Below are 57,241 nucleotides of genomic sequence, written 5' to 3' on the forward strand. Positions count from 1 at the left end.
TCACTTCTTCCTTGCGTTTGCGTGGCATAAAGTGGCTCCTTGGCCATCAGTTTATGCCTCACACACAAAAGATCGGATAGGCTCTGCCGTTGGCGAACGATAGAAAGCGCGGGCTTGTGGACCTTGGCTGTTCCGATACCGACGATTTCTCCTTACATTCATCGCCAATGTCGAAAACCAGACCCTCCACGCCCAAGGTGAAAGCGCCGCGAATGCTTGCGACTGGCGGCGGCAACGCGACTGCGTCCGGCGTGAACTTCCAGCAGAGCCTTGGTGGGCTGTTCGGGCTCTGGATGCTGACTGAGACGCCGATCGACCCGCGCCTTCAACTCGGCAGCGCCATCGTCACCAGCATTCGCATGGAAACCGAGGCGCCGCTGGACGACACCTTCGCCGCGACGAGCGACGGCGGTGTCATTTGTGCCCAAGCCAAGAACACCCTCTCTCTGTCCGAGATCCTCGAAAGCGAGTTCGGAAACACGGTCGATCAGATCGTGCGTCAGTTCCGGCTCTGCCGTGACGGTACAGGTGACCTCGGATGGAACCGGCCGCTCGACCCGTCCAAAGACCGATTGCTGATCGCTGTCGGGCCCGGCTCGCCGGCGACTACCCGCGTCAACTTGGCGAAGGGCCTGGAGGCCCGACGGCAGCCCGGCGCACCGGTGCTCACGGCTGGCGAGACCAAGGCGCTCGCGCAGTTCGACACCTGCGTCCGCCTCGCCTGGGCCATCGCCGCGCCGGGCGAACCGCTGACTGAGGATGTCCTGCTTTCGATTTCGCGCCTCACCTACGTCTATACGATCGACCCTGAAGGTTCCGATCGAATCGCTTGGGCCGCCGCCTTGGGGTCAGTCCTGAAGGCGCCGGCGGACGCCCCGACGGTTATCAACTTGCTGGAGCGGGTCGCAGGAGACCTGATGGCGGCGCGCGGCGGCCGAACCCTTCACGCACTCCGCACCGACCTGATGGCCCGCGGCGCCCAGCTCGCGGCTCGGCCCGACTATCGCAAAGATATCGCAGCGCTTACGGCCTACTCGCTGCAAACCGAACAGACGTTAGCCGGTTTGGAGGTCGTTGAAGCCGAGACGGGTATGCCCGTCGGCATTGCTCGCCACTGCCAGGCTGCGGTCAATGCGGCCGCACTCAGCGGCGACCTGTTGCTGATCGGTGAGCCCGGCGCTGGCAAAAGCGCGGTGATCAACGCCCTCGGGCGTGCCCTTCGAGCGAAGGGCAACGACGTAGTCCAGATGGCGGTCGACCGGTTCTCGGTCGAGTCGCTGGAGGGCCTGTCTCGCGCCCTCGGTCTGGACCATGATCTGCCGGCGGTGCTGGGTGCGTGGGACGGGCCGGAACCCGCCTTCCTCTTGATCGACGCGCTGGACGCGAGTCGCGGCGGATCGGGCGAGGCGGCGTTCAAGCGGCTCGTCGAGTCCGTCGTGGAACTGGGCGGGCGATGGACCGTGATCGCCTCCATTCGGACGTTCGATCTGCGGCTGGGACAGAATTTCCGAAGCCTCTTCAGGGGAACACCCCCTGACAGAGCCCTCCAAGGTGACGGGTTCGCCAACGTGCGGCACGTTCAGGTGCCGCCCTGGTCCGAGAGCGAATTCGCGGAATTGCTCGCCAGAGCACCGCGGCTGGCGGACATGCTCCAGAACAGCACCGCCAAGCTGCGGGAGCTGGCCATGGTGCCGTTCAACACCCGCCTTCTCGCCGACCTGGTCGCGACCGGCGCCGTCAGCCAGGACTTCTGGGCCATCGACTCCCAGATCGCGCTGCTGAACCTCTATTGGGACCGCCGCGTGCGGGACCACGGGGTCGCAGCCGAGGTTTGCCTGCGTTCGGTCGTCGAGGACATGGTCGCCAACCGCGCCTTGAGGGCTCAGCGGGTTAAGGTGGCCGCCGCCAACCCCGCCATCCTGGACACCTTGACCGGCGAGGGCGTGCTGGTCGTCACCAACGGCGAGCGATCCGTCCAATTCCGGCACCATCTTCTATTTGACTACGTCGCCAGCCGCGTGTTCCTCGACCCCGATGGCGTCGTTGACGGCAGCGCGGCCTTCCCCAAGGCGGAAGGGCTTGGTCTCGTCCTCGCCCCCGCCATGGGCTTTCTGCTTCAGTCACTCTGGGCCGAAGACGCCGATCACAATCGGTTCTGGACCGCGGTCAGCAACCTCTTGGGCCGCGCGGACTGCGATCCGGTGATCCGCAGCATCGCCGCTCGAATGGCGGCCGAACTGCCAACGACCACCGACGACATCGATGCCTTCGCAAAAGCGATCGGCGCGGAAGTGGCCCCCGCCGTCGCCGCCCTTCCGCACGTCGCCGGCTCCATGGCGGTTCGGCTTGAGGATGAACCCGGGATTCCCCTGGCGCCGTGGGTTCATCTCCAGCTTCAGCTGTCAAGGAAGCCAGGGTCAAACGCCGGCGTGCTGCGAATGATGGCATACATGCTGACCGAGCGCGTTCAAGATCCGGCCTTGCGCGCCGATATGGGATCGGCGGTCAGGGCGCTTCTAGCCCATGGCTACACCTTGGACGACACGCAAAGCTTGGCCACCCCCGCGATCGGCTTCGTGGCCGATACCATCGCGACAGACGTGGACGCATCCGTGGCCTTGCTGCGTGCGGCGCTGACCGATGATCGCTTCGACCGATTTGCGCCCCAGGAACTGCCCGCGCTAGCGGGGAAGATCGACGCCATCGCCAAGGCCTCACCGGCATTCGCGGCGGAAATCTACGAGAGCGCCTTCGCGCGCCAGGTGAGCGACGACCGTAAAACCTCCATGGGCAGCGGTCGAATTCTCAACCTGACCTCCAACGCTCGGCAGGACTTCGAGTCATCGCGGTGGTCGCTCAAGGAATACTTCCCTCGGTTCCTACACGCATCGCCGGTCGCGGCGACCCAAGCTTTGCTGGTGGCGCTCGCTGGTTACGTTGCGCGCGAACACTCCCGTTCAGAAGGGGTGAACCCGCTCCAAGTCACTGTCGCTGGTGATGTGGTGCATCTCCAGCAGGACCTCAGTTACATCTGGGCCCATGAGGTCCACCCTCAACACGCCCACGACGCCGATGCCCTGTTGTCGCAATTCGAGACCTGGCTCGAGACCGGCGACGAGGCGGCGGTTTTGGCGTCGGTCGAACACGCTGTGCGCGAAGGCAGTCTCGCCGTCATGTGGTCGCGACTCTTCATGGCGGCTGCGGCCCGGGGCGGCGCCCTGGCTGAACGGCTACTTCCGTATGCAGCGCGATCCGAGTTCTTGATCACACCCGACACGCGCAAGGACTCCATCGACCTCTTGGCGGCTCAATATGATGGGCTATCGGTCGAAGAGCGCGAAGCGCTTGAAGGCGAACTCATCGATCACCCCTTCGACGATTTTCTCCACCCGAAGGCCGCGAAAGAGGGGTTTCTCCGGCGTCTCTTCGCCACCATCGGCGCTGAGCGCCTGGCGACCCAAGCAGCCCGCGACATCCTGGCCGCGGCTCCTGAGACCGAGATTACCAACAACCGGCTCCACAACGTCGAGGTGAGCTGGGGCAAGGCCGACGACGATTTCTACTGGCTCAGCCAGGAGAATAAGGCGAACCCAATCGTACGCGAGACCGGCGCAGAGCTTGACCGGGCTCGCCGCGCACTGGGCTTGGAAGGCGACCGCAAGGGTCCCGTCGAGTCCGTGACCGAAGCACTCGCAGCGCTGACGGCGCTTAAGGCCCGCTTGGACAGCGGTGCCATCCCGGACGACTCCCTAGTGCGCCGAGCGGAGGGTACGTTCGCGGAAGGCGTTCATAAGGTGGTCAACTCCAGCCACGTGTCGGCTGACACGCCGGCGGAGTTGATCGACCAACTCCTGAGCTGGATCGAGTACGCCAGCCACCTCAAAAATCCGGAGGCCGAGGACGATACCGAGGCCAAGTTCGAGGAGTTCTCGAGTTGGGGTTCGCCGTCGGCGAGGCTTGAGGCGGCGGAAGCGGCGCTCGACCTTTGCCTGAAACGGCCTGAGGTTTACCCAGGGCTGGAGCCGTTGATCGACCGCGTCTTGGCCGATCCCCATCCCGCCGTTCGCTTGAGCGCCGCCCTTCATTTGATCCGTATCTGGGAGATGGATCGCGCGGGATTCTGGGCGCGAGCGACCCGTCTGGTCGAGGTCGAGGAAAATCGTAGCGTACTGGATAGCTACGTCTGCAACTGCTTGAGCAACATCCAACGGTATGACGCAGCGCGTCCAGTTGCCGACCTCATCATGATTTTGATTGAGCGGTGCCCGGCAAGCGACCGGCGCAACGCGACGATCCGCCGACATTTGGTTCAGATGACACTGCAGTTTTGGCTGCGGTTCGGCTTCACGGACGCCGAGGAGCATGTCCGAGGCTGGTTTGCACGGACGGTCGACAACGTCGAAGAGGTCCGCGATGCGATCCGGTGGATGCGGGCGGCCTACACGGCCGGCTTGCGGGGCCCGGAGGATCCAGACCCGGCTCGAGATCGAGCGACGGCCATCGAGTTGACCATCCAGGCGGTTTCTCAGGCGGGCGACGTTCTGACCCACTATGCCACGCTCTCAGCTCCCACAGAGGCGGAGATTGAGCGCGCCGGGAGCGCAATGCAGATCATCGATACCGTCTGCCAGCAGTTCTACTTCAGCTCGGGCGCGTTCCAACATGGGGACCGGAACCCGCCACCGATGACAGTGGAAGGCTCCGCTGTTTTCCTTCACGAGACGGCGCCCATCCTGCGCCAGATCGGCGAGCACGGCGGGCCGCACACGGTCTACTATCTGATCCAGTTGTTGGAGCACCTGGTCGAAGCCGATCCCGCCGGCGTGTTCGATCTCATCGCCTTCGCCGTTCTCAAGGGCGGACAGCAAACCGGCTACCAATTCGAGAGCTTGGCGGCCGACCTCATGGTGAAGCTGGTCGGGCGCTACCTTGCCGACCACAAGGAAATCTTCGACGATTCGCAACGCCGAACCGCGCTCGTTGACACGCTGGAAGTGTTCGTTGCGGTCGGCTGGCCGTCAATCCGTCGGCTCTTCTATCGGCTTCCAGAACTGCTGCAGTAGACGATTATCGTTCATCACACTGCGCTGAGATCGGGATAACGACCACACACATTGTGCGGCCCTGGTCGCGGGCTCGCATGGCGCGAATGTCCGGTTAGCGGCTTAGTCCCAAAGATCGCTTCTGGCGCTGCGCAGCACTTGCGCGGAGGTAAGGGAGCGGAGCATAAACGTGGCCTTTACAGGCCATCGAATCCAAATGAGACCCTTCTTTCTCCATGGTATTTTGCGTGGTATCGACAAGATCAATTGGAATAAGTGATTGATTTAAATAATTATTTAATGCAAAAAGATAATCGAGTGGGAATAAACCGATAGCCTCTGCAGCAGTCTGCAGAGGTCTATAAATCGCGCGATTTCTTCCTACGGAATCAAAGAATCACTGTCTTTTTTTGATCCGCCGGCGTCCGTCACCGGCAGCGCGCGATCAACGACGCCGGCCACGGCGCAGCACCTTTCTCCGCAGACGACCTGATTTGCTACCGTCACCGGGCGTAACGGTAGCAAGCGACGGTATGGTTTTCGCGGAGCATGCATGCTGACGGGCCCCGAGTTCGGGCGCTCGACCCGACCGACAGCACACCTGCAAAGTGCCCGACCGACGTGGCCGATATGCGGCGGTCACGTCGTCCGCGGTAGTGGATTTCCGTTTCGACTATCGCGTCGATCGGCGGCGCGACGAGGATTCATACGAATCCCGCCCGCGCATCGGCATCGCTGCGCACGATCGCGGGTGCCATCCCGCGCACGCTTCATCACCGTCTCTATCTCGCCACGTCGCGCTACCCGCACGGCAACCACCCATCCCGCGCCACAGCCGCGCGCTACCGCGCCGCCGTCAACCGCATCCGCTTCGTATTCGGCAGCGGCTCGTGCTGCATCGGCCCTTTGACCAGTTCGCTCATCGCGTCGCGAATCCAGCGGTTGGCCGGCTCGTGATGAAAGCGCGGATGCCAGTGCAGATAAAGGTCGTACTTGGGCGCGGGGAACGGCAGCGGCAGCAGCTTCACGTTCACGAACTCCGCGAAGCGCCGCCCGACGGCCTGAGGCACCGCCGCAATCATGTCCGACCCGGCGACGACGAACGGCACGCCGATAAAGCGCGGCACACTGAAGCGCACGTTGATGCGAATGCCGAGGCGCTCGTGCGTGCGAGCGAGCACGTCCTGCTCGCGGCCTTCGGGATGCACCATCACATGCGCGGCAGCGCAGTACTGATCGAGCGACAGCGTGTCGCCGATTTCCGGATGATCGTCGCGCGCGATACACAGATACGAATGCCGATACAGCGCTTTGCGCTTCAGCGATTCGCTGTTCAAACCCGGAAAGTAGCCGATCGCGAGGTCGACGTCGCCGCTCGCCAGCGCTTCCTCCAGCTCCGGCATGCTGAGCGCGACCGTCTTGATGCTCACGTGCGGCGCGGTCTTGTCGAGAAAGCTCTGCAGGCGCGGCAGGAACACCATTTCGCCGATGTCCGACATGCACAGCACGAAATTTCGCGACGACTCGGCAGGGCGGAACTCGGGCATCGGCAAGATTTCGGTCTGCACGAGATCGAGTAGCCGCGCCACCGGATCGCCGAGCGCCTGCGCGCGCGGCGTCGGCTCCATGCCGCGGCCCGTGCGCACGAACAGCGGATCCTCGAACAGCTCGCGCAGCTTCGACAACGCGTAGCTCATCGCAGGCTGGCTGAGCCCGATGCTCACGCCGGCCTGCGTGACATGGCGCTTTTTCAGCAGCGCATCGAACACCTTCAGCAGATTCAGGTCGACCTGACGAATATCCATGGTTTGGATGATGCCTATCGATTTCACATAATTGACGGATTTTATCCTGCTTCCTAACATCGTTTCACAACAAAGGAGTGAGACGCCATGTCCGATGGACGCAAGCCGCAACGCCCGTTGCGCAGCAATTTCCCGCGCGGTTCCTATCTCGGCGCGGTGCGCGCCGCTCAATGGCGCAATCTCGGCATCGGCGAGGAAGACCTCGACAAGCCGAAGATCGCCATCGTCAATTCGTCGTCCGAACTCGCTACCTGCTTCAGCCATCTCGACGGCATCGCCGCGCAACTGAAACAGGCGATCCGCGCCGCGGGCGCGCTGCCGTTCGAGATCCGCACCGCGGCGCCGAGCGACTTCATCACCGGCGCGGGCGCGCGCGGCGCATACATACTGGCCGCGCGCGACCTCGTCACGAACGACATCGAAGTGGCCGTCGAGGGTGCGCAGCTCGACGGGATGGTGTGCCTGGCGTCGTGCGACAAGACCGTGCCGGGCCAGCTGATGGCGGCCGCGCGGCTGAACATCCCGAGCATCGTCGTCGCGTGCGGTTATCAGCCAAGCGGCGAATATCGCGGCGAGCACGTGGACATCGAGGACGTATTCGTCGGCGCGATGCATACGCTGACCGGCAAGCTGCCCGTCGACGACTTGATCGGCATGAGCCAGAACGCGATTCGCGGCCCGGGCGTGTGCTCGGGGCTCGGCACGGCGAATTCGATGCATATGGCGAGCGAGGCGCTCGGCATGTCGTTGCCCGGCAGCACGCCGGTCGCCGCGAACAGCGACAGGATGTTCGCGTTCGTGCGCGAGGCGGGCGCGCGCATCGTCGAGATGGTGCGCGACGACCTGAAGCCGCGCGACATCCTCACGCGCGGCGCGTTCGCGAATGCGGTGAAGACGATGCTCGCGGTCGGCGGCTCGATCAATACGGTCAAGCACTTGCAGGCGATCGCGACGGAAGGCGGGTTCGACGTCGACGTGTACGCGCTGTTCGAGGCGTTCGCCGCGCACGTTCCGGTGCTGACGGGCGTGCGTCCGGTCGGCTCGCACACGATCGAGCAACTGGAGGCCGCGGGCGGCGGGCGCGGCGTGATGAAGCGGCTCGAACCCTGGCTCGACACCGGTGCGCTGACGGTGACGGGGCGCACGGTGAAGGACAACCTGGCCGACGCGACGATCGCCGACGACGACGTGATCCGCCCGCCGGAGCGCGCGTTCGCGAACCATCCGGCGATCGTGCTGGTGCGCGGCAACCTCGCACCGCAGGCCGGCATCGTCAAATTCGGCATTTCGCCGACCAAGCAGCGCGCATTCACGGGCGACGCGATCTGCTTCTCGACGTCCGACGATGCGATCGCCGCGATCAAGGACGGCCGCGTGCAGCCGGGCAAGGTCGTCGTGATGCGCGGCGCGGGCGTATGCGGCGGCCCGGCGATGGGCGGCGGTGCGTCGCGCGTGGTGTTCGCGCTCGACGGCGCGGGCTTGTCCGAGCGCGTCGCGATGCTCACCGACGGGCATCTGTCGGGGCTTGTCTGCAAGGGGCTGGTAGTCGCGGAAGTGTCGCCGGAAGCCGCGACCGGCGGTCCGCTCGCGTTCGTCGAGGACGGCGACACGATCGAAATCGACCTGGACCGGCGCGTGTGCGATCTGAAGGTCGACGAAGCCGAGCTCGCGCGCCGCCGCGCCGCGTGGCAGCGTCCCGCGCCGGTGAACGACACCGGCTGGCTGAAAATCTACCGCGCGACGGTCGGCACGATGCCGCAAGGCGCGGTGCTCGGCGCGGACCGGCCGGCGCGGGAGCGCTGAGATGAACGGCGAAACCGTCATCGACATCGGCACGGTGATCGAGCGCCAGCAGACGACCCGCTTCGGCGTGCTGTTGATCGTCGCGATGGGCGTGATGATGATGACCGAGGGCTACGACCTCGCCGCGATGGCGTTCGCGGCGCCGGCGCTCAGCCGCGCGTGGCACCTCGAGCATGGCGTGCTCGGCCCGGTGTTCGGCGCATTCGTGTTCGGCACGATGATCGGCGCGTTCGTGCTCGGCTATCTCGGCGACGTGATCGGCCGCAAACGCATGATCGTGATCGGCAGCGTCGTGCTCGCGGGCTTCACGCTCGCCGCGTCGCGCGCAACCGGCCTCGAGCAGCTGATGGTGCTGCGCTTTCTCGCGGGCATCGGCATCGGCGGCGTGGTGCCGAACGCGATCGCGTACACGACGGAGTTCGCGCCGAAGCGCTGGCGCGCGACGTGGGTCACGCTGATGTACAGCGGCTATACGATCGGCAGCAGCGTGGGCGGTCTCGTGTCGGCGTGGTTCGTGCCGACGTTCGGCTGGCAGGTGGTGTTCGTGATCGGCGGCATCGCGCCGCTCGTGTCGAGCGCGATGCTGTGGCTCGCGGTGCCGGAGTCGATCCGCTTCCTGACGCTCAAGGGCCGTCACGCCGAAGTCGCGCGAATCGTCGCGCGGATCGCGCCGGGCTTCGCCGTGCCGCCGCATGCGCGCTTCGCGATCGGCGGCGCGTCGCCGGGCCACGCACACGAGCGCAGCCGCGACGGGTCGCTGCGGCTGCTGTTCGCGGGCCGGCTGCGTGCGCTGACGCCCGTGCTGTGGGCGGTCTACGTCGCGAACTCGATGGCGCTGTTTTTTCTCAGCAGCTGGCTGCCGGTGCTGATCGAAAGCGCGGGTCTCGCGCCGCGCGACGCGGCGCTCGTCTCGACGATGTTCCAGCTCGGCGGCACGCTCGGCGGGCTCGCGCTGATGCGCTTCGTCGATACGTGCGGCGCGATCATCATCACCGTGCTGCCGCTCGTCGGTACGCCGCTCGTCGCGCTGCTCGGCACCGGACTGCCCGGCCCGATGCTGGTCGCGGCGGTGTTCCTGACCGGCTTCACGGTGGTCGGCACGCAGTTCGGGCTGAACGCGGTCGCGGCGCTCGTGTATCCGACCGCGCTGCGCGCGAAAGGCACGGGTGCGGCGGTCGGTATCCAGAAGATCGGCGCGATCGCCGGACCGGTGATCGGCGGGATGCTGATGTCCGCGCATCTGCCGGTCGAGCGGATGTTCTTCCTCGGCGCCGTGCCGGTCGCCTTCGTCGCGCTGCTCGCTTTCGCGCTCGGCCGTCTGCATCGTCGCCGCGACGATGCCGCGCCGGACAACACTGAAACAGGAGCCGCCCATGTCGCTTGAAGTCGTTCCCATCGACGCCGCGCGTGCCGACTTCGTCGGTCTCGCGAGCGGCATCGATCTGACGTCGCCCGTTTCCGAACGGCTCGCGTGCGCGATCGACGCCGCGATGAATCGCTACGCGGTGCTGGTGTTCCGCGGTCAGCCGCTCACGCAGGATCAGCAGCTCGCGTTCGCGCGTGCGCTCGGACCGCTCGATCTCGGTTTCAAGCGCGTCGCGCGCCCGCATGCGCGGCTCGCATACCAGGAGCTCGCGGACATCTCGAACGTAGACGAGTCCGGACAGATCGCGGAGCGCACGCACCGGCGCATCGTCGGCAATCTGGCGAACCAGCTGTGGCACAGCGACAGCTCGTTCCAGCAGCCGGCGGCGCGCTATTCGATGCTGCATGCGGTCGTCGTGCCGGAGTCGGGCGGCGAGACCGAGTTCGCGGACATGCGCGCCGCATGGGATGCGCTCGACCCTCGCGAGCAGCGCGAACTCGAAGGACTCGAAGCCGAGCACTACGCGCTGCACTCGCGCTTCCTGCTCGGCGACACCGACTACAGCGACGAGCAGCGCAACGCGCTGCCGCCGGTGCGCTGGCCGCTGGTGCGCGAGCACGCCGGGTCGGGGCGCCGCCATCTGTTCATCGGCGCGCACGCGACGCACATCGTCGGCCGCACGCTGGCCGAAGGCCGCGTGCTGCTGATGGATCTGCTCGAGCATGCCACCGCGCGCCGTTTCGTGTATTCGCATCGCTGGCTGCCCGGCGACCTCGTGATCTGGGACAACCGCTGCACGCTGCACCGCGGCCGCCGTCACGATCTGTCGGTGCGCCGCGAACTGCGGCGCGCGACGACGATCGACGTCGACCGGCACGTGGCGCCGCAAGCGGCGCAACTCGAACCTGTACAGGGAGCGCGCTAAATGCAGCTGAACGACGACGAACGGGCGATGCTCGACGGCCGCGACGGCGCGGCCGTGCAGCGCGCGATGGATCTGCTGGTGCGCTACGGCGAAGCGCTCGGCGCGCCGCGGCTGGTGGATACCCACAACGTATGCGGCACGGTCGGCGCGACGATGCCGTTCCTGCGCGATTACGCGGCGAAGCACGGCGGCCTCGACGCGGTGTTTTCCGAATTCAACCTCGATAGCCCGGAGGTGGTCGAAGTGCCGAAGGCGAAGGTCTTCAGCAGCCATCTGCAGCAGGGGCTCGACCCGCAGCATGCGCAGCGGCAAGGCATCGACGGCGAGATCGTGAAGCTGTATCGCCAGGGCGAGGCGTTCACCGGACGGCTCGGCATTCAGCCGCTCAATACCTGCGCGCCGTATCTGACCGGCAACGTGCCGGTGCGCGGCGAGCATTGCGCGTGGATGGAGTCGTCGGCGGTCATCTACATCAACGCGGTGCTCGGCGCGCGCACCAATGCCGAAGGGCGCGAGAGCACCGGCGCCGCGATGCTGACCGGCAAGATTCCGTACTGGGGCCTGCACCTGGACGAAAACCGCGGCGGCACGCATCTGATCGAACTCGACGTCGACGTGACGACGGTGCAGGACTGGGGGCTGCTCGGCTACTACGTCGGCGAACTCGTGCAGGACCGCATTCCGGTGCTCGACGGGCTGCGCGACGTGCCGAACCTGCCGAAGCTCAAGCACTTCGGCGCGGCCGCGGCTTCCTCGGGCGGCGTCGAGATGTACCACATCGTCGGCCAGACGCCGGAGGCGCGCACGCGCGACGAAGCGTTTCGCGGCCGCAAGCCGCTCGAGACGATCCGCTACGGCGCGGCCGAGCGGCGCGTCGCGTACGAGCGCGTCAACGTCACCGCGAAAGACGCGCAGGTCGACTTCGTGATGCTCGGCTGCCCGCACTATTCGATTGAGCAGATCTGGGAGGTCTGCCAGTTGCTCGACGGCCGCCGTATCAGCGCGAATACCGAACTGTGGATCTTCACCGCGCGCGCGACGCGCCAGCTGGCGGACCAGGCCGGCTATACGAAGCTGATCGAGGATGCGGGCGGCGTGCTGATGACCGACACGTGCTCGGCGATCGGTCGCGTGATGCCCAAGGGGACGCGCGTCGTCGCACTCGACTCGGCGAAGCAGGCGCACTACTTGCCGGCGATCATGGGCGTGCAGGCGTGGTTCGGCACGACGGCCGACTGTATCGACGCGGCCGTGAGCGGCCGCTGGAGCGGAGGGCGGGACGCATGAGCGCGAATCGCGAAACGAGCGGCCAAGCCGGCACGCCGATCGTGCTGCGCGGACGCAAGGTGGTCGGCGGCTGTGTCGAGGGCGAAGCGCTCGTCACGCGCGACCGCATCTCCGGCTGGGGCGGCATCGATCCGCGCACCGGCACGATCATCGAGACGCGTCACGAGCTGCGCGGCCGGAGCTTCGCGAACAAGGTGCTGGTGTTTCCCGGCGCAAAGGGTTCGTCGGGATGGTCGAGCCAGTTCCATATCGCACGCATCGCCGGTACGGCGCCGGCCGCGATGCTGTTCAACGAAATGACCACGAAGATCGCGCTCGGTGCGGTGGTGAGCCACGCGCCGTCGTTGACCGACTTCGACATCGATCCGCTCGACGTGATCGAAACGGGCGACTGGGTTCGCGTCGACGCCGATCGCGGCGTCGTCGAAGTGCTCAAGCGCAGCCGCGTCTGATTCTGCCGCGCGGCCGTGCCCGCGCGTCGCCGCGATGGCTTTTCAAGGAGGAAGTGTTTTGAAGACTGGTACTCGTATCGTCCGCCGCGACGGCCAACGGACGGGCTGGAAACTCGACGCGGACGTGTGCATCGTCGGCGCGGGCATCGCCGGCACGTCGGCCGCGCTCGAAGCCGCCGCGCTCGGCCGCAAGGTCGTGCTGGTGGACAGCCTGCCGGCGCTCGGCGGCCAGGCGGTGAACTCGATCATCGGCACGTTCTGCGGGCTGTTCTCGAACGGGCCGAAGCGCTTCCAGGTGACGCACGGCATCGCGGACGGCATCCTGCACGATCTCGGCGAGAAGGGCGCGCTGCACTACAAGGAAGGGCCGCTGACGACCGTCGTGCTGTACGACGAAGTCGCGCTCGCGCGCTGGATCGAGCAGAAGATGCTCGACGCAGGCATCACCGTCGTGCTCGGCGCCGTGTTGCGCGACGTGGTGCGCGAAGGGCGGCGGGTGCGCGAGCTCGACGTCGCGACGCGCTACGGCGACGTGCGCATCGCGGCCGACGGCTTCGTCGACGCGAGCGGCGATGCCGCGCTCGCATGGCTCGCCGGGTTCGACTGCCAGGAGCCGGAGACGCCGATTCGCGGCACGCAGATGATCGTGCTCGAGAATCTCGACGAGACCGATCTGCCGGCGCCGCCCGCATTTCGCGAGCGCGTCGAGGAAAAGGCGCACGCGTACGGGCTGGAGCGCAAGGACGGGCTCGTGTTCTATTTCCGCGGCCGCAACATCGGCATTGCGAACATGACGCACATCGAGACGCCGCTCGAGCCGATGGCGGCGTCGCGCACCGCGCTCGTCGGGCGCGAGCAGGCGGACCGCGCGTTCGAGTTTCTGCGCGGCGAGTATCCGCACATCTATCGCAACGCGCGCATCCGCAGCTACGGGCTGCCCGGCATCCGGCAGACGCGCTGGATCGTCGGCGCTCAGCGGTTGACCTCGGCAGACGTGATCGCCGCCACGCGGTTTCCGGACGCCGTTGCGCGCACGTCGTGGCCGATCGAATTGCACGATCGCGCCGAAGGCTATGAATGGAAGCCGTTCGGCGACGACCATCTGCATACCGTGCCGTTCGGCAGCCTCGTCGTGAAGGACGCGGACAACCTGATCGCGGTCGGCCGCTGCATCGACGCGGACCCGACCGCACTGTCGAGCGTGCGCGTGATGGGGCCGTGCATCGCGATGGGCGCGGCGGCCGCGCATGCGTTCGATCTCGCGGACGGCGGCAGCGTGCACGACATCGATCGCGGGATGCTGCGCGAGCGGCTCGCCGACAACGTCGATCGAATCGATCCGCCGCATCTGAAGCACTGACGCAACACCTGCCGGCGGCGCGGAAATACCGAAGAGGTGCATCGGGCGTTCTGCAACGACGCCCGCGACCTGCACCCGCTGCCGCGCCGGCCGGACACGAAATGACGGAACGCGCGACGCGCCGGGATCGGCCCGCGGGCCGACGCGGCACCTGTGGAGGAGACGATGAATCAAACGCTGCCCGATGCGCGCACGGTGGACGTGTCGCGCCTGATCGACGAACAGGGAATCGGCCGCTTCGCGATCGTGCTGATCGCGTCGACATGGCTCGTGATGCTCACCGACGGCTACGAGCTCAGTGCGCTGGCGTTCGCCGCGCCGTCGCTGATCCGCGCATGGCACATCGAGCGCAGCGTGCTCGGCCCCGTGTTCGGCGCGAACATCTTCGGGATCATGATCGGCTCGATCCTGTTCGGCTATATCGGCGACCGAATCGGGCGCAAGCGCGCGATCCTGTTCGGCGCCTGCTGGTACGGGCTCGTCACGCTCGCGACCGCGTGGGCGTCGAGCGTCGATCAGCTGCTGTGGCTGCGCTTCGCCGCGGGCATCGGCATCGGCGGCGCGGTGCCGAACGCGTTCGTGCTCGTGTCGGAATTCGCGCCGAAGCGGCTGCGCGCCACCTGGGTCACGGTGATGTTTACCGGCTATACGCTCGGCGCGGGTTTCGGCGGCGGCGTCGCCGTGTGGCTCGTGCCGCACTACGGCTGGCCCGCGGTATTCGTGGTCGGCGGGGTCGCGCCGCTCGCGGTGGCCGGCGCGCTGTCGTTCGTGATGCCGGAGTCGCTGCGCTATCAGGTGCTGAAGGGCTGGCCCCGCGACGGCATTGCGGCGACCGCCGCGCGCGTGCGGCCCGAACTCGCGTTGCCGCCGGATGCGCGCTTCGTCGTGACCGACGAGCGCCGCGTCGCGAAGTTCTCGCCGCGCACGCTGTTCGCCGGCCGCCTGCGCTACGTGACGACCGCGCTGTGGCTCGCGTACATCGCGAATTCGATGGCGCTGTTCTTCCTGCAGAACTGGCTGCCGGTGCTGATCGAGGCGACCGGCGTCGCCGCGCATCGCGCCGCGCTGACGACGACGCTGTTCTCGGTCGGCGGCACGCTCGGCGGCCTCGTGCTGATGCGCTTCATCGATCGCCATGGCGTGCGGCTCGTCACCTGTCTGCCGCTCGTCGGCTTTCCGCTCGTCGCGGCGCTCGGAATGAAGCTCGATGCGGGCTGGCTGACGGTTGCGGTGTTCGGCGTCGGCTTTTGCGTCGCCGGCACGCAGGCCGGACTCAATGCGGTCGCGTCGATCGTCTATCCGACCAGCTTCCGTTCGAAAGGCACCGGCACCGCGATCGGCGTCGCGAAGATCGGTTCGATCTCCGGCCCGATGATCGGCGGGATGCTGCTCGCCGCCCATGTGCCGGTGCGTGAGCTGTTCCAGATCGCGGCGCTGCCGGTCGTCGCCGTCGCCGCGCTGATGTTCGTGCTCGGCCGCATGTACCGGCCCGGCGACATGCACGACGACGGGCTCGCAGAGCGCGATTCCGCAGGCGCCGAGTCGCCGCTGCCCGCGGCGGAACGCTAGCAACAGCGGCAGCGGCGGGGCCGGCGGCGCGCAGCGCGCGGCCACGCACGGTCGTCCGAGCAATGCATGCGACGCGTTCGCGTCCGCCGCTCGTTCCCGCCGCCCGATCCGCATCACGTCACGACCTCGAAACCGGAGAAGCACGATGAAAACGGCAGTCTGCACTGCCGCGGCGGTTTGCGCCCTCGCGGCGCCGCTCGCGGCCTGCGCGCAAAGCTCGGTCACGTTGTACGGCATCATCGATACGGGCATCGCGTGGACGAATACGGTCGCGTCGTCGATCAGGGCACCGGGCGCGTCGCGCTGGTCGATGGCGACCGGCTGGGGTAGCGGCGACCGCGTCGGCCTGCTCGGACGCGAGGACCTCGGCGGCGGCCTGTCCGCGGTGTTCCAGCTCGAAATGGGTTTCAGCGGACTGAACGGCACGTCGTCGCAGGGCGGCCGGCTGTTCGGACGGCAGGCGTACGTCGGCTTGTCGAGCACGCGGTACGGCAAGCTGACGCTCGGCCGCCAGTACGACTACACGTTCGACTACGTCGCACCGCTGATGTCCTGGCTGATGTTCGGCAGCATCTACGGCGCGCACATCGGGGACGTCGACGACAGCTTCCAGACGTTCCGCCTGAACAACAGCGTCAAGTACGAGGTGAGTCCGCTCGCGGGACTGAAGCTCGGCGCGCTCTATGCATTCAGCAATCAGGCCGGCGGCGACGCGGGCCGCGGCTTCGCCAACAACCGCGCGTACGGCTTCGGGCTCGATTATCTGCGTGGACCGTTGCATGTGGTCGCGAGCTATCTGCAGCTGAACGATCCGTCGGCGGGGCTCGCGTCGGCGAATAATCCGGGCGGCGCGATCGGCGACGAATACAGCGGCTCGACCAGCATTTTCTACAACGCGGGCTTCGTCGAGCGCCAGCGGATCACGGCACTCGGAGCCGGCTATTCGTTCGGCGCGGCGTCGGTGAACTTCGTCTTCACCAACACGCTGCTCGACTATCGCGGCGGCAGCAGCCTGCGCATCAACAACTACGAGATCAACGGACGCTGCTACTTCACGCCGGTGCTGATGGCCGGGGTCGGCTACATCTTCACCGACGGCCACGGGTATACCGGCAGCGGCGCGACGTCGTTCGCGGCCGGCGACCGGCCGAGATGGCATCAGGTGGATGCGGGTATCGCGTACCTGCTGTCGAAGCGCACCGATCTGCATATGTCGATGGTCTATCAACGGCTGGCCGGCGATGCGAGCACCGTTGCGATCAACTTCTTCGGACCGGCGGGGGCGGGGCGCAGCAGCCAGATCGCGGTGCTGGCCGGGCTGCGGCATCGTTTCTAGCGCGCGGACGCCGTGCGACGGGCGTGCGCGGAGAACGCTTGCGCGTCGTTGCGGCGCGTTTGGCGCGTTCGGCACGAGCGGCCCGTTCGGCACGAGCGGCACGAGCGGCACGAGCGGCACGAATTCGGCGCTCGGGCGGCATCGGCAAGCCGCGTCGCGGCGCGGCGTTGCCGCGGTATTCGAGCCTGTCGCAGACCGGGTTGGCTACGCGCGCGCCGGACCTGTTTCCGCGGCGAGCGGCGCGCCGCCCGATTGACGATAATGACTGTTCATCCATCGGCATATCGGTAAACCCGCCGTGACCCAACTGACTTTGCCAGGGATCGAAGCGCCGCGGTTGAATCATCGGCTGTTTTTCGCGGTGCAGCCCGATCCGCAGACCGCCAAGCGGATTGCCGACACGGCGCGCCGCGCTTCGCCGGACGCGCCGGTCGACGACCGCTGGGTCGATACGACGCGCCTGCATGTGACGCTGCGTACGCTCGGTGATTTCATGCACGTGCCGCCGGACGTGGTCGTCCGCGCCCGCGATGCGGCACGGCGTGTCCACGCGCGGCCGTTCGACGTGACGTTCGATCGGATCGTCAGTTTCAAGGGTCGTCCCGACAACTATCCGTGGGTGCTGACTGCGTCCGACGATCCGCGCGAGCTGATCGATTTGCGGCAGCAACTCGTCGAAGCGCTGAAAAGGACCGGCCTTCGAGTGCCGGGCGCGCTTTCGGCGCTGCACGTCACGCTACGGTACGACGAGCGCCGCCGCGCGCCGCGCACGGTCGAACCGATGACATGGACGGTGAGCGAGTTCGTGCTGATCGACAGCTGGCTCGGCAGGACACACCACGACGTAATCGGTCGCTGGCCGTTGAACGCCGACGCGCCGGCCTGATTGCGCCGGCACGGCGGCGCGGTGCCGATTCAGCGGCGAAGCCGCTCGGCGGTGAACGATGCCCGCTCGAGCGCGCGCCGCGCGACATCCCGCACGCCCGCGCTCATCGGCAGATCGTCGCGAGCGAGTTCGTCGAGGTCGAACCAGCGTGCGTCGAGCGCGTCGTCGCCGGCCGCGGGCGAGCCGCGCAGCCAGCGGCACAGCACCGCGACCATCACGAAATGCTGACGCAGCGTGCCGTCGTCGTCGCGGTCGAACGCATCGAGCGCGGTGAAGACGTCCAGCGCGTCGACTTCCACTGCCGTTTCTTCGACGATTTCGCGCACGACGGCGTCCGCGATCGGCTCGCCCGGCTCGATCTTGCCGCCGGGAAAGCCCCAGCGGCCCGCGTCGGGCGGGTTCGCGCGGCGCACGAGCAGCACGTCGCGGTCGCGGACAACGACGCCGATCACGGCGGGAACGGCGCGCACGTTCGGTGTGGCGCCGGCGGTGCGGGACGATGGCTTCGACATGGTCTGACCTCGGTACGGATACGGACGCGCAGTCGTGCTTCGTGTCGGCGCACCGGGCGAACGGTCGGACTTGCCGTCTGCACGTGCGCGCCGCGACGAACGGGGAGGGCGCCCGTAGCCGTCAAGTATCGCAGCGTTCGCGCGCGTATGCCGGCGATGCGGCAAGTGCCGGTGCGCCGGTGCGTCGGAAGGGTCAGACGGCCGGGCAGCGCGTCGCGGCTCCCGCGTTCGTTTCGCTGCTGCCGCCTAGTTCGGCCAGATACGACCACGGATAAATGCCGCGCGCATGACCGTCGCCGAATGCAATGCGGATGCCGTAACCGAACGGTTCGACGCCGGCCAGCGTCAGGTCGGCCGGCGCGTCGACGATTTCGCCGCGACGGCGCAGCGCGCGGCACGCGGCGCACGGACACGCACTGCGCAGCCGCACATAGTCGAGGCGCTGCGTTCGGCCGTCCGGCCAGCGCAACGTCAGCACGCGCGCCGCATGATCGAGCACGAGTTCGGCCGGCGCGGTCACGGCGTGTCGTCGATCTGCCGGATCGCGATGCGCACGGCCTTGCGCACTTCGGGGTCGCGATCGTCGAACGCGGCCTGCAGCGCCTGCAGCGACGCGCGGTCGCGCAACTCGCCCAGCGCGAGCGCCGCCTCCTTGCGAAGATTGCTGATCGAATGCGACAGCAGCGCGGCGACCGCCGGTGCCGCAGTCATATCGCGCAGCTGCCCGAGCGCGCGCGCCGCGCGCAAGCGCACTTGCCAGTAGTCGTCGTCGAGCGCGGCGACGAGCGCGTCGCGTGCCGCGGTCACACGCAGCTTGCCGAGCGTCGCGGCCGCTTCCTCGCGCACTTGCCACGCGCGGTCGCGCAGCGCGGCGAGCAGCGCACGCACCACGCTCGCATCGTCGGCGGCCGCGAAGCCGACCGCGCCGATCGCGATGCGCCGTACGTCGGCGTCGGCATCGTCGGTCGCGATCCGTCCGAGCGCGGGCAGCGCGCGTGCGTCCTTGAGCCAGCCGAGCACGGCGACCGCTTCCGCGCGCACGGCCGCGTCGTCGGTATCGAGCGCGCGCAGCGCCGGCGCATACGCATCGGCCGCGCGCAATTCGCGCAGCCCGCGCAGCGCCGCGCGCCGCACCGACGCTTCGGGCCGCTCGGCCCAGCGGCACAGCACCGCGCCGGACGCCGGATCCTTCAGCTCGGACAGGCTCTGCGCGGCGGTCGCGCGCACGCCGTCGTCCGGATCGAGCAGCGCGCGGCACAGCGCGTCGACGACGTCGGGCTGCTCCCACGCACCGAGCACGCGCGCGGCTTCGCTGCGCACGTCGGCCGACGGATCGTCGCGCAGTACCGCGACGAACGCCGGTACGAGCGCGGGATCTTCGAGATCGGCAAGTTCGAGCAGCGCGACGCGGCGCACCGACGCATCGGGCGCCGCGACGCGCGCGGCGAGCGCGGCGTGCTCGCGATCGTGTGCGTCGTGTGCGTCGTGTGCATCGGACAGCGGAAAAACGGACGAAGAAAGGGTCATGGTCGAACGATCGGAGCGGTGAAAGGAAGGTGTCGGGTGCGGGATCAGCCCGCGTCGCGCAGCAATGCGAGGCAGCGCCGCTTGATGTCGACGAACGCGGGCGCGGTCGTGCTGTCGTCGGTGCGCGGTCGCGCGAGCGGTACGCGCATGTCGGCGACGATGCGCGCCGGCCGCGGCGACAGCATCAGGATGCGATCGCCGAGAAACAGCGCTTCGTCGATGTCGTGCGTGACGAACAGCACGGTCGTGCCGATCCGCGACCAGATATCGAGCAGCAGCATCTGCATGCGGCGGCGCGTCTGCGCGTCGAGCGCGCCGAACGGTTCGTCCATCAGCAGGATGCGCGGCCGGTTGATCAGCACGCGCGCGATCTCGACGCGCTGCTGCATGCCGCCGGAAAGCTGCGCGGGGTAGTGCGCGCCGAAGCCGCCGAGCCCGACGAGTTCGAGCAGCTTGGCTGCTTCGCGGCGCCGTTCGCGTGCCGGCACGCCCTTCATCTTCAGGCCGAACGCGACGTTGTCGATCACGCGTTTCCACGGAAACAGCGTGTGCTGCTGGAACACGAGGCCGCGATCGGGGTGCGGGCGATCGACGGGCTCGCCGTCGACGACGATCTCGCCGCGCGTGGCCGCGACGTGCCCGGCGAGCGCGCCGAGCAGCGTCGATTTTCCGCAGCCGGACGGCCCGAGCACGCAGACGAATTCGCCGGGCGCGACGTCGAGCTCGAGCGAGTCGAGCGCCGCGAAGCGCGCGTGCGGCGGCCCGAGTTCGATCGTCAGCCCGCGCACGCCGACGCGGCCGGGCGCGGCCGATGCCGCTGCGGCGGCGCTCATCGCCGGCCTCCGTGCGGCGCGTACCACGGCGTGAGCGCGGTGCCGATCCGCTTGACGAGCAGGCTGCTGCCCATGCCGAGCAGCCCGATCAGCGCCATGCCGACGACGATGTCCGGATAGTTCTGCAGCGTGTACGACGCCCACGTGAAATAGCCGATCCCGTACTGGCCGGCGATCATCTCCGCGGTGACGAGGCAGAACCACGCGGTGCCCATCCCGATCGACAGCCCGGTGAAGATCGCGGGCGCCGCGCCGGGCAGGATCACTTCCGCGTAGAGTGCGAAACCGCGCGTGCCGAGGCTGCGCGCAGTCGCGACGAGCCGCGGATCGACCGCTTCCGCACCGTGCACGGTGTTCAGCAGGATCGGGAACAGCGCGCCGACGAACGTGATGAACATCATGCTCAGCTCGGACGACGGAAACATCAGGATCGCGAGCGGAATCCACGCGACGGCCGGAATCGGCCGCAGCACCTCGAGCGGCGGCAGCAGCGCGTCTTCGAGCGCGCGGTAGCGGCCGATCGCGAGCCCGAGTCCGACGCCGGCAAGCGCCGCCGCGGCGAAACCCGCGAGCACGCGCGTGACGCTCGCGAACAGGTGCATCGGCAGCTTCGGCGAGTGCAGCAGCGTCCACAGCGCCGGCCCGACGTCGGCCGGGGCGGGAACGTTCGCGAACGTGACGACGCCGAGCGACAGCCGCCAATGGACGGCGGCCTGCCACAGCGCGAGGCACGCGCCGAGCGACGCGAGCCGCGCGGCACGACGGCGCAGCAGCGGCCGCGCGCCACGCACGGCGGGATGCGCGGCGCGCGCGTCGCCGGCGCGGGACGGTTCGGAGAGACGGCGTTTGGCAAGCTCGAAGGTCGCGGCCATGCGGATATCCGTATCGATGAAGGGAGAGGAGAGAGCGTTCAGCGTGCGGCGAGCGCCGGCGTGGAGACGGTCCGCGCGGCCGCATAGTCGACGACCGAACCGGACACGCGCTGCGCGTAGGCGTCGGCACTCGACTTCAGCAGGAACGCGGTGAGCGTGCCCTGCGCGTCCTTCACGTACCAAGCCTGGTCGGCGAACAGCTTCAGTCCGCTCGCATGGTCGTGCACGAACACCGCGCGCACCTTCGCGGACGGGCCCAGCTTCGCGAGCGCCGCGAACGCGGACGCCGGGTTCGCGTAATGACGCACGGCCTCGTCGCCGGCCGGCCACACCTGCGCGACGTCGTTGAAATCGCGGATCGGCTTGCCGGTCGACGCATCGTTCGCGACGAGCGGTTGCCGGCCGTAGCGCTTCAGCGCCGCGTCGTAGTCGAGCCCCGATGCGGCGAACGCCGCGCGGATGTAGCGGTCGTCGACGAACGTCGCCGGGTCGGGCGCGGTGTCGGTCTTCTTCAGCAGCTTCAGCGTGTCGATCGCGGTCGCGACGGCCTGCCGGTATTCGGGCTTCCATGTGAAGTCGCGCGTCTGGATGCCGAGCGGGCCGTGATACAGATAGTCGACCGGCGCGTCGATGCCGGTGACCTTCTCGATCAGCAGGCTGTACTTCTCCGGGTTTTGCGCGAGCAGCCGGTTCGCTTCGATCGCCGCGCGCAGGTACGCGACGACGACTTCCGGATAGCGCTGCGCATAGTCGGCGTCGACGAGCGCGCCGTGGAAGGTCGGCGCATGCGTTTGCGCGCCGTCGTAGATCTTGCGCGCGATCCCGCGATACGGGAACAGATCGGCGAACGGCACGAAGTCCGCATGCGCGTCGATCTTGTTCGCCTTCAGCGCGCTGCCGGCCACCTCGGGCGCTTGCGTGACGATGTTGACGTCGGTGTCCGGATTCCATCCCTGCGCTTTGATCGCGCGCAGCAGCATCCCGTGCGCGGTCGACGCGAACGGCACCGAAATCGTCCTGCCCTTCAGATCGGCCAGCGAGCGCACCGGCGAATTCGACGGCACGACGATTCCGTTGCCGCTGCCGTCGATGCTGCCGTCCAGCACCGCGATGAACACGCTCCTGCGGCCGGCGTTGCGGAACGCGGCGCCGTTCAGCGCGCCGGGGAAGTCGGCCATCGCGCCGAAGTCGAGCTTGCCAGCGACCATCTCGTTGGTGAGCGGCGCGCCGGACGTGAAGTCCTTCCACTGCACGTCGTATCGGACGTCGCGATACTTGCCGGTGCGCGGCAGATACTTGTCGAGCAGGTGCAGTTCGCGGATCAGCAGGCCGCCGGTCGCGCAATTGATCGTCGTGTCCTGCGTGCCGATCGCGACGCGGATCGTTTCGGCATCCGCGGCGCCCGCGGCGGCGAGCGCAAGCGACGCGGCAAGGACGCGCAGCGTCCGTAGCGTGATGTTCATCTGTCGTCGGTCCGGTAGAGGGAAATCGATGGGCAGCCGATGCGCGCTCAGCGCAGCAGATACGGGATGTCGACCTTCACGGCGCCGGTCGGGCAGTCGCGTTCGCACGGCATGCAGTACCAGCATTCGTCGAACTGCATGTACGCCTTGCCCTTGGTCACGTCGATCGCGAGCAGGTCGAGCGGGCACACGTCGACGCATACGGTGCAGCCCTTGTCGGCGATGCAGCGTTCCTCGTCGATCGTCACGGGCGCGCTGCTGCGCAGGAAGATGTCGTGCGGCGTATGGGGCACGGTGTAGCTCCTCGTCAAAGAGCGGCCGCGAGCGCGGCCGGTTCGCGGATGCGCAGATGGGCGTATGCGCTGCGTTCGTCGTCGGCGAGCGGCACGATGTACGGTTCGACCGCGCGCTTCTCGCTGCGCATCGTGCCGTCGTCGGCCTTGCGCAGCCATGTGTGGCAGAACCATTGCGCGTCGTCGCGGTGCGGAAAGTCGACGCGGTGGTGGTACAGCCCCCAGCGGCTTTCCGTGCGAAACAGCGACGCGCGCGCGGCCATTTCCGCGCAGTCGCGGATCGCGCGCACCTCGGCCGCGCGCATCAGCTCGTGCGGATGATCGGCCTTGATCGATTCGATGTCGCCGGCGATGTCGGCGAAGCGCTGCAGCCCGATTTCCATCTTCCGCGTGACCTTCGGCGGCTGCAGATAGTCGTTCACCATCCGGCGCAGCTTGTATTCGACCTGCGCGGGCGCGAGGCCGTGCTCGCGCGCGAGCGGCGCGAACACGCGCGCGCGTTCGGCTTCGACCTGCGCGTCGTCGACGGGCGCATGATCGCGGCCGGCGACGTAGTCGGCCGCGTTCTGTCCGGCGAACCAGCCGTACGTGAACGCGCCGAGCATGTAGTTGTGCGGGACGGCCGCCATGTCGCCGGCCGCGTACAGGCCCGGCACGGTCGTTTCCGCGCGCGCGTTCACGTACACGCCCGATGCGCTGTGGCCGCTGCAGAAGCCGATCTCCGAGATGTGCATCTCGACCATCCGATGCCGGTAGTCGGTGCCGCGCCCCGCATGGAAGCGGCCGCGGCTCGGCCGCTCGTTCGTATGCAGGATCTGCTCGATGGTCTGAATGGTTTCTTCCGCGAGATGGTCGAGCTTCAGGAACACGGGCCCGTTGCCGCTCTGCAGCTCCTGATGGAACTCCCACATCATCTGGCCGCTCCAGTAGTCGCACTCGATGAAGCGCTCGCCCTTGCCGTTCGCGGTGAAGCCGCCGAGCGGCCCGGTCACGTATGCGCACGCGGGACCGTTGTAGTCCTTGATCAGCGGATTGATCTGGAAGCATTCGAGGTTCGCGAGCGCGGCGCCCGCGTGGTACGCCATCGCATAGCCGTCGCCCGCGTTGGTCGGATTCTCGTACGTGCCCATCAGATAGCCGGACGCTGGCAGGCCGAGGCGGCCGGCCGCGCCGCAGCACAGAATCACGGCCTTCGCGCGGATCACGTGGAAGTCGGCGCTGCGGCAGTCGAAGCCGAGCACGCCGCTCGCGCGGCCGTGCGCATCGGTCAGCACGCGCGTCGCGACGATCCGGTTCGTGATCGCGATGCGCGCGCGCTTCAGCTGCCGATACAGCACCTTCTTGATGTCGTGGCCTTCGGGCATCGGCAGCACGTACGAGCCCATGTGGTGCACCTTCTTCACCGCGTAGTCGCCGGTGCCGTCCTTCTCGAACTTCACGCCCCAGCGGTCGAGCTGCTCGATGGTCGCGAAGCTGTGCGCGGCGTACGCGTAGACGGCCTGCTGATCGACGATCCCGTCGTTCGCGATCGTGATCTCGCGCGTGTATTGCTCCGGCGTCGCATGGCCGGGGATCACCGCGTTGTTCAGGCCGTCCATGCCCATCGAAATCGCGCCGCTGCGCTTCACGTTCGCCTTTTCGAGCAGCAGCACGCGCAGCGACGGATCGCGCTCCTTCGCCTTGATCGCCGCCATCGGGCCGGCCGTGCCGCCGCCGACCACGACGATGTCGTATTCGAGTACATGGGTATTCATCGGGATTTCCTCGCAGGTTTGCGCGCGTTCGGACGATGGCGGTCGATGCGCAGCCGGTACTGGAACGCATCGCCGCGGAAGTACAGGTGTTCGTAGTCGATCGGCGCGCCGGCCGCGTCGTGCGTCAGGCGCTCGATGCGCAGCACGGGGCTGCCTTCCTCGACGCGCAGCGCATCGACGATCTCGTCGTCGGCGAGGATCGCGTCGATCGATACGTCGGCGTGGCCGAGCGGCACGCCGCAGTCGTTCTCGAGGATCAGGAAGATGTCGCGCGTCGCGAGATCGGCGCCCGCGATGCGCTTGCCGAGCGCCTCCGGCACCCACGTGCGTTCGAGCGACACGGGCTCGCGGTTCAGCAGCCGCACGCGATGGATCTCGACGAGCGGCGCGCCTTCGTGCAGGTTCAGCTTCGTCGCGAGATGGCGGTCGGCCTTCACGGTGCGCAGGCTGCGCAGCTGGTTCACGATTTCGTAGCCCATCGACGACATCGCTTCGGCGAAGCCCTGCAACGACGTCACGTTCTGAAACGCCTTCGGCTTGGACACGAACGTACCCTTGCCGTGCAGCTTGAACAGCAGCCCTTCCTTTTGCAGGTCGCCGAGCGCCTGCCGCACGGTGATGCGGCTCACGTCGAACATCGCGCAGAGTTCGTGCTCGGACGGCATCCGGCTGTGCGGCGCATAGGTGCCGTCGAGAATGCGTGCGCGCAGCGTGTCCTTGATCTGCACGTAGAGCGGGGCCGCCGACAGCGGCACGACGTTGGGCGGGGTCATCGGTAACTTGTTATGACAAGAAGGCTCGAGTGTAGGCAGCGCCGCTGCGCGGCCCAACCAACTATTTCTGATTTCGACTTTCCGATTCCGGAAAAGGGGCGCGGCGCGGTCGCGGGAGAACGGCGCGGCGGCGGGGCGCGCGAATACGCCGGTTCTCGTGACGGGCGAGCGACGTGATGACGTGACGGCGTGACGGCGCGGCGACGCGGCGACGCGGCGGCGTGCGCGTCGGGCGGTTTGCCTGCGGATGCCGGTGCGCGGCGCGCGATGGACCGCGCACGCGTCAATCCGCCGATGCCGAAAAATTTTCGTCTGGGCCAGCCGCGCATGTCGATTTCGCGCGAGCCCGTTCGTCGTACCGATATCGACCGGCCGCGCGTCGACGCCCGCGCCGGTTTCCCCGATGATGTCGACACGACCAAGGAGACACCCGATGCAGGATTCCCGATACCGCTGGATCATCGTCGCCGCGGGCGGCGTGATGGGTTGCGTCGCGATCGGCGCGATGTTTTCGCTGCCCGTATTTCTTCGGCCGATCGCGCGCGACACCGGCTGGTCGATGACCGGCATTTCGGCCGCGATGACGCTCGGCTTCATCGCGATGGCGTTCGCGAGCATCGCGTGGGGCAGCCTGTCGGACCGCATCGGCACGCGCGCGGTCGTCGTGACCGGCTCGGTGCTGCTGGCCGCGAGCCTCGCGCTGGCGAGCCGCGCGTCGTCGCTGTTCGCATTCCAGGCGATCTTCGGCATCGCCGTCGGCGGTGCGACGGCTGCGATATTCGCGCCGATGATGGCCTGCGTGACCGGCTGGTTCGACACGCACCGCGGTCTGGCCGTATCGCTCGTGTCGGCCGGCATGGGGATGGCGCCGATGACGATGTCGCCGTTCGCCGCATGGCTCGTGTCGATGTACGGCTGGCGCACGTCGATGCTGGCGATCGCCGTGCTGGCGGCCGCCGTGATGATTCCGGCGTCGCTGCTCGTGCGCCGCGCGCCCGCGCTCGAGCGCACGACCGCGACGCCGGCGGACGCCGCCGCGCATTCGTCGATGTCGGTCGCGGATGCGTTGCGCTCGCCGCAGTTCGTCGTGCTGCTGCTCACCAACTTCTTCTGCTGCGCGACGCATTCCGGTCCGATTTTTCATACGGTCAGCTATGCGGTGACGTGCGGGATCCCGCTGATCGTCGCGGTGTCGATCTACAGCGTCGAAGGGCTCGCGGGGATGGGCGGCCGGATCGCGTTCGGCATCCTCGGCGACCGGTTCGGCGCGAAGCGCATGCTGGTGGCCGGGCTGTTCGCGCAGGCGCTCGGCGCGCTCGGCTACTACTTCGTGCGCACGCTCGACGGCTTCTACGCGGTCGCGACGCTGTTCGGCTTCATCTACGCGGGTGTGATGCCGCTGTATTCGGTGCTCGCGCGCGAGAACTTCCCGCTGCGGATGATGGGGACGGTGATCGGCGGCAGTGCGATGGCCGGCAGCCTCGGGATGGCGGCGGGGCCCGTCGCGGGCGGCCTGATCGTCGACACGCTCGGCAGCTACGGCTGGCTGTACCTCGGCTCGTTCGCGATCGGCGTCGGCGCGAGCCTGATCGCGATGACGTTCCGTCCGTTCGCGAAACCGCACGCGGATGCGGTCGCGGCCTGATCGGGCAACGGCGTGACGAACGCCGGCGCGCGCACCGGCGAGCGCGAAAGCGGGCCGATCGACGCGGCCTGCGCTCGGCCCGCGGTCGCGCGACGCTCGCTGCGGCGCAGCGAACGAGCGAAGTAACGGGCATCGGCACGCATACGCGCGGATCCTGCCCCTAAAAATGCAATATCGAACATCCATTCGAACGGGCCTGTCATACGCGCGTCACCCTGCTAGAATTCGCCTGCCGCATTGTTCCGATTGACTGATGAGATTGCTTGACGCCCTGGTCGAACAGCGTATTGCCGCCGCCGCCGCGCGGGGCGAGTTCGACGATTTGCCGGGTACCGGCGCACCTCAGGCGCTGGATGACGACCTCCTCGTGCCCGAGGAGGTACGGGTGGCCAACCGTATCCTGAAGAACGCGGGCTTCGTGCCGCCGGCCGTCGAACAGCTGCGCGCGCTGCGCAACCTGCAGGACGAGTTGCAGGCGGTGAGCGACCGCGCCGCGCGTTGCCGGCTGCAGGCGAAGATCCTCGCGCTCGACATGGCGCTCGAATCGCTGCGCGGCGGCCCGATGGTGATGCCGCGCGAGTATTGCCGGCGCATCGCGGAACGCCTGTGCGAACGCGGGCTCGACGACGCGTCCGCCGAAGCGGGGCCGATGTGACGTCCGACGTGCTGCGCGACGCGGCAACCGATTCTTCCGTCCGTTCTCCTTCTGTCGAAGCGGCGCCCGTGTCGGCGCGCGACGCGCATTTCATGCGTCTCGCGCAGGCTGCGGCCGAAGAGGCGCGCGCGGCCGGCGAGGTGCCGGTCGGCGCGGTGCTCGTGCGCGGCGACGAAGTGATCGCCCGCGGCTTCAATCATCCGATCGGCGGGCACGATCCGTCCGCGCATGCGGAAATGGCCGCGCTGCGCATGGCCGCGCAGCGGCTGCAGAACTACCGGATGCCGGGCTGCGAGCTGTACGTGACGCTCGAGCCGTGCCTGATGTGCGCGGGCGCGATCATGCATGCGCGGATCGCGCGCGTCGTGTACGGCGCCCCCGATCCGAAGACGGGCGCATGCGGCAGCGTGATCGACGCGTTCGCGAACACGCAGCTCAACCACCATGCCGAAGTGATCGGCGGCGTGCTCGCCGACGAGTGCGGCGCCGCGCTGAAATCGTTCTTCGCGGAGCGCCGGCGCGCATTGCGCGACGCGCGACTCGCGCGCGACGCCGCGTCCGGCGCGTCATAGGCTCACCGCATCGCCGATCGAGCCGCACCGGCGCGCCGGGCCCGACAAGCCCGGTGAACCGGCGACGGTTCGGACCCTCTAAGCAGGTTTGACGAACCGACACCCTCCAGCCATGTCTTTCCAGCCCGCCGCGTCCTACACCATTCGCCTGCTTGCGCCGTCCGGCTATCCGCACGATCCCGACGCGATCAATCGCGCGCTCGAACGCCTGAGCATCGCGCAGCACCGGATCGAGAACGTCGAGGCGACGCAGCGGCGCTTCCAGCGTTTCGGCGGCACCGACGGCGAACGGGCCGGCGATCTGAATCGGCTCGCCGATCCCGAACGGCCGCTGCCGGACATCGCGCTCGCGGTGCGCGGCGGGTACGGCGCCGCGCGCATCCTGCACGGGCTCGACTATCGCGGGCTCGAGCGCCGCCTGCGCGATCAGCCGATCGCGCTCGTCGGCCACAGCGACTTCACCGCGATCCAGCTCGCGCTGTATGCGAAGGCGCGGATCAAGACGTTCGGCGGCCCGATGCTGTCGGCCGACTTCGGCGCCGAGACGCCGAGCGAATTCACGATGCAGCATTTCTGGCGGACGCTGACGCAGCCGAGCACGACGATCGTCGCCGAGGCGCCGCAGGCGCAGACCGTCAACGTGACGGGCACGCTGTGGGGCGGCAATCTCGCGATCCTGGCGTCGCTGGTCGGCACGCCGTACATGCCGGACATCGACGGCGGGATCCTGTTCATCGAGGACGTCAACGAACAGCCGTTCCGGATCGAGCGGATGATCTACCAGCTGCATTTGTCTGGACTGCTCGCGCGCCAGCAGGCGCTCGTGCTCGGACAGTTCACCGGCGCGCGGCCGTTCGAGTACGACAACGGCTACGACATGCAGGCGATGATCGATCAGGTGCGCTCGGTGATCGGCATTCCGGTGATCACCGGGCTGCAGTTCGGTCACGTTCCCGATCTGCTGACGCTGCCGTTCGGCGCGCGCGCGGAACTCGTCGCGAATGCGCACGGGTTCCGGCTCACGATGTCGGACTATCCGCATCTCGGCTGAGCCGAACCGGTACGATCGCAAGGCGGGGTTTTCCCGCCTTTTTCTTTTGGCAAGTGCGCAACTAACGATCGGCAATTCGGCACGCCGGCAACATGCTCTCCGCCATTTCGTGCACCATTTTTGTCAACAAAATTTCCGGCCGGGTATACGCCGACATCACTTGCGGATGGGCCTGAAACGCTTGCCATGCATGGATTTCGTGCGCGACGCACCGAATCGATGCGCGTCGATGCGCGCCGATTGTGCGAACTCCGGGAAAAGAATTGTTGACAATCTTTATGTCCGTTCTACGATGAGGACCATCACACGATGCAGATCATGAACGAGCCCGAATCCCCGTCGTCCGGCGCCGCCGGCCCCGAAGCGATCGCCGAGCGGATCCGCACCGCGATCCTCGAGCATCGGCTCGCGCCCGGCGCGAAGCTGACGGAGGCGCAGCTCTGCGACGTATTCGGCGTAAAGCGCGGGACGATCCGCCAGGCGCTCGCGCAACTGGCGACCGACAAGCTGGTCGATCTCGAGCCGAACCGCGGCGCGTTCGTCGCGAGCCCGACGCTGCAGGACGTGCACGAGGTGTTCGAGATGCGCCGGATCATCGAGCTCGCGGTCGTCGAGCGGCTCGCGACCGGGCCGGGCGCGAAGCGGCTGAAGGGTGTCGCGGCGCTGATCGACAAGGAGCGCAAGGCGTTCGAGCGGCACGATTTCGCCGCGTGGATCCGGCTGTCGGGCGAGTTCCATACGGCGCTCGCGGCGCTGACGGGCAACGCGACGCTCTGCGAGTGCCTCGAAGGGCTCGTCGCACGCTCGACGCTGATGTCGGCGCTGTACGAATCGCACGGTCGCAGCCCGTGCTCGTTCGACGACCACGGCGAAATCCTGGCCGCGCTCGAAGCCGGCGATCCGAAGCGGGCGGCGGCGCTGATGGCGCACCACCTGCAGCATGTCGAACTGAAGATGCTGGACCGGCCCGCGCAAGGGCAGGTCGATTTGCGCGAAGTGTTCGGCGGCGCCTGAGCGGCGACGCGAACCACGGCTGCGCGCCACACGGACGAGAGCAATGCCGGCCTGCGGGTATGCCGCGGGCCGCAAGTCCGACTCCGGGCGAGGATCCGGAGCGATGTCGACGACGATGAGCGGCGATCCGGCCGCATCAAGGAGAAGTCATGGCTCAGTTCAGTGTGGCGCACGACAGCGCCTATCCGGCGGAAGGCCGCAGCGACGGCGGCGGCCCCGCGCTGCCGGACGGCTACAGCGAGCGGCTGTACAACGAAGATTTGGCGCCGCTTCGAAACCAGACGTGGGGCTCGTACAACATCTTCGCGTTCTGGATGTCGGACGTGCATAGCGTCGGCGGCTACGTGTTCGCCGGCAGCCTGTTCGCGCTCGGGCTGACGAGCTGGCAGGTGCTGATCGCGCTGATCGTCGGGATCGGCATCGTCAATCTGCTGTGCAACCTGATCGCGCGGCCGAGCCAGCAGATCGGCGTGCCGTATCCGGTCGCGTGCCGCGCGACGTTCGGCGTGCTCGGCGCGAACGTGCCGGCCGTGATTCGCGGGCTGATCGCGATCGCGTGGTACGGCATCCAGACGTATCTCGCATCGAGCGCGCTCGTGATCGTCGTGCTGAAATTCTTCCCGCAATGGATGCCGTACGCGGACGTTCATCGCTACGGTTTTCTCGGGCTGTCCGCGGTCGGCTGGGCCGGCTTCATGCTGCTGTGGGTGCTGCAGGCGTTCGTGTTCTGGAACGGGATGGAGACGATCAAGAAGTTCATCGACTTCGCGGGCCCGGCCGTCTACGTCGTGATGTTCATCCTCGCCGGCTACATGGTGTGGCGCGCGGGCTGGCGCAACATCGGGATCAATCTCGGCGGCGTCAAGTATCACGGCGCGCAGGTGATTCCGGTGATGATCACCGCCGTGTCGCTCGTCGTGTCGTACTTCTCCGGGCCGATGCTGAATTTCGGCGACTTCTCGCGCTATTGCCGCTCGTTCGGCGACGTGAAGCGCGGCAACTTCTGGGGGTTGCCGGTCAACTTCCTCGCGTTCTCGCTCGTCACGGTGATCACGACGGCCGCGACGCTGCCCGTGTTCGGCGAACTGATCACGGACCCGGTCGAGACGGTCGGCCGCATCGATCATCCGACCGCGGTGATCCTCGGCGCGCTGACGTTCACGATCGCGACGATCGGCATCAACATCGTCGCGAACTTCGTGTCGCCGGCGTTCGACTTCTCGAACGTCGCGCCGCGGCTGATCAGCTGGCGCGCGGGCGGGATGCTGGCCGCCGTCGCGTCGATCTTCATCACGCCGTGGAACCTGTTCAACAACCCGGCCGTGATCCACTACACGCTCGACGTGCTCGGCGCGTTCATCGGCCCGCTGTACGGCGTGCTGATCGCCGACTTCTATCTCGTCAAGCGCGGCCGGCTCGCGCGCGACGACCTGTACACGATGTCGCAGAGCGGGGCGTACTGGTACACCGGCGGCGTGAACCGCCGCGCGCTGGCCGCGCTGCTGCCGGCGGCGCTGATCGCGATCGTGTGCGTGATGATGCCGGGCTGGGGCGACGTCGCGAACTTCTCGTGGTTCATCGGCGCGGGGCTCGGCTTCGTGTTCTATCGCGTGTTCGCGGGCGCGAAGCATTGAGGAGCGCGCAATGAAGATCAAGCTGATCAATCCGAACACGACGCAGCGCATGACCGACGCGATGGGACGCTGCGCGCGCGAAGTCGCGGCGGCCGGCACCGAGATCGTCGCTGTGAGCCCGACGATGGGACCGCCGTCGATCGAAGGGTATTACGACGAGGCACTCGCGACACCGGGGCTGCTCGCCGAGATCGCGCAGGGCGAGCGTGACGGCTTCGACGCGTACGTGATCGCGTGCTTCGGCGACCCCGGCCTGTATGCGGCGCGCGAACTCGCGCGCGGGCCGGTGATCGGCATCGCGGAGGCCGCGATGCACGCGGCGAGCGTGCTCGCGCCCGGCTTCTCCGTCGTCACCACGCTCGCGCGCACCTGCGGGATGGCGTGGCATCTCGCGGAGCGCTACGGGATGAAGCGGTTCTGCCGCAACGTGCGCGCGACCGACGTCGCGGTGCTCGAACTCGACCGGCCGGGCTCGGCGGCGCGGCGGATCATCGTCGACGAATGCCGGCGCGCGCTCGACGAGGACGGCGCCGATGCGATCGTGCTCGGCTGCGCGGGCATGGCCGAGTTCGCGCACGAGATCGAGCAGCAGATCGGCGCGCCGGTGGTCGAAGGCGTGACGGCTGCCGTCAAGTGGGCCGAGGCGCTCGTGTCGCTGCGCCTCGCGACCGCGAAGCGCGGCGACTACGCACGGCCGCTCGCGAAGCGCTACGACGGCGAGTTCGCCCGCTTCAGCCCGCCCGGCGACGCGGCGAGCGAGCCGGCGGCCGCGGCAGCCGCCGCGCGCGGCGCAACCGTCGTCGCCGAGCCGGCGCCGGCTTTGCCGCGACCGCACATACACACCGTGTGACCTGCACTATCTGCGCCGCTGTATGGGCGCGTATGGGCGTTTTCGCTACACTGGGCCGTCATCGCATCGGCCCGCGCAGCGTGCTTCCGGCGCTGCGCGACCGATGCGAACCCATTATTTCCAGCCCGCTTTCGTCGCTTCTCGAACCATGTCAAACGACTCCCGCTATCCTCGCGACCTGATCGGCTACGGCCGCCACCCGGTGCAGGCGAACTGGCCGGGGCGCGCCCGCGTCGCCGTGCAATTCGTGCTGAACTACGAAGAGGGCGGCGAGAACTGCGTGCTGCACGGCGACCCGGCTTCCGAGCAGTTCCTGTCGGAGATCGTCGGCGCGGCCGCGTACCCTGACCGCCACATGAGCATGGAGTCGATCTACGAATACGGTTCGCGGGCCGGCGTGTGGCGCATTCTGCGCGAGTTCGAAAAGCGCGCGCTGCCGCTGACGGTGTTCGGCGTCGGGATGGCGATCGAGCGCCACCCGGAGGTCGCGCGCGCGTTCGTCGAGCTCGGCCATGAAATCGCGTGTCACGGCTGGCGCTGGATTCACTATCAGAACGTGACGCCCGAGCTCGAGGCCGAGCACATGCGGCTCGGGATGGAAGCGATCGAGCGCGTGACCGGCGTGCGTCCGCTCGGCTGGTATACGGGCCGCGACAGCCCGAACACGCATCGCCTCGTCGCCGAATACGGCGGCTTCCTGTACGACTCCGACTACTACGGCGACGACCTGCCGTTCTGGATGGACGTCGAGGTGTCGGGCGGCGGCACGTCGCCGCAGCTGATCGTCCCGTACACGCTCGACACGAACGACATGCGTTTCGCGACGCCGCAGGGCTTCAATACCGCCGACCATTTCTTCCATTACCTGCGCGACGCGTTCGACGTGCTGTACGAAGAGGGCGACGAAGCGCCGAAGATGCTGTCGATCGGCATGCACTGCCGGCTGCTCGGCCGGCCCGGCCGCTTCCGCGCGCTGCAGCGTTTCCTCGACCACATCGAGAAGCACGACCGCGTATGGGTGACGCGCCGTGTCGATATCGCGCGCCACTGGCGTGAACATCATCCGTATCAGCCCAATCATCGAAACGAAGGGAAAGCATGAAGGCGATGCGTTACACGTTGGAGCAACTGAATGCGATGGCGCCGAGCGCGTTCGTCGCGGCGCTGTCGGGCATTTTCGAGCACTCGCCGTGGGTGGCGGAGCTCGCCGCCGCCGAGCGGCCGTTCGCGAGCATCGACGCGCTGCACGACACGATGTCGCGCGCGGTCGAAACGGCCGGCGAAGCACGCCAGCTCGCGCTGATCAACGCGCACCCGGAGTTGGCCGGCAAGGCGGCGGTGCGCGGCGAACTGACCGCCGAGTCGACGCGCGAGCAGAGCGGCGCGGGCCTCGACCAGTGCACGCAGGCAGAATTCGACAAGCTGCAGACGCTGAACCGCACGTATCGCGAGAAGTTCGGCTTCCCGTTCATCCTCGCGGTGCGCGGCTACGACCGGCACGGCATCATCGCGAACTTCGAGCAGCGCGTGAATCATTCGCGCGCCGACGAGCTGCGCACGAGTCTCGACCAGATCTACCGGATCGCGCGCTTTCGCCTCGACGACCTGATCGACGCGTGACACCGCACACGGCTTGCTGCGCCGCGGCGGGCCGCTTCGCCTCATTGAAACAAGGAAACATCATGGCTCTTCCGCTTCTCGATCCCGATGCCCCCGAATTCACGCGGCGCTACGTGAACCTCGCCGATCCGCGTCTCGGTGCGCACGCGCTCGAAGCCAGCGACGATTTCTTCGCGCCGAAGGAGCGCATGCTGAACCCCGAGCCCGCAGTGTTCATTCCCGGCAAGTATGACGACCACGGCAAGTGGATGGACGGCTGGGAGACGCGCCGCAAGCGCACGACCGGCTACGACTGGTGCATCGTGAAGCTCGCGCGCCCGGGCGTGATCAAGGGCTTCGATATCGACACGAGCCACTTCACCGGCAACTTCCCGCCGGCCGCGTCGGTCGAGGCCGCGTACGTCGCCGACGGCGTGCCGACGCATGCGACCGAGTGGGTCGAGATCGTGCCGTCGACGACGCTGCAGGGCAACAGCCATCACTACATCGAAGCGCACGACGCACGCGCGTTCACGCATCTGCGCCTGAACATCTACCCGGACGGCGGCATCGCGCGCCTGCGCGTGTATGGTCAGCCGCAGCTCGACTGGGCCGGCGCGAGCGCGACCGAGCAGTTCGATCTCGCCGCGATGGAGAACGGCGGGTACATCGTCGCGGCGAACAACCAGCACTTCGGTGCCGCGTCGAACCTGCTGCTGCCGGGCCGCGGCGTGAACATGGGTGACGGCTGGGAGACGCGTCGTCGCCGCGAGCCGGGCAACGACTGGGCGATCGTCGCGCTCGCGCAGCCGGGCGTGATTCGCCGGATCGAAGTCGACACCGCATTCTTCAAGGGCAACTATCCGGACCGCTGCTCGATCCAGGCCGCGTACGTATCGGGCGGCACCGACAGCTCGCTGATCACGCAGTCGATGTTCTGGCCGACGCTGCTCGGCGAGCAGAAGCTGCAGATGGACAAGCAGCACTATTTCGAACGCGAAATCGAGTCGCTCGGCCCGGTCACGCACGTGCGGCTGAACATCATTCCCGACGGCGGCGTGTCGCGGCTGCGCCTGTGGGGGACGCTCGACAAATGAAGACGCTCGCCATCGAACCGCTGACCAAGGCCGCGTTTGCGCCGTTCGGCGACGTGATCGAGACGGAAGGGGCGAAGCAGATTCCGATCAATCTCGGCACGACGATCCGTTTTCACGATCTCGCGAAGATCGACGTGACCGACGCAGGCGGGCGCACGCTCGTCAATCTGTTCCGCGGCCAGCCGCGCACGCTGCCGTTCGAGGTGAAGATGCTCGAGCGGCATCCGCTCGGCAGCCAGGCGTTCATTCCGCTGAACGACCGGCCGTATCTGGTCGTCGTTGCGCCGGCCGGCGATCTCGATCCGTCGAAGATCCGCGCGTTCGTGACGAGCGGCTGGCAGGGCGTCAACTATGCGAAGGGCGTGTGGCATCACCCGCTGATCGCGCTCGGCGAAGTCAGCGACTTCATCGTCGTCGATCGCGGCGGCGACGGGCTGAACCTGAACGAGCAGGATCTGCCCGAATCGTTGTGGCTCACCGAGGATGCGCTCGACGCGGTGACGGCCTGAGCCGCCGTTCGTCGCAGTGCGATACAGGAACCCGCGCGATTCGCGCGGGTTTTTTCATGTGCGCCGTGCGCGTTTCACGGTGCTGCGAGTGCTGCGAGCGGTTCCCGTTCGTACGCGCGATGCGGTAGCGCGACGAGCGGCTGCGCGTCGGGTCGCGTCGCGTTGCGGAACCGGCGCAGCGCGATGCCGGGCGTGCGCGCGTTCGTCACGACGGTATCGGCCATCGGCTGCAGAGCGCGCGACGTCGCTTTGGGATCGGCTACGCGGTGCCGGGGCGAGCGAGCTGCCGGCGCACGATGTGCGCTTCGACATCGGCGAAACGCTGCGCAACATGCTCGGCCGGATGGATTGCGAAGACGTCGACGGTGTGACGTCGCCGCGCTGGCCCGAGTGGATGGCAGCGACCGGCATCGACGATTTCGACGGCGACCGCTGCGTCGCATCGCCGAATCCGCGCGATGTCGTGCAGGCGGTGACGGATGGCGCGGAGGTCGCTCTCGCGGAGCCTTAGATGCCCGCGTGCGAGTTCGCGGCGGACTCCACGCCTTGTTCGACGTCGGTGCGGCGGTGGCGTGCCGCGTCATGTATCACGTGCTGTATCCGGGGCGCTTGCGACGATTGGCGCATCGTCGCGTTGCGCGACCGGCTCCGGGATCAAGTCGCGCTGGCGCCGGCACCGACGTGAGCGTCGCGGGGCCTGCGCGCGGCGTGTCGGCTGCGTACGGCGCGACACCTTTGAACCGCATTCGCAGCCGTTCGCAGCAGGCAAAAAAACGGGCCCGTTTCCGGGCCCCGAGAACGAAGCGGATCGCGCCGGACATCGCCGCCCGGCGCACGGCGGCTTACTTCACCGCGCCGCCCTCGAACCACGCGGCGAGCTTCGTGCGCTCGTCGTCGGTCATGTGCGTGACGTTGCCGATCGGCATCGTCTTCAGCCGCACGGCCTGTTCGTAGATGCGCTGCGCGTTCTTCGACACTTCGTCGGGCGTGTCGAACATCACGCCGGCGGGCGCGCTGCCCATCAGCGTCGGCTTCGACGAGTGACACTCGACGCAGCGCTGCTGCAGGATCGGCATGATGTCCTTGACCGCGATCTTCGGCGCATTCGCGGCCTGCGCTTCCGATGCGACCGGCTTCGGCATCGTCCACACCAGCGCGCCGGCCATCAGCGCGACGCCGCCGAGCGGCAGATACCACAGCTGCTGCCCGCGGTGACGCATCACGAAGAACTGGCGGATCAGCGCGCCGGCCAGCATGATCAGCACGAGCACGACCCAGTTGTACTGGTTCGCGTACGTCATCGCGTAGTGGTTCGACAGCATCGCGAACACGACGGGCAGCGTGAAGTACGTGTTGTGCACGGAGCGCTGCTTGCCGCGCTTGCCGTAGATCGGATTCGGCTCTTCGCCCTTGAGCATCTTGTCGACCATCTTGCGCTGGCCGGGGATGATCACGAAGAACACGTTGGCCGACATGATCGTCGCGAGCATCGCGCCGACGATCAGATACGCGGCGCGGCCGGCGAAGATGTGGCACGCGAGATACGCGGCGACGACGACATAGATGCCCACGCAGATCCCGAGCACGCGATCGTTGGTGCCGAGCATGCGGCACAGCGAGTCGTAGACGATCCAGCCGGCCATCAGGAAGCCGAGCGCGGACGCGACCGCGACCACCGGCCCCATGTCGAGCACGCTCCTGTCGATCAGATACGTGTTCGGCGCGAGCAGGTACAGCACGAAGAACAGCGCAAAGCCCGACATCCACGTCGTATACGACGGCCACTTCGACCAGTGCAGGTCTTCCGGCATCTCGGGCGGCGCGACCGTGTACTTCTGCATGTTGTAGAAGCCGCCGCCGTGCACGTGCCACAGTTCGCCGAACACGCCGCGCTTGCGCTGGTTCGCGTCGGTCGGCGGCTTCAGGCTGTTGTCGAGCGCGACGAAATAGAACGACTCGCCGATCCACGCGATCGCCGCGATGACGTGCAGCCATCGCAGCGCGAGGTTCAGCCAGTCGGTGATGAAGCCTTCCATGAAACTCCTCCAGACTCGGATCGTTGTGTTGATGCGGGCAGCCGATGCGTGTGTCAGCTGCCGCGATACGTGCTGTACGACCACGGCGATACCAGCAGCGGCACGTGGTAGTGGGCGGCCGGATCGGCAATGCCGAAGCGCAGCACGACGCGATCGACGAAACGGGGTTCGGGCACTTTCACGCCGAGCGATGCGAAGTAGTCGCCGGCATGGAATACCAGCTCGTATTCGCCGGCGGCGAACGCGGCGCCTTCGAGCAGCGGCTCGTCGCAGCGTCCGTCGCTATTGGTCTGCACGGTCTTGAGCGCGCGGCGCGATTCGCCGTCCAGCGCGTAGAGTTCCACCTTGAGCGCGGCGCCGGGACGACCGTGCGCCGTATCGAGTACGTGGGTAGTGAGCTTTCCCATTCGCAATTGTCCTTGTGTGAATGCGAGGTTCGGCGGCGGCTCGATCCAATGACAGTGCGGCGGATCGAGGCTCCACGTCACGTGGCTACATACCCGTCGGCGAAGTTGAAGCGAGCGCCGTGCAGGCATTGTAAAAAGGTTCGCCGCGCAAATACGGGCGCGATATCGAAGATAATGCGCCGCGCATGAACGCGTGTCGATGGCGGCGCGAACGCGCGGCGGCCGGCGCCGCGGGCACCGGCAAAGCCGTGCGGCGCGCCATATCGAAACCGTGAAGGACGGTATGTCGGCCCGCGCATTGTGCGCGGCGCACGCTTGCGCGATCCTCGCGCCGTGCACGTCGGCCGCCGGCCGGCGCGCACCCCGAAGACGGCGGGCACGCCGGGTAACCGGGCCAGTGCGTTCGAACGGACGCAGGCACCGGAGCGTGCCGCGCATCGGCGTTCGAACGGCTTTGTGACCGTTCCCGGGCGAGCCCGGGAGCACACCGACGCGGAGAACGCATGAACCTCGAGCAGCACGGCGGCGCACGCGCGCCGCACGCCTTCCCATCCCGCCCGAAAACCCTGCTGGTCAAGCATGCCGACGTGCTCGTGACCATGGACGACGCGCGCCGCGAGTTGCGCGATGCGGGGCTTTACATCGAAGACAACCGGATCGTCGCGGTGGGCCCGAGCGCCGAATTGCCCGACACGGCCGACGAAGTGCTCGACCTGCGCGGCCACGTCGTGATCCCCGGGCTCGTGAACACGCACCACCACATGTATCAGAGCCTCACGCGCGCGGTGCCGGCCGCGCAGAACGCCGAGCTGTTCGGCTGGCTCACGAGCCTGTACCGGATCTGGGCGCATCTGACGCCGGAGATGATCGAGGTGTCGACGCTCACCGCGATGGCCGAACTGCTGCAGTCGGGCTGCACGACGTCGAGCGATCATCTGTATATCTATCCGAACGGCAGCCGGCTCGACGACAGCATCGCCGCCGCGCAGCGGATCGGCATGCGTTTCCACGCGAGCCGCGGCGCGATGAGTGTCGGGCAGCGTGACGGCGGGCTGCCGCCCGACTCGGTCGTCGAGCGCGAAGCCGACATCCTGCGCGACGCGCAGCGGCTGATCGAGACCTATCACGACGAAGGCCGCTACGCGATGCTGCGCGTCGTCGTCGCGCCGTGCTCGCCGTTTTCGGTGAGCCGCGGGCTGATGCGCGACGCCGCCGAGCTTGCACGCGCATACCGCGTGTCGTTGCATACGCATCTGGCCGAGAACGTCAACGACATCGCGTACAGCCGCGACAGGTTCGGAATGACGCCGGCCGAGTATGCGGAGGATCTCGGCTGGGTCGGCCACGACGTGTGGCATGCGCACTGCGTGCAGCTCGACGACGCCGGTATCGGCCTGTTCGCGCGCACCGGCACCGGTGTCGCGCACTGTCCGTGCTCGAACATGCGGCTCGCGTCCGGGATCGCGCCGGTGAAGAAGATGCGGCTGGCCGGCGTGCCGGTCGGCCTGGGCGTCGACGGCTCCGCGTCGAACGACGGCGCGCAGATGATCGCGGAAGTGCGTCAGGCGCTGCTGCTGCAGCGCGTCGGCTTCGGCCCCGATGCGATGACCGCGCGCGAAGCGCTCGAGATCGCGACGCTCGGCGGCGCGAAGGTGCTGAACCGCGACGACATCGGCGCATTGAAGCCCGGCATGGCCGCCGATTTCGCGGCGTTCGATCTGCGTCAGCCGCTGTTCGCCGGCGCGCTGCACGATCCGGTTGCCGCGCTCGTATTCTGCGCGCCGTCGCAGAGCGCGTACACGGTCGTGAACGGCAAGGTCGTCGTGCGGGAAGGGCGGCTCGCGACGCTCGATTTGCCGCCGGTCATCGAGCGGCACAACGCGCTGGCGAAAGCGCTCGTCGAAGCGTCGCGCTGACGTTGACGCATTGACGCATTGACGCGGCGGCGCGCGCATCGTCGCGCGCTCAGCCGGTCGGCGGCCACCGGCGGCTGCACGCCCGGCGCGCGCTGCGCGACAGCGCGCCGTCCCCGTCGCCGTTACGACTCGATCAGCGTGCGGGTCGCTTCGGCGACGAGACTGCGCAGCCAGCGCACCTCGTCCGAGTAGTGGCAGCGCTCGTGCCACAGCTGGTAATACTGCATCGGCGGGAAGTCGAGCGGCGCCGGCACGACCGACAGCGGCAGGAACTTCGCGTAGTGGTCGGCGAACAGCCGCGTCGTCGTGAAGATCAGGTCCGACTTCACGAGCACGTACGGCGCGAGGTTGAAGTACGGCAGCGTGACGACCACGTGACGCTTGAGCCGCTCGCGGGCGAGATGCACGTCGATCGCGCCGCGCTGGCCGACCGAATACGGTGTCGGCGCGAGATGCGGCGCGTTCAGATACTGATCGAGCGTGAGGCCGCCGCGTTTCGCGAACGGATGCGTGTTGCTCATCAGGCAGACGATCTCGTCGACGAACAGGTTCGACAGATGCAGCTGTTCGGGCGGCTCCGGCCAGTTGCCGACGACGATGTCGAGCTTGCCGTCCTCGAGCGCGAGCTCGTAGTCGAACGCCGGCCCGAGCGAATGGAATTCGAGCGTCGCGTTCGGCGCGGCCTGGCGGAAGCGCTCGACGACCGTCGGCACGAACAGCACGTTCAGGTAGTCGGGGCAGCCGATCCGGTAGCAGCGGATCGACGTGGCCGGGTCGAAACTGTGCTGCTGGAACTTGATGCGCTCGATTTCCCGCAGCGCGTTCTGTACCGGTTCGAGCAGGCGCAGCCCGTACTCGGTCGGCACCATGCCGGACTTGCCGCGCACGAGCAGCGGGTCGCCGGTGATGTCGCGCAGCCGGCGCAGTGCGGCGCTGATCGCCGGTTGCGACTGGTTCAGTTTGACGGCCGCGCGCGTGACGCTGCGCTCCATCAACAAGGTGTGCAAGACGCGCAAGAGGTACGTGTCGATCGCCTCGCGTTGCTGACTCATGATTTCTCCGTTTATATGTCCAGGCTGATCGAGGGGGTGTAGGGGTATATGGTTTTTAATATGAACGAAAATCACCGTCAAGGGATGGATACCCGCACGCGGCGGCCGGCAGCGCGTCTGCGTGCAGTTTGAGCAGTCGGAGAAAGCAGCGCGCACGGCGCCCCGGCGGATGCGCGATGCGCATCCGTTCGTCGTACGCGGAGCGACGCGGCGCGCGCGTCAGTCGTCGAGCCGCATGCCGACCTTCAGCGTGACCTGCCAGTGGATGACCTGATCGCCTTCGATGTGGCCGCGCGTGTCGGTCACTTCGAACCAGTGCAGGTTGTGCAGCGTCTTGCCCGCTTTCGAGATCGCGTTGCGGATCGCGTCGTCGCACGATTGCCGCGACGAACCGGTCAGTTCGATCAGCTTGTAGACGTGGTCGCTCATGATGCGCTCCCTGGGATGTCGGCGTGTCGTGCCGGCGCAAGCCGCGCGCCCGAGGCGGCGCCGCGCGTGTCCGGCTTCTTGAGTGATAGGTATGATGGGCGGCGAGTGCAACCCCAATCGGAGACGAGGACACATCGTGGAAGTCGGATTTTGCGGACCGGGATTGATGGGCGCGCCGATGATTCGGCATTTGCTGGCGGCCGGGCATCGCGTGAGCGTATGGAACCGCACGCGCGAGAAGGCCGATGCGCTCGTGCAGTACGGCGCGCGCGTGGTCGCTACGCCGCGCGAACTGGCCGAGCAGGTCGATACGGTATTCGTCTGCGTGCTCGATGCGCGTGCGGTCGGCGACGTCGCATTCGGCGAGCACGGGCTGTTCAGCGGCGACACGCGCGCGCGCCGGCTGCGCCGCATCGTCGATCATTCGAGCATCGCGCCTGCCGCGACGCGCGACTATGCGGCGCGCGCGGCCGAGCTCGGCGCTGCGTGGATCGACGCGCCGGTGTCGGGCGGCGTGCCGGGCGCACAGGCCGGCACGCTCGCGGTGATGGCTGGCGGTCCGGCAGACGCGCTCGACGCCGTGCGGCCGCTGATCGATACGTATGCGTCGCGCATCACGCACATGGGCGACGCGGGCGCCGGCCAGACCGCGAAGCTGTGCAATCAGGCGATCGTGACCGCGACGGTGACCGCGATCGCGGAGGCCGTCGGCCTCGCGCAAGCGAGCGGCATCGATGCGGCGCGGCTCGCGGACGCGCTCGCGGGCGGCTGGGCCGATTCAGTCCTGCTGCAGACGTTCGTTCCGCGGATGACGTCCGGCGGTCATGCGCCTATCGGCACGCTGCGTACGTTTCAGAAGGATGTCGATGCGATCGCCGATGCGGCACGCGACACGGGCGCGGTGATGCCGGTGTCGGCGACCGTGCAGCAGGTGCTGCGGCTTGGCGCGGCGCAAGGGCTCGCGGACGCCGACTTTGCCGCGTTCATCGACATCGTGCGGCCGGGCAACGGCCGCGAGCAGTCGAACTGATGGAAAAGCGCCGCGCGTAAATGACCGATGGGCCGCGCGAAGGCGGCCCATCGTATCGATATCGGTTCAACCGAGCGAGCGCGGTGTCGTGTCGCCGGCGTTCTGTCGGCCGAGGCCGCCGCGAACGCTCGCCTTCGTACCCGCACCAAATTCGGGCAGGATGCGCGCGCGGGCGCGGCTCGCGAACACGAGGAAGCCGAAGCCGTTCGCCTCGTACCAGTAGCCGCCGTTCTCGAGCCCGTCGAGCGGCTGTTCGAGCGCGTTCGCGATCGATTCGATGCAGCGCTTGCGCAACTCGGCAATGGCCGGATAGGGCGGCTGCGCGCCGCGTACGCTGCACAACAGCACGTCGAGGCCGGGCAGCACGTGCGCGTAGAGGACCGGTTCGTCCTGCGCGCGCGCGCGGGCAATCTTGGTGTCGAGCTGCACGAACGGCTTGGCGTGGCGCAATACCGCGAGGAACGACTCCTGGCCATCCTGCTGCGCGCGTCGACGTTTTTTCGGGAAGGACATAAACACTCGCCTCAAAAACAATTGCAAGAAATGCGGCACTTTCATGCGACCCACTCCCGGCTATGTACGCCGCATGTCGATCCTTTATAGCACACGAAAATGCTGCATTCGTGCGGCACGACGATCAATGTCTCCCGTCGACCCGCTTGCCACGATCGACACAGCCAGCGTCTCGGCGCCTGTACTGTCGTTTAGTCTCCATCATAGACCTGCTTTTCATGCGCGTGCATTCGCCCGTCACAAAAAAGTGAGATAGGCCGCCGACGGCGTGCACCAATGAAAAGGCCCGCACGAAGCGGGCCCGACGGACGAAGCGTGCGCGGATATCAGCGCTGCTTGAGCGAATCGCGGATCTCGCGCAGCAGCACGATGTCTTCCGGCGTGGCTGCCGGCGGCGCGGCTTCCGGCTTGCGCAGCCTGTTGATGAATTTCACCATCAGGAAAATGATGAACGCGAGGATCACGAAATTGATCGCGACGGTGATGAACGAGCCGTAGCCGAACACCGCGACGCCCGCGGCCTGCAGGTCCTTGAACGAATCGGGATTGCCCTTGAACGTCGGGGGGATGGTGCCGAGCAGAACGAACTTGTTCGAGAAATCCAGACCGCCCGTCAGCACGCCGATCACCGGCATGATCAGATCCTTCACGACCGAGTCGACGATCTTCGAGAATGCGCCACCGATGATCACGCCGACGGCGAGATCCATCACGTTGCCTTTGACGGCGAACTCCTTGAATTCCTTGATTATGCTCATGAGCGGCTTTCTCCTGGTTGGCGCGACGGGAGGCGTGCCGCGACGCGCGGGGAGGCGACGCGTCGAACAGGATCGTGGATCGGTGGCACGCCGATGGCCGCATGATAGCGAACGTGCCCCATTGACGGTAGTCCGTCTTGAAATGATTGACAATCCGCGCGGCTGGCGTGGCTGGCAATCGACGCGAGGAGCGCGGCGGCGTCACGCGAAGGCGCCGTTGGCGCCGTGCCGCGCGCGCTCGGGCTCAGGTGTTGTCGTCGGTCCAGCCGTCGTCGTTGCTGCCGAGATCGACGCCGCCGCCATTGCCGCCGTCGCTCCAGCCCGAATCGTCGCCGCGGCCGAGGTCGAAGCCGGGCTCCGCGTTCTGGCGGCGACGCTCGTCGTCGACGATCACGTCGCGCTCGATCACGCGTTCGCGGCCGCCCGACATCGCTTCGCCGAGCAGCACGCCGGTCAGCAGCCCGCCCATCCCGCTGCCGAAGCCGCCGCCTTGCTGGATCACGACCGGCGGTTGCTGTTGCTGTTGCGGGTACGGCTGCGGCGGATACGGCTGCTGGGGGTACGGCTGTTGCTGATAGGCGGAGCCTTGCGCGCCCGTCACGCGATCGGCTTCCTGCGCATAGACGGAGCCGCTGCCGCTTGTCGGCGCGGCAGGCTGCGCGGCCGGATCGGGGCGGCCTTCGACGCGCGCCTTCGCGCTCGCATGGCGCTGCTCGAGCTCGTCGATGCGGTACGGCGGCACCGGGTTCTTGCCGTTCGACAGCGCTTCGACGAGCGCGCGCGCATCCGTCTCGATCGCATCGAGTTCGCCGCTGAGCGCGGCTGCGCCGGGCGCGGTCGACAGTCTCGCGTCGAGCTTCAACGGACGGATGTCGTTCAGCACGTCGGTCGCGCGCTTCAGCTGCGCGCGGCGTTCGTCGTCGGCGCGCGTGTCGTCGGCCGAGCGCGCGCGCCGCAGCGTCCAGCGCAGCACGAGCGCGATCACCGCGACGAGCAAGCCGAGGCCGATCCACATGCCGGTCGAAGGGCCGTGCTTTTCGGCCGGCGCGACCGAAGGCGCGAGCGACGACTGCAGCGAGCCCGTTTGTGCGGCAGGGCCCGCGTTGCCGCTCACGCGTGCGGCATCCGCGCGAATGCGCGATTCCGTCTGCGCGAAGCGCGCCGCGTCGGTGAAGCGCAGCTGCGGATCGAGCGACTTCGCGCGCTGCAGCTGCGCGAGCGCGTCCGCGGCGCGGCCTTCGCGGTCGAGCACCTGCGCATACAGATAGCGCGCGTGCGCGTTGTTCGGATGGGCGTCGATGACTTCGGACAGCTGCGCATCGGCGCGCTGCCAGTCGCGCTGCGCGATCGACTGCTCGACCTGCTGCAGCGACGGGACCGCAAACGCGGCGGACGACAGCAGCATCAGCGACAAGCCCACTGCGGCGAGAGTTTTCTTCATGGTCGAACCGGGCGCGTGCGCCCGTCTCCTGACGATCGGTACGCGCCGCGCACGCCGGGCGCGCGGCGCGAAACCGTTACTGCGCGGGCGTATCGAGCTGTTTCTTCAGCGCGGCGAGACGGTCTTCGACCGACGGCCCCTTGTTCAGCGCGGCGAGCTTGTCGTCGAGCGCCTTGCCGCTCGACGTGTCGGCCGAATTCAGCCGTGCGTCGGAACTCGCGTTCTGCAGCGCGACCTTGTCTTCGAGCTTCTGGAAGTCTTCCGACAGGTTCTTCCCGCCGATGCCGCCGAGCGCGCTCGCCGCGACGTCCTTCGCCTGCGCGATTTCCTGCTTCGCCTGCAGGATGTTCGAGCGCGCGTTCAGGTCGTTGCGGCGCTGACGCATGTCGGCGATCTGCCCCTTGAGCTTGTCGACCGACGGCTCGAGCGTCGCCAGTTCGGCCGCGAGCGCGTCGCGCTCGGCTTCCGCATTGGCCTGCGCGGCGAGCGCCTCGCGCGCGAGCGCTTCGTCGCCGGCGTGCAGCGCGCGCTTCGCGCCGTCCTCGTACTTCTGCACCTTGTCGGCGGCCGCATCGCGCTTGCTGCGCTGGGTCGCGACCTGCGCTTCGATCTCGATCAGCGAATTTTCGGCACGGCCGATGCTGTCGTCGAGCTCCCGCACGATCTGCCGTGCGTCGCGCGACGGATCCTGTACCGAGTCGGCCGCATCGTTGAGCAGGCCCTTGATCGTGCGCGAAATAGAGTCGAAAAGCGACATGAAATCCTCCGTGGTTGAAAGGCGCCGCGCGTTCGCGGCCGTGCCCGTCGCGCTGCTGTCGGCCCGCGCGGGCTCGCGGATATTACACCGCCGCGTACTTAAATACGGCTTAAACGCGCGGCTTCAAGCGGCCCGCGTGCGTGCCGCGACAACCTTTCGCGGCTGAAAGAAACGCGGCGGCGCGCGGCCGGCTGCGTGTCCATGATAGTTCGCCGACGCGGCTGCTGCGTCGAACGGATCGCGCCGGCGCGGGAATTTTTACAAAAAATCGCGAAGCCGCCCGGTCGATTTCATTAAAATGCGCTGTCACGTCGCGGGAACGGATCGCCGCGCGGCGGGGTCTGTCGACGTGACGGTAGCCACGATGCACCCGCTCTGATTCATCCGCTTGCATTTCCGCATGCGTCCGAGGGCGCCGAGCGCGCCCGCCATTCCGACATGCCAATTATCAAACGACCGCCTTCTTCTTCCGACCGGCACGAACCTCACTACACGTTGCGCCGTTCGCCGTCCGGAGCCTATTACATCGATGACGACGATCGCGGCGACGACCGCCGCGGCGCACGCGATGCGGACCGCGGCCGCCGATCGTTCGGCTCTCGCGTCGCGCTGTGGTTCGTCGGCCTGTTCGCGACGCTCGCGATCGTCGGCGCGCTGATCGTCGGCTACGCGCTCGTCGTGATGGCGCCGCAGCTGCCGTCGCTCGATGCACTGACGAACTATCAGCCGAAGGTGCCGCTGCGCGTCTTCACGGCCGACCACGTGCTGATCGGCGAATTCGGCGAGGAGCGCCGCAGCCTCGTGCGCTTCCAGGACATCCCCGACGTGATGAAGAAGGCCGTGCTCGCGATCGAGGACTACCGCTTCTACGAGCACGGCGGCGTCGACTTCGTCGGCATCCTGCGCGCGGGCGTGGCCGACCTGATGCACGGCGGCGCGCGGCAGGGCGCGAGCACGATCACGATGCAGGTCGCGCGCAACTTCTTCCTGTCGAGCGAGAAGACGTACACGCGCAAGATCTACGAGATGCTGCTCGCGTACAAGATCGAGAAGGCGCTGACGAAGGACCAGATTCTCGAGCTGTACATGAACCAGATCTATCTGGGACAGCGCGCGTACGGCTTCGCGGCCGCCGCGCGCGTGTACTTCGGCAAGGACCTGAAGGACATCACGCTTGCCGAAGCCGCGATGCTCGCCGGGCTGCCGAAGGCGCCGTCCGCGTACAACCCGGTCGTCAATCCGAAGCGCGCGAAGGTGCGGCAGGAATACATCCTGAAGCGCATGCTCGAGATCGGCTACATCACGCAGCCGCAGTACGACCAGGCGGTGAAGGAAGAGATCCACGTGCGCACGCCGGGCAACCAGTACGCGGTGCACGGCGAATACGTCGCCGAGATGGTGCGGCAGATGATGTATCAGCAGTACAAGGACGAAACCTATACGCGCGGGCTGACCGTCACGACGACGATCAACTCGGCCGACCAGGAAGCCGCGTATCAGGCGGTGCGTCGCGGCATTCTCGATTACGAACGCCGCCACGGCTATCGCGGGCCGGAAGGCTCGATCAATCTGCCGGCCGCCGGCGACGAGCGCGACGAGGCGATCGACGACGCGCTGGCCGATCATCCGGACAACGGCGACCTGCAGTCGGCGGTCGTGCTGTCGGCCGCGCCGAACGCGGTCGACGTGCAGTTCGTCGGCGGCGCGACGACGACGATCGGGCCTGCGGGGCTGCGCTTCGTGTCGGCCGCGCTCGGCCCGCGCGCGAACGCGACGCTGCGCATCAAGCCGGGCTCGATCGTGCGCGTGCTGAAGGACGGCAAGACCGGCTGGCAGATCGTGCAGCTGCCGCAGGTCGAAGGCGCGCTCGTCGCGATCGCGCCGCAGGACGGCGCGATCCGCTCGCTGGTCGGCGGCTTCGACTTCAACAAGAGCAAGTTCAATCACGTGACGCAGGCGTGGCGGCAGCCGGGCTCGTCGTTCAAGCCGTTCATCTACTCGGCATCGCTCGACAAGGGGCTCGGGCCGGCGACGATCATCAACGACGCGCCGCTGTACTTCCCGCCGAGCGTGCCGGGCGGCACCGCATGGGAGCCGAAGGACGACGATCAGCCGGACGGCCCGATGACGATGCGCACCGGCCTGCAGCGCTCGAAGAACCTCGTGTCGATCCGGATCCTCGCGACGATCGGCACGCAGTACGCGCAGCAGTACGTGACGCAGCGTTTCGGCTTCGATCCGGCGAAGACGCCGCCGTATCTGCCGATGGCGCTCGGCGCGGGGCTCGTCACGCCGCTGCAGCTCGCGACGGGCTACGCGGTGTTCGCGAACGGCGGCTACAAGGTCGATCCGTATCTGATCGCTGAAGTCGACGACGCGCACGGCCAGCCGCTGCAGAAGTCGCAGCCGGTAATCGCGGGCAGCACCGCGCCGCGCACGATCGAAGGCCGCAACGCGTACGTGATGAACAGCCTGCTGCATACGGTCGCGACGGCCGGCACGGGCGCCGGCACGAACGTGCTCGGCCGCAACGACCTGCAGGGCAAGACCGGTACGACGAACGATGCGAAGGACGGCTGGTTCGCCGGCTATCAGCAGTCGCTGGTCGCGGTCGCATGGATGGGCTTCGATCAGCCGAAGAGCCTCGGCAGCCGCGAATTCGGCGCGCAGCTCGCATTGCCGATCTGGGTCAACTACATGCGCACCGCGCTGAACGGCGTGCCCGAGCAGGAGATGCCGATGCCGGACGGCCTGACGACGATCGACGGCGAGCTGTACTACTCGGATCGCACGCCGGGCAACGGCTTCGTCGCGAGCGTCGACATCAATCCGGCCGCGAACGCGATCAGCGCGAACGATGCGCTCGGCTCGGCCGGCGCGGCGGGGCTCACACCGCCGCCGGTCACGCCGCAGGAGAAGCAGCAGATCATGGACATGTTCGAGAGCAAGTAGGCGATACGCGTCGTTCGCTCCGGCATGCGGCGGGCGCCTTCGGGCGCCCGTTTTTTATGTCGTTCGTTTTCGTCTTCTTCCGCGCACGGGCGAGCGCCGGTCAAAGCGTCGGAACGTCAGAACGACGCGCACGCGGGCACGAGCGTGACGCCGACCGATTCCTGCCTGAAGCGCTCCGCGTACGTGCGCCGGATCGCATCGAGCCGCACGCGCGTGTCGCGTGTATCGTCGGCGACGATGCGCACGACGAAGCTCGCTTCGCGCGTGATGGCGCCGGTCGCGCGATCGCGCCATTGGCCTTGCGTGTCCCAGTACGTGAAGCCGTCGGGAAAGCGCGGCGTGACGACGTCCGCGAGGAACGCTGCGCGTTCCGCGTCGGTGACGGGCCCGCGGCCCGCGACGTCGCGTCCGAACAGCAGATCCGCCTGCAGTGCCGCGCGCTCGCCGGGTGGCGCACATGCGACGTGCATGCCGGCGGGCGACGGCGGCACCGCGCAGCCGGCGAACGACGCGATCGCGGCGGCGCCGATCGCGAGCGATATGCGGGAACGCCACGTCGCCGCGCGCCGCTGCCGCGGCTCGCGCCGCATCTGCCCATTCCGCGGCGATCGAGCGTCACGCGCGCAAAACGCTGCGCGCTCAGTGACTTGCGGGCTTGTTCGGCGGGTTATCAACAGGGCTGTCAACATAATCTGGGGATAACCCGCGACGCGGTCAGTGCTGCAGCTTCGCGTGCGCGAGATGCATGCCGAGCGTGGCCGGGTCGGTGTTGGTGCCCGACAGCAGCACGCCGACCCGCTTGCCCTGCAGCGTTTCGCGCAGCGGCCCGAGCAGCGCGGCGAGGGCGGCTGCGCACGCCGGCTCGACCGACAGCTTCAGATGCGAGAACAGGAACAGCATCGCCGCGCGCAGCGCGTCGTCGGACACCGTGACGATCCGGTCGATATGGCGGCGGCACAGCTGATAGCTGTATTCCTCGGTGTGCGGCGCCATCAGCGAATCGGCGATCGACTGCATCGCGCTCATCTTGATCGTGTGATTGGCCGCGAAGCTGCGGCACATCGCGTCCGCGCCTTCCGGCTCGACGCCGTACACGTGCACGTTCGGATTCGCGAGCCGCAACGCGGTCGACATTCCGGCCGCGAGCCCGCCGCCGCCGATCGGCACGATCACGGCATCGAGATCGGGCGTTTGCGTCGCCCATTCGTAGCCGAGCGTCGCGGTGCCGAGAATCGTGTGATAGCCGTTGAACGGATGGATAAAGAAGCGGCCTTCCTCGGCCTCGATCCGCCGCACGAGATCGAACGCCTGCGACGCGCTGCCGGCGAGCACGACTTCCGCGCGGTAGCGCTTGCACTGCGCGATGCGCGTCGGGCTCGCGGTATGAAACATCACGACCTTCGCGCTGCTGCCGAGCCGCATCGCCGCGTACGCGACGGCCGCCGCGTGATTGCCGGCCGACACGCACGTGACGCCGGCGTTCTTGCGCGCCTGGTCGAGCGCGAGCAGATGCGTGAACGCACCGCGCGCCTTGAAGCTGCCGCTCGCCTGCAGCAGCTCGAACTTGAAGTTCACGTGCGTGCCTTCGAGCGACGGCAGGTCGGCACGCTCGAACACGGGCGTGCGGGCGACCCACGGAGACAATGCGAAATGCTGCGCGGCGATTTCGTCGAGCGTCGGAATCGGCTCGCCGTCGATCGTCGTATGGGCGGCGCCCTGTTGTTCAGTCGACATGACGTGGCGTGTGGCGGGAGTGAACCGGCCCGCACGCGCGAGCCGGCGGGGCGGGCAGCGGTCAGTGCGCGTCGACCGACATGCTGCGGATGAACTTGCGCAGGAACTGCTCGCAGCCGGCGAGCTGCGCGAGCTCGACGTACTCGTTCGGCTTGTGCGCCTGCTCGATGTTGCCGGGCCCGCAGACGACGCTCGGAATGCCCGCGCGCTGGAACAGGCCGGCTTCGGTTCCGTATGCGACCTTGCGCTTGTCCTGATCGGCGGTCAGTGCGCGCACGAGCTGCGTGATCGCCGCCTGCTCGGTCGCGTCGAGGCCGGGCGCCGCGGCGATCTTCGAGAATTCGATCGCCGCGTTCGGGTGCTCGCGCAGCATCTGCGGCAGCAGCGTTTCCTGCGCATACGCTTCGATGCGCGCGAAGATCTGGTCCGGATCGAGCGTCGGCAGGTTGCGGAACTCGAAATCGAACCGGCATTCGGCCGGCACCGTGTTGATCGCGTTGCCGCCCTGGATCGTGCTCGTCTGCGCGGTCGTGAACGGCACGTCGTACAGCTCGTCGAACGGGCCGTCCGCGCGGAAGCGCTCGGCGATGTCGCGGATATGGCAGATGAGGCGCGCCGCGTACTCGATCGCGTTCAGCCCCTTCGGCGTCAGCGACGAGTGGGCCGCGTGGCCGCGCACACAGCAGCGATACGCGTTGATGCCCTTGTGCGCGATGATCGGCCGCATGCTGGTCGGCTCGCCGACGATGCAGCCGGACGGCTTCACGCCGCGCTTGACGAGATCGGCGATCATCAGCGGCGCGCCCGCGCAGCCGATTTCCTCGTCGTAGGACAGCGCGAAATGGATCGGCTTCGCGAGCTTCGTCGCCTGCATCTCGGGCAGCAGCGCGAGCGCCGCGCCGATGAAGCCCTTCATGTCGCACGTGCCGCGGCCGTACAGCCGATCGTCGCGGACTTCCGGCGCGAACGGATCGCTGTCCCATTGCTGGCCGTCGACCGGCACGACGTCGGTGTGTCCCGACAGTACGATGCCGCCGTCCGTCGAACCGTCGTGCGCAGGCACCGTCGCGAACAGGTTCGCCCAGCCTTCGCGCGGGTCGTGCGTGAGCGTCGACGTGATGCCTTTCGCGGCGAGCGCGTCGCGCACCGTCTCGATCAGCCCGAGGTTCGGCACGCGGCTCGTGGTATCCATCGACACCAGTTGCTTGACCCACGGCAGGCTGACGGGCGAAGCGTCGCGTTGATCGGCGGCGGACTGCGCCGTCGCGTCGAGAGTGGACATGGCAAAACTCCGTCGGATGAATGCGAAAATCATACTCAAAAACGGGTCGGGCCGCCTTCGCGGCCCGCCGTGCGGTGCAGCATCGCGCGCCGTCAGCGCGCCGCGCTCGCGGCCGGCTGCTTCGACCCGAGCGCGCGCAGCGTTTCCTTGATCGTCGACACGCGGATCGCGAGGTCCGGCGAACGCGTTTCGATGCGCAGCTTGTCCTGGCCCGCGAGCTTGATGTGCCGGTGCTTCTGCACCATCTCGATGATCCGCATCGGATCGATCGGCGGATTCGGCTCGAACTGCAGCCCGATCGCGGCCTCGCTCGCGTCGATCTTCACGATCCCGAGCGGTTTCGCGGCAAGGCGCAGCCGGTGCGTCTCGACGAGCGCGTGCGCCTGCGGCGGCAGCTTGCCGAAGCGGTCGATCAGCTCTTCCTGGATGCCGTCGATCGCGTCGCCGTGTTCGCAGTTCGCGAGGCGCTTGTATAGCGACAGCCGCTCCTGCACGTCCGCGCAGTAGTCGGCCGGCAGGATCGCGGGCGTATGCAGATTGATTTCCGTCGTGGCGGCGAGCGGAGCGGTGAGATCGGGCTCCTTGCCGTTCTTCAGCGCCTTCACCGCATCGTTGAGCATGTCGGTGTAAAGCTGGAAGCCGATCTCGTGGATCTCGCCCGATTGCTTGTCGCCGAGCACTTCGCCGGTGCCGCGGATCTCGAGGTCGTGCATCGCGAGGTAGAAGCCCGAGCCGAGCTCCTCCATCTGCTGGATCGCCTCGAGCCGGCGCTGCGCCTGCTTGGTCAGCGACTGCGGATCGTGGACGAGCAGATACGCGTACGCCTGGTGATGCGAGCGGCCGACGCGCCCGCGCAGCTGGTGCAGCTGCGCGAGGCCGAACTTGTCCGCGCGGTGCATGATGATCGTGTTCGCGCTCGGCACGTCGATGCCGGTTTCGATGATCGTCGTGCACAGCAGCACGTTCGCGCGCTGCGCGACGAAATCGCGCATCACGCGTTCCAGCTCGCGCTCGTGCATCTGGCCGTGCGCGATCACGATCCGCGCCTCGGGCACCAGTTCCTCGAGCATCGCCTTGCGGTTCTCGATCGTCTCGACCTCGTTGTGCAGGAAGTACACCTGGCCGCCGCGCTTCAGCTCGCGCAGCATCGCCTCGCGGATCACGCTTTCCTCTTCGCGGCGCACGAACGTCTTGATCGCGAGCCGCTTCTGCGGCGCGGTCGCGATCACCGAGAAATCGCGCAGCCCTTCGAGCGCCATCCCGAGCGTGCGCGGAATCGGCGTCGCGGTCAGCGTCAGCACGTCGACTTCCGCGCGCAGCGCCTTCAGCGCTTCCTTCTGGCGCACGCCGAAGCGGTGTTCCTCGTCGATGATCACGAGCCCGAGGCGCTTGAACTGCACGTCCGACGACAGCAGCTTGTGCGTGCCGATCACGATGTCGACGCTGCCTTCGTTGATCTGCGCGATCGCCGCGTTCACTTCCTTCGCGGTCTTGAAGCGCGACAGCTCGACGATGCGCACCGGCCAGTCCGCGAAGCGGTCGACGAAGGTCTGCGTGTGCTGTTCGGCGAGCAGCGTGGTCGGCGACAGCAGCGCGACCTGCTTGCCGCCCATTACCGCGATGAACGCCGCGCGCAGCGCGACTTCGGTCTTGCCGAAGCCGACGTCGCCGCACACGAGGCGGTCCATCGGCTTGCCGCTCGTCATGTCGCCGATCACGGCGGCGATCGCGGCGGCCTGATCGGGCGTTTCCTCGAAGCCGAAGCTCTCCGCGAACTTCACGTAGTCGCGCGGATCGAGCGCGAACGCATGACCTTCGCGCGCCGCGCGGCGCGCGTACAGGTTCAGCAGCTCGGCGGCCGTATCGCGGATCTGCTGCGCGGCCTTGCGCTTCGCGCGTTCCCACTGGCCGGAGCCGAGCGCGTGCAGCGGCGCGCTGTCGGGATCCGCACCGCTGTAGCGCGAGATCACGTGCAGTTGCGCGACCGGCACGTACAGTTTGCTGTCGCCCGCGTATTCGAGATGCAGGAATTCGGTTTCGCCTTCGCCGAGATCCATCGACACGAGGCCCATGTAGCGGCCGATGCCGTGCTGCGCATGCACGACCGGGTCGCCGACCTTCAGCTCCGACAGGTCGCGCACCATCGCGTCGACGTTGCTCGCCTGCTCCTGCCGGCGGCGTCCCGCGCGGCGGCCGAGTGCGCCGTACAGCTCGGTCTCGGTGACGATCGCGTAGCCTTCGCCCGGCACCGCGAAGCCGCTCGCGAGCGGCGCGACGCCGAGCGCGAAACGTTCGTCGCTCGCGAGCCAGCTCGCGAAGCCGTCGTTCGACGCGGGGCGCAGATGATGCTCGGCGAGCAGTTGCAGGATCGTCTCGCGGCGGCCCGCCGATTCGACGGTCAGCAGCACGCGCTTGCCGGACGATTCGACGAACGTGCGCAGTGCGGCGAGCGGATCGTCCGCGTGGCGGTCGACCGTCAGCTCGGGCAGCGCGGTCGCCCAGCCGCCGGCCGGCTGCGCGGGCAGCACGACGCGCGCGAACGGCTTCGCGAGCGTGAAGAAGTCTTCGTCGGACAGGAACAGCCGCTGCGGCTCGAGGATCGGCCGTTCGCGATCGTGCGCGAGGAATGCATAGCGCTGTTTCGTGTCGGCGGTGAAGCGGCGGATCGCCGCGTCGAGATCGCCGGCGAACACCAGATGCGCGTTCTGCGGCAGATAGTGGAACAGCGTCGCCGTCTCGTCGAAGAATAGCGGCAGGTAATACTCGATGCCCGCCGACGGCACGCCGTTGCCGATGTCCTTGTAGATCGTCGCGCGGCTCGGGTCGCCCTCGAACGTCTCGCGCCAGCGGCTGCGAAACGCCGTGCGCGCCGCTTCGTCGAACGGGAATTCGCGGCCCGGCAGCAGCCGCACGTCGCGCACCGGATACAGGCTGCGCTGCGTGTCCGGATCGAAGGCGCGGATCGAGTCGACCTGATCGTCGAACAGGTCGATCCGGTACGGCAGCGGCGAGCCCATCGGATACAGGTCGATCAGCGAGCCGCGCACGCAGTATTCGCCGGGCCGCACGACCTGGCTCACGTGCTCGTAGCCGGCCAGCGTGAGCTGCGCCTTCAGCTTCGCGTCGTCGAGCCGCTCGCCTTGCGCGAACGCGAACGTGTACGCGGCCATGAACGATGCGGGCGGCATCCGGTACAGCGCGGTCGTGGCTGGCACCAGCAGGATGTCGCAGCGGCCCTCGCCGAGATCGTGCAGCGTCGCGAGCCGCTCCGATACGAGATCCTGGTGCGGCGAGAACGTGTCGTACGGCAGCGTTTCCCAGTCCGGCAGCAGGCGCACGCGCGCGTCCGGCGAAAAGTAGCCGATTTCCTGCGACAGCCGCTGCGCGTCGACCGCGTTCGCGCAGATCACCGCAAGGAGCGGCACGTCCGCGCGGTTGTCGGCGAGATAGCGGGCGATGGCGAGCGCGTCGGCGGAGCCGTGCGCGCCGTCGAAGGCATAGCGCTGGCCGGGTTTGACGCGCGGAACGGGCGAGGCGGGCGGGTTGGAAGCGTTGTCTGGCATAGGGACGGCTGGGGTGGCGTGCACGGCGCAGCGCGGCGCGCCGGTCGGGACGAAAGACCTATTATAAAATCCGCTTCTCGATTTCATCTTTCCGGCGCTTTCTTTCGTGACTCCCCGACTCTTCGCCCTGATTCCCTGCGCCGGCACGGGCAGCCGCTCCGGCTCGGCCGTGCCGAAGCAATACCGCACGCTGGCCGGCCGCGCGCTCCTGCATTACACGCTCGCCGCGTTCGACGCGTGCAGCGAATTCGCGCAGACCCTCGTCGTGCTCGCGCCGGACGACACGCATTTCGATGCGCGCCGCTTCGCGGGCCTGCGCTTCGCGGTGCGCCGCTGCGGCGGCGCGTCGCGGCAGGCGTCGGTGCTGAACGGGCTGCTCGAGCTCGCCGAATTCGGCGCGGCCGATCACGACTGGGTGCTCGTGCACGACGCCGCACGGCCCGGCATCACGCCCGAGCTTATTCGCGCGCTCGTCGCGACGCTGAAGGACGACGCGGTCGGCGGCATCGTCGCGCTGCCGGTCGCGGACACGCTCAAGCGCGTGCCGGCCGGCGGCGACGCGATCGCGCGCACCGAGCCGCGCGACGCGCTGTGGCAGGCGCAGACGCCGCAGATGTTCCGCATCGGCATGCTGCGCGACGCGATCCTGCGCGCGCAGCGCGAAGGGCACGACCTGACCGACGAAGCGAGCGCGATCGAATGGGCGGGCCATACGCCGCGCGTCGTGCAGGGCAGCCTGCGCAACTTCAAGGTCACGTATCCCGAAGATTTCGCGCTCGCGGAGGCGATTCTCGCGCGCACCGCGCACGCTTCCTGACTTTCCCCATCTCAATCGGAACACGCATGGACTTCAGAATCGGACAAGGCTACGACGTGCATCAGCTCGT

Annotated in this window: 51 protein-coding genes (1 of these 51 cut by a window edge); 28 read left to right on the top strand and 23 right to left on the bottom strand. The window is 67.7% G+C overall.

Annotated features, from left to right (window positions below; translation table 11 throughout):
• Positions 1–212 precede the first annotated feature (212 nt).
• On the top strand, positions 213–5,063 hold the full coding sequence (locus tag BUB20358_RS12120; protein WP_035972182.1) for an NACHT domain-containing protein: 4,851 nt from the start codon (positions 213–215) through the stop codon (positions 5,061–5,063).
• Between the two features lie 821 nt (positions 5,064–5,884).
• On the opposite strand, the gene BUB20358_RS12125 is transcribed toward BUB20358_RS12120, so the two are convergent.
• Entirely contained in the window at positions 5,885–6,847 is a 963-nt protein-coding gene (locus BUB20358_RS12125; RefSeq protein ID WP_006764059.1) for a LysR family transcriptional regulator, read from the bottom strand.
• Between the two features lie 87 nt (positions 6,848–6,934).
• Here BUB20358_RS12125 and ilvD point away from each other — a divergent pair, with 87 nt between their 5' ends.
• The 9 genes from ilvD to thpR all read left to right on the top strand — a co-directional run bounded on the left by ilvD (position 6,935) and on the right by thpR (position 17,831).
• Complete coding sequence (gene ilvD / locus BUB20358_RS12130; RefSeq protein ID WP_006764060.1) at positions 6,935–8,650, top strand: dihydroxy-acid dehydratase; 1,716 nt, start codon at positions 6,935–6,937, stop codon at positions 8,648–8,650.
• 1 nt (position 8,651) lies between these two features.
• Positions 8,652–10,034, top strand: coding sequence for an MFS transporter (locus BUB20358_RS12135; RefSeq protein ID WP_006764061.1), 1,383 nt, complete (start codon positions 8,652–8,654; stop codon positions 10,032–10,034).
• The gene (locus tag BUB20358_RS12140) at positions 10,024–10,941 is read left to right on the top strand and encodes a TauD/TfdA dioxygenase family protein (RefSeq protein ID WP_035972183.1); all 918 of its coding nucleotides are present in this window, start codon (positions 10,024–10,026) and stop codon (positions 10,939–10,941) included. Before BUB20358_RS12135 ends, BUB20358_RS12140 begins: the two co-directional genes overlap by 11 nt.
• On the top strand, positions 10,942–12,228 hold the full coding sequence (locus BUB20358_RS12145) for an aconitase X (RefSeq protein WP_035972186.1): 1,287 nt from the start codon (positions 10,942–10,944) through the stop codon (positions 12,226–12,228).
• Complete coding sequence (locus BUB20358_RS12150) at positions 12,225–12,680, top strand: aconitase X swivel domain-containing protein (protein ID WP_035972187.1); 456 nt, start codon at positions 12,225–12,227, stop codon at positions 12,678–12,680. Before BUB20358_RS12145 ends, BUB20358_RS12150 begins: the two co-directional genes overlap by 4 nt.
• Positions 12,681–12,714: 34 nt before the next feature.
• Entirely contained in the window at positions 12,715–14,040 is a 1,326-nt protein-coding gene (locus BUB20358_RS12155; RefSeq protein WP_006764064.1) for an FAD-dependent oxidoreductase, read from the top strand.
• A gap of 165 nt (positions 14,041–14,205) precedes the next feature.
• Positions 14,206–15,609 carry an MFS transporter gene (locus tag BUB20358_RS12160; RefSeq protein WP_035973336.1) on the top strand — a complete coding sequence of 468 codons (1,404 nt, stop codon included), beginning with the start codon at positions 14,206–14,208 and terminating at the stop codon, positions 15,607–15,609.
• 145 nt (positions 15,610–15,754) lie between these two features.
• Positions 15,755–16,945, top strand: a complete 1,191-nt coding sequence (locus BUB20358_RS12165; RefSeq protein ID WP_006764066.1) for a porin — start codon at positions 15,755–15,757, stop codon at positions 16,943–16,945.
• A gap of 298 nt (positions 16,946–17,243) precedes the next feature.
• Positions 17,244–17,831 (top strand): RNA 2',3'-cyclic phosphodiesterase, encoded by a 588-nt coding sequence (gene thpR / locus BUB20358_RS12170; protein WP_006764067.1) that lies wholly within the window; start codon positions 17,244–17,246, stop codon positions 17,829–17,831.
• Between the two features lie 29 nt (positions 17,832–17,860).
• Here the strand turns inward: thpR and BUB20358_RS12175 are convergent, their stop codons facing one another.
• The 9 genes from BUB20358_RS12175 to BUB20358_RS12215 all read right to left on the bottom strand — a co-directional run bounded on the left by BUB20358_RS12175 (position 17,861) and on the right by BUB20358_RS12215 (position 25,858).
• On the bottom strand, positions 17,861–18,343 hold the full coding sequence (locus tag BUB20358_RS12175) for an NUDIX hydrolase (protein ID WP_006764068.1): 483 nt from the start codon (positions 18,341–18,343) through the stop codon (positions 17,861–17,863).
• A 193-nt stretch (positions 18,344–18,536) separates the two neighbouring features.
• Positions 18,537–18,863, bottom strand: a complete 327-nt coding sequence (locus tag BUB20358_RS12180) for a gamma-butyrobetaine hydroxylase-like domain-containing protein (RefSeq protein WP_006764069.1) — start codon at positions 18,861–18,863, stop codon at positions 18,537–18,539.
• Positions 18,860–19,870: a HEAT repeat domain-containing protein gene (locus BUB20358_RS12185; RefSeq protein ID WP_006764070.1), complete on the bottom strand. Its 1,011-nt coding sequence runs from the start codon at positions 19,868–19,870 to the stop codon at positions 18,860–18,862. The genes BUB20358_RS12180 and BUB20358_RS12185 overlap by 4 nt, the downstream gene beginning before the upstream one ends.
• 44 nt (positions 19,871–19,914) lie before the next feature.
• On the bottom strand, positions 19,915–20,703 hold the full coding sequence (locus BUB20358_RS12190) for an ABC transporter ATP-binding protein (RefSeq protein ID WP_035972190.1): 789 nt from the start codon (positions 20,701–20,703) through the stop codon (positions 19,915–19,917).
• Entirely contained in the window at positions 20,700–21,575 is an 876-nt protein-coding gene (locus BUB20358_RS12195; protein WP_006764072.1) for an ABC transporter permease, read from the bottom strand. The genes BUB20358_RS12190 and BUB20358_RS12195 overlap by 4 nt, the downstream gene beginning before the upstream one ends.
• Positions 21,576–21,613: 38 nt before the next feature.
• A complete protein-coding gene (locus BUB20358_RS12200) occupies positions 21,614–23,038 on the bottom strand; it encodes an ABC transporter substrate-binding protein (protein WP_006764073.1) in 1,425 nt (474 codons plus the stop codon).
• Between the two features lie 47 nt (positions 23,039–23,085).
• Positions 23,086–23,331, bottom strand: coding sequence for a 4Fe-4S dicluster domain-containing protein (locus BUB20358_RS12205; RefSeq protein ID WP_006764074.1), 246 nt, complete (start codon positions 23,329–23,331; stop codon positions 23,086–23,088).
• A 14-nt stretch (positions 23,332–23,345) separates the two neighbouring features.
• Positions 23,346–25,085, bottom strand: a complete 1,740-nt coding sequence (locus BUB20358_RS12210; RefSeq protein ID WP_006764075.1) for a fumarate reductase/succinate dehydrogenase flavoprotein subunit — start codon at positions 25,083–25,085, stop codon at positions 23,346–23,348.
• A complete protein-coding gene (locus BUB20358_RS12215) occupies positions 25,082–25,858 on the bottom strand; it encodes a GntR family transcriptional regulator (RefSeq protein WP_006764076.1) in 777 nt (258 codons plus the stop codon). The genes BUB20358_RS12210 and BUB20358_RS12215 overlap by 4 nt, the downstream gene beginning before the upstream one ends.
• A 433-nt stretch (positions 25,859–26,291) precedes the next feature.
• On the opposite strand from BUB20358_RS12215, the gene BUB20358_RS12220 reads away from it, so the two are divergent.
• The 11 genes from BUB20358_RS12220 (at position 26,292) to BUB20358_RS12270 (ending at position 36,484) form a co-directional block, all read left to right on the top strand.
• On the top strand, positions 26,292–27,503 hold the full coding sequence (locus BUB20358_RS12220) for an MFS transporter (protein WP_035972192.1): 1,212 nt from the start codon (positions 26,292–26,294) through the stop codon (positions 27,501–27,503).
• Between the two features lie 253 nt (positions 27,504–27,756).
• Positions 27,757–28,158, top strand: coding sequence for a DnaJ family domain-containing protein (locus BUB20358_RS12225; RefSeq protein WP_006764078.1), 402 nt, complete (start codon positions 27,757–27,759; stop codon positions 28,156–28,158).
• Positions 28,155–28,730: a tRNA adenosine(34) deaminase TadA gene (gene tadA / locus BUB20358_RS12230; RefSeq protein WP_035972193.1), complete on the top strand. Its 576-nt coding sequence runs from the start codon at positions 28,155–28,157 to the stop codon at positions 28,728–28,730. The genes BUB20358_RS12225 and tadA overlap by 4 nt, the downstream gene beginning before the upstream one ends.
• A 112-nt stretch (positions 28,731–28,842) precedes the next feature.
• Positions 28,843–29,781 carry a muramoyltetrapeptide carboxypeptidase gene (ldcA, locus tag BUB20358_RS12235; RefSeq protein WP_006764080.1) on the top strand — a complete coding sequence of 313 codons (939 nt, stop codon included), beginning with the start codon at positions 28,843–28,845 and terminating at the stop codon, positions 29,779–29,781.
• 309 nt (positions 29,782–30,090) lie between these two features.
• Complete coding sequence (locus BUB20358_RS12240; protein ID WP_006764081.1) at positions 30,091–30,795, top strand: GntR family transcriptional regulator; 705 nt, start codon at positions 30,091–30,093, stop codon at positions 30,793–30,795.
• 149 nt (positions 30,796–30,944) lie between these two features.
• Positions 30,945–32,429 carry an NCS1 family nucleobase:cation symporter-1 gene (locus BUB20358_RS12245; RefSeq protein WP_006764082.1) on the top strand — a complete coding sequence of 495 codons (1,485 nt, stop codon included), beginning with the start codon at positions 30,945–30,947 and terminating at the stop codon, positions 32,427–32,429.
• Between the two features lie 10 nt (positions 32,430–32,439).
• Complete coding sequence (locus BUB20358_RS12250) at positions 32,440–33,279, top strand: aspartate/glutamate racemase family protein (protein WP_006764083.1); 840 nt, start codon at positions 32,440–32,442, stop codon at positions 33,277–33,279.
• A 148-nt stretch (positions 33,280–33,427) separates the two neighbouring features.
• Positions 33,428–34,381 carry an allantoinase PuuE gene (gene puuE, locus BUB20358_RS12255; protein WP_006764084.1) on the top strand — a complete coding sequence of 318 codons (954 nt, stop codon included), beginning with the start codon at positions 33,428–33,430 and terminating at the stop codon, positions 34,379–34,381.
• A complete protein-coding gene (gene uraD, locus BUB20358_RS12260) occupies positions 34,378–34,899 on the top strand; it encodes a 2-oxo-4-hydroxy-4-carboxy-5-ureidoimidazoline decarboxylase (RefSeq protein ID WP_006764085.1) in 522 nt (173 codons plus the stop codon). Before puuE ends, uraD begins: the two co-directional genes overlap by 4 nt.
• Positions 34,900–34,961: 62 nt before the next feature.
• Positions 34,962–35,975 carry an allantoicase gene (gene alc / locus BUB20358_RS12265; RefSeq protein ID WP_006764086.1) on the top strand — a complete coding sequence of 338 codons (1,014 nt, stop codon included), beginning with the start codon at positions 34,962–34,964 and terminating at the stop codon, positions 35,973–35,975.
• Positions 35,972–36,484: an ureidoglycolate lyase gene (locus BUB20358_RS12270; protein ID WP_035972194.1), complete on the top strand. Its 513-nt coding sequence runs from the start codon at positions 35,972–35,974 to the stop codon at positions 36,482–36,484. The genes alc and BUB20358_RS12270 overlap by 4 nt, the downstream gene beginning before the upstream one ends.
• Before the next feature lie 74 nt (positions 36,485–36,558).
• On the opposite strand, the gene BUB20358_RS12275 is transcribed toward BUB20358_RS12270, so the two are convergent.
• Positions 36,559–36,708, bottom strand: coding sequence for a hypothetical protein (locus tag BUB20358_RS12275; protein ID WP_158380474.1), 150 nt, complete (start codon positions 36,706–36,708; stop codon positions 36,559–36,561).
• 74 nt (positions 36,709–36,782) lie between these two features.
• On the opposite strand from BUB20358_RS12275, the gene BUB20358_RS12280 reads away from it, so the two are divergent.
• Positions 36,783–36,995: a hypothetical protein gene (locus BUB20358_RS12280; protein ID WP_052688667.1), complete on the top strand. Its 213-nt coding sequence runs from the start codon at positions 36,783–36,785 to the stop codon at positions 36,993–36,995.
• Positions 36,996–37,326: 331 nt separating this feature from the next.
• Here BUB20358_RS12280 and BUB20358_RS12285 read toward each other — a convergent pair whose 3' ends face one another.
• The gene (locus tag BUB20358_RS12285) at positions 37,327–38,520 is read right to left on the bottom strand and encodes a urate hydroxylase PuuD (RefSeq protein WP_006764088.1); all 1,194 of its coding nucleotides are present in this window, start codon (positions 38,518–38,520) and stop codon (positions 37,327–37,329) included.
• A gap of 53 nt (positions 38,521–38,573) precedes the next feature.
• Entirely contained in the window at positions 38,574–38,927 is a 354-nt protein-coding gene (uraH, locus tag BUB20358_RS12290; RefSeq protein ID WP_035972195.1) for a hydroxyisourate hydrolase, read from the bottom strand.
• Positions 38,928–39,430: 503 nt separating this feature from the next.
• Here uraH and BUB20358_RS12295 point away from each other — a divergent pair.
• Positions 39,431–40,843 (top strand): 8-oxoguanine deaminase, encoded by a 1,413-nt coding sequence (locus BUB20358_RS12295; protein ID WP_006764090.1) that lies wholly within the window; start codon positions 39,431–39,433, stop codon positions 40,841–40,843.
• Between the two features lie 122 nt (positions 40,844–40,965).
• Here the strand turns inward: BUB20358_RS12295 and BUB20358_RS12300 are convergent, their stop codons facing one another.
• Both BUB20358_RS12300 and BUB20358_RS12305 read right to left on the bottom strand, forming a co-directional pair.
• Positions 40,966–41,895, bottom strand: coding sequence for a LysR substrate-binding domain-containing protein (locus BUB20358_RS12300; protein WP_006764091.1), 930 nt, complete (start codon positions 41,893–41,895; stop codon positions 40,966–40,968).
• A gap of 219 nt (positions 41,896–42,114) precedes the next feature.
• Complete coding sequence (locus BUB20358_RS12305; RefSeq protein ID WP_006402709.1) at positions 42,115–42,324, bottom strand: dodecin; 210 nt, start codon at positions 42,322–42,324, stop codon at positions 42,115–42,117.
• A gap of 91 nt (positions 42,325–42,415) precedes the next feature.
• Here BUB20358_RS12305 and BUB20358_RS12310 point away from each other — a divergent pair, with 91 nt between their 5' ends.
• Complete coding sequence (locus BUB20358_RS12310; protein ID WP_174484789.1) at positions 42,416–43,354, top strand: NAD(P)-dependent oxidoreductase; 939 nt, start codon at positions 42,416–42,418, stop codon at positions 43,352–43,354.
• A 66-nt stretch (positions 43,355–43,420) separates the two neighbouring features.
• On the opposite strand, the gene BUB20358_RS12315 is transcribed toward BUB20358_RS12310, so the two are convergent.
• The 4 genes from BUB20358_RS12315 to BUB20358_RS12330 all read right to left on the bottom strand — a co-directional run bounded on the left by BUB20358_RS12315 (position 43,421) and on the right by BUB20358_RS12330 (position 46,823).
• Complete coding sequence (locus BUB20358_RS12315; RefSeq protein WP_174484790.1) at positions 43,421–43,867, bottom strand: hypothetical protein; 447 nt, start codon at positions 43,865–43,867, stop codon at positions 43,421–43,423.
• Positions 43,868–44,193: 326 nt separating this feature from the next.
• The gene (gene mscL, locus BUB20358_RS12320) at positions 44,194–44,625 is read right to left on the bottom strand and encodes a large conductance mechanosensitive channel protein MscL (RefSeq protein ID WP_006764093.1); all 432 of its coding nucleotides are present in this window, start codon (positions 44,623–44,625) and stop codon (positions 44,194–44,196) included.
• A gap of 244 nt (positions 44,626–44,869) precedes the next feature.
• Positions 44,870–46,066, bottom strand: a complete 1,197-nt coding sequence (locus tag BUB20358_RS12325; RefSeq protein WP_006764094.1) for a tetratricopeptide repeat protein — start codon at positions 46,064–46,066, stop codon at positions 44,870–44,872.
• Between the two features lie 76 nt (positions 46,067–46,142).
• Positions 46,143–46,823, bottom strand: coding sequence for a PspA/IM30 family protein (locus BUB20358_RS12330; protein WP_006764095.1), 681 nt, complete (start codon positions 46,821–46,823; stop codon positions 46,143–46,145).
• On the opposite strand from BUB20358_RS12330, the gene BUB20358_RS12335 reads away from it, so the two are divergent.
• Together BUB20358_RS12335 and BUB20358_RS12340 are read left to right on the top strand one after the other, a co-directional pair.
• Complete coding sequence (locus BUB20358_RS12335) at positions 46,822–46,989, top strand: hypothetical protein (protein WP_158380475.1); 168 nt, start codon at positions 46,822–46,824, stop codon at positions 46,987–46,989. The genes BUB20358_RS12330 and BUB20358_RS12335 overlap by 2 nt on opposite strands.
• A gap of 272 nt (positions 46,990–47,261) precedes the next feature.
• A complete protein-coding gene (locus BUB20358_RS12340) occupies positions 47,262–49,775 on the top strand; it encodes a penicillin-binding protein 1A (protein ID WP_006764096.1) in 2,514 nt (837 codons plus the stop codon).
• Between the two features lie 116 nt (positions 49,776–49,891).
• On the opposite strand, the gene BUB20358_RS12345 is transcribed toward BUB20358_RS12340, so the two are convergent.
• The 4 genes from BUB20358_RS12345 to mfd form a co-directional block, all read right to left on the bottom strand.
• A complete protein-coding gene (locus tag BUB20358_RS12345; RefSeq protein WP_045552428.1) occupies positions 49,892–50,365 on the bottom strand; it encodes a DUF3574 domain-containing protein in 474 nt (157 codons plus the stop codon).
• Positions 50,366–50,489: 124 nt separating this feature from the next.
• Positions 50,490–51,509 carry a threonine/serine dehydratase family protein gene (locus tag BUB20358_RS12350; RefSeq protein WP_006764098.1) on the bottom strand — a complete coding sequence of 340 codons (1,020 nt, stop codon included), beginning with the start codon at positions 51,507–51,509 and terminating at the stop codon, positions 50,490–50,492.
• 61 nt (positions 51,510–51,570) lie between these two features.
• Positions 51,571–52,791 (bottom strand): acetylornithine deacetylase, encoded by a 1,221-nt coding sequence (argE, locus tag BUB20358_RS12355; protein WP_006764099.1) that lies wholly within the window; start codon positions 52,789–52,791, stop codon positions 51,571–51,573.
• A 92-nt stretch (positions 52,792–52,883) separates the two neighbouring features.
• A complete protein-coding gene (gene mfd / locus BUB20358_RS12360) occupies positions 52,884–56,441 on the bottom strand; it encodes a transcription-repair coupling factor (RefSeq protein ID WP_094190549.1) in 3,558 nt (1,185 codons plus the stop codon).
• 19 nt (positions 56,442–56,460) lie between these two features.
• Between mfd and ispD the strand changes: the two genes are divergently transcribed.
• Together ispD and ispF are read left to right on the top strand one after the other, a co-directional pair.
• A complete protein-coding gene (gene ispD / locus BUB20358_RS12365; protein WP_035972199.1) occupies positions 56,461–57,171 on the top strand; it encodes a 2-C-methyl-D-erythritol 4-phosphate cytidylyltransferase in 711 nt (236 codons plus the stop codon).
• 26 nt (positions 57,172–57,197) lie between these two features.
• Positions 57,198–57,241, top strand: the 5' portion of a protein-coding gene (gene ispF, locus BUB20358_RS12370) for a 2-C-methyl-D-erythritol 2,4-cyclodiphosphate synthase (protein ID WP_006764101.1). The gene runs 442 nt beyond the window's last position; only the first 44 of its 486 coding nucleotides appear in the window; it begins with the start codon at positions 57,198–57,200; its stop codon lies off the right edge, out of view.

It is taken from the genome of Burkholderia dolosa, assembly GCF_902499135.1.
GTDB classification, from domain to species: domain Bacteria; phylum Pseudomonadota; class Gammaproteobacteria; order Burkholderiales; family Burkholderiaceae; genus Burkholderia; species Burkholderia dolosa.

Coding starts and splice junctions, on each gene's coding strand:
- BUB20358_RS12120 (WP_035972182.1), top strand. CDS start 213: ATGCTTGCGACTGGCGGCGGCAACGCGACTGCGTCCGGCGTGAACTTC.
- BUB20358_RS12125 (WP_006764059.1), bottom strand. CDS start 6,847: ATGGATATTCGTCAGGTCGACCTGAATCTGCTGAAGGTGTTCGATGCG.
- ilvD (WP_006764060.1), top strand. CDS start 6,935: ATGTCCGATGGACGCAAGCCGCAACGCCCGTTGCGCAGCAATTTCCCG.
- BUB20358_RS12135 (WP_006764061.1), top strand. CDS start 8,652: ATGAACGGCGAAACCGTCATCGACATCGGCACGGTGATCGAGCGCCAG.
- BUB20358_RS12140 (WP_035972183.1), top strand. CDS start 10,024: ATGTCGCTTGAAGTCGTTCCCATCGACGCCGCGCGTGCCGACTTCGTC.
- BUB20358_RS12145 (WP_035972186.1), top strand. CDS start 10,942: ATGCAGCTGAACGACGACGAACGGGCGATGCTCGACGGCCGCGACGGC.
- BUB20358_RS12150 (WP_035972187.1), top strand. CDS start 12,225: ATGAGCGCGAATCGCGAAACGAGCGGCCAAGCCGGCACGCCGATCGTG.
- BUB20358_RS12155 (WP_006764064.1), top strand. CDS start 12,715: ATGGCTTTTCAAGGAGGAAGTGTTTTGAAGACTGGTACTCGTATCGTC.
- BUB20358_RS12160 (WP_035973336.1), top strand. CDS start 14,206: ATGAATCAAACGCTGCCCGATGCGCGCACGGTGGACGTGTCGCGCCTG.
- BUB20358_RS12165 (WP_006764066.1), top strand. CDS start 15,755: ATGAAAACGGCAGTCTGCACTGCCGCGGCGGTTTGCGCCCTCGCGGCG.
- BUB20358_RS12175 (WP_006764068.1), bottom strand. CDS start 18,343: ATGTCGAAGCCATCGTCCCGCACCGCCGGCGCCACACCGAACGTGCGC.
- BUB20358_RS12185 (WP_006764070.1), bottom strand. CDS start 19,870: ATGACCCTTTCTTCGTCCGTTTTTCCGCTGTCCGATGCACACGACGCA.
- BUB20358_RS12190 (WP_035972190.1), bottom strand. CDS start 20,703: ATGAGCGCCGCCGCAGCGGCATCGGCCGCGCCCGGCCGCGTCGGCGTG.
- BUB20358_RS12195 (WP_006764072.1), bottom strand. CDS start 21,575: ATGGCCGCGACCTTCGAGCTTGCCAAACGCCGTCTCTCCGAACCGTCC.
- BUB20358_RS12200 (WP_006764073.1), bottom strand. CDS start 23,038: ATGAACATCACGCTACGGACGCTGCGCGTCCTTGCCGCGTCGCTTGCG.
- BUB20358_RS12210 (WP_006764075.1), bottom strand. CDS start 25,085: ATGAATACCCATGTACTCGAATACGACATCGTCGTGGTCGGCGGCGGC.
- BUB20358_RS12215 (WP_006764076.1), bottom strand. CDS start 25,858: ATGACCCCGCCCAACGTCGTGCCGCTGTCGGCGGCCCCGCTCTACGTG.
- BUB20358_RS12220 (WP_035972192.1), top strand. CDS start 26,292: ATGCAGGATTCCCGATACCGCTGGATCATCGTCGCCGCGGGCGGCGTG.
- BUB20358_RS12225 (WP_006764078.1), top strand. CDS start 27,757: ATGAGATTGCTTGACGCCCTGGTCGAACAGCGTATTGCCGCCGCCGCC.
- ldcA (WP_006764080.1), top strand. CDS start 28,843: ATGTCTTTCCAGCCCGCCGCGTCCTACACCATTCGCCTGCTTGCGCCG.
- BUB20358_RS12240 (WP_006764081.1), top strand. CDS start 30,091: ATGCAGATCATGAACGAGCCCGAATCCCCGTCGTCCGGCGCCGCCGGC.
- BUB20358_RS12245 (WP_006764082.1), top strand. CDS start 30,945: ATGGCTCAGTTCAGTGTGGCGCACGACAGCGCCTATCCGGCGGAAGGC.
- BUB20358_RS12250 (WP_006764083.1), top strand. CDS start 32,440: ATGAAGATCAAGCTGATCAATCCGAACACGACGCAGCGCATGACCGAC.
- puuE (WP_006764084.1), top strand. CDS start 33,428: ATGTCAAACGACTCCCGCTATCCTCGCGACCTGATCGGCTACGGCCGC.
- uraD (WP_006764085.1), top strand. CDS start 34,378: ATGAAGGCGATGCGTTACACGTTGGAGCAACTGAATGCGATGGCGCCG.
- alc (WP_006764086.1), top strand. CDS start 34,962: ATGGCTCTTCCGCTTCTCGATCCCGATGCCCCCGAATTCACGCGGCGC.
- BUB20358_RS12270 (WP_035972194.1), top strand. CDS start 35,972: ATGAAGACGCTCGCCATCGAACCGCTGACCAAGGCCGCGTTTGCGCCG.
- BUB20358_RS12275 (WP_158380474.1), bottom strand. CDS start 36,708: ATGGCCGATACCGTCGTGACGAACGCGCGCACGCCCGGCATCGCGCTG.
- BUB20358_RS12285 (WP_006764088.1), bottom strand. CDS start 38,520: ATGGAAGGCTTCATCACCGACTGGCTGAACCTCGCGCTGCGATGGCTG.
- uraH (WP_035972195.1), bottom strand. CDS start 38,927: ATGGGAAAGCTCACTACCCACGTACTCGATACGGCGCACGGTCGTCCC.
- BUB20358_RS12295 (WP_006764090.1), top strand. CDS start 39,431: ATGAACCTCGAGCAGCACGGCGGCGCACGCGCGCCGCACGCCTTCCCA.
- BUB20358_RS12300 (WP_006764091.1), bottom strand. CDS start 41,895: ATGAGTCAGCAACGCGAGGCGATCGACACGTACCTCTTGCGCGTCTTG.
- BUB20358_RS12305 (WP_006402709.1), bottom strand. CDS start 42,324: ATGAGCGACCACGTCTACAAGCTGATCGAACTGACCGGTTCGTCGCGG.
- BUB20358_RS12310 (WP_174484789.1), top strand. CDS start 42,416: ATGATGGGCGGCGAGTGCAACCCCAATCGGAGACGAGGACACATCGTG.
- BUB20358_RS12315 (WP_174484790.1), bottom strand. CDS start 43,867: ATGTCCTTCCCGAAAAAACGTCGACGCGCGCAGCAGGATGGCCAGGAG.
- mscL (WP_006764093.1), bottom strand. CDS start 44,625: ATGAGCATAATCAAGGAATTCAAGGAGTTCGCCGTCAAAGGCAACGTG.
- BUB20358_RS12325 (WP_006764094.1), bottom strand. CDS start 46,066: ATGAAGAAAACTCTCGCCGCAGTGGGCTTGTCGCTGATGCTGCTGTCG.
- BUB20358_RS12335 (WP_158380475.1), top strand. CDS start 46,822: ATGAAATCCTCCGTGGTTGAAAGGCGCCGCGCGTTCGCGGCCGTGCCC.
- BUB20358_RS12330 (WP_006764095.1), bottom strand. CDS start 46,823: ATGTCGCTTTTCGACTCTATTTCGCGCACGATCAAGGGCCTGCTCAAC.
- BUB20358_RS12340 (WP_006764096.1), top strand. CDS start 47,262: ATGCCAATTATCAAACGACCGCCTTCTTCTTCCGACCGGCACGAACCT.
- BUB20358_RS12345 (WP_045552428.1), bottom strand. CDS start 50,365: ATGCGGCGCGAGCCGCGGCAGCGGCGCGCGGCGACGTGGCGTTCCCGC.
- BUB20358_RS12350 (WP_006764098.1), bottom strand. CDS start 51,509: ATGTCGACTGAACAACAGGGCGCCGCCCATACGACGATCGACGGCGAG.
- argE (WP_006764099.1), bottom strand. CDS start 52,791: ATGTCCACTCTCGACGCGACGGCGCAGTCCGCCGCCGATCAACGCGAC.
- mfd (WP_094190549.1), bottom strand. CDS start 56,441: ATGAAATCGAGAAGCGGATTTTATAATAGGTCTTTCGTCCCGACCGGC.